The sequence below is a fragment of the Corynebacterium sp. HMSC072A04 genome (assembly GCF_001809235.1).
GTDB classification, from domain to species: Bacteria; Actinomycetota; Actinomycetes; order Mycobacteriales; family Mycobacteriaceae; genus Corynebacterium; species Corynebacterium hiratae.
In genome coordinates this window covers 21,363-76,952 of sequence record NZ_KV796806.1, presented here as the reverse complement: position 1 = coordinate 76,952, position 55,590 = coordinate 21,363, and the positions used below count along the sequence as shown (strand labels likewise).

At 58.6% G+C, this 55,590-nt stretch carries 49 protein-coding genes and 2 pseudogenes; 30 read left to right on the top strand and 21 right to left on the bottom strand.

Annotated features, from left to right (window positions below; translation table 11 throughout):
• Positions 1-193: 193 nt before the first annotated feature.
• Entirely contained in the window at positions 194-1,375 is a 1,182-nt protein-coding gene (locus HMPREF2565_RS10535) for an acyl-CoA dehydrogenase family protein (RefSeq protein ID WP_070510840.1), read from the bottom strand.
• A gap of 87 nt (positions 1,376-1,462) precedes the next feature.
• Between HMPREF2565_RS10535 and HMPREF2565_RS10530 the strand changes: the two genes are divergently transcribed.
• The 4 genes and pseudogenes from HMPREF2565_RS10530 (at position 1,463) to HMPREF2565_RS10515 (ending at position 4,333) form a co-directional block, all read left to right on the top strand.
• Positions 1,463-1,873: an acyl-CoA thioesterase gene (locus tag HMPREF2565_RS10530; protein ID WP_070510838.1), complete on the top strand. Its 411-nt coding sequence runs from the start codon at positions 1,463-1,465 to the stop codon at positions 1,871-1,873.
• A gap of 18 nt (positions 1,874-1,891) precedes the next feature.
• Positions 1,892-2,908, top strand: a pseudogene (locus HMPREF2565_RS10525) (NAD(P)H-dependent flavin oxidoreductase); the annotation flags it as partial.
• Positions 2,909-2,911: 3 nt separating this feature from the next.
• Entirely contained in the window at positions 2,912-3,712 is an 801-nt protein-coding gene (locus HMPREF2565_RS10520) for an enoyl-CoA hydratase-related protein (protein WP_070510836.1), read from the top strand.
• A gap of 231 nt (positions 3,713-3,943) precedes the next feature.
• Positions 3,944-4,333: an MmcQ/YjbR family DNA-binding protein gene (locus HMPREF2565_RS10515; RefSeq protein ID WP_070510834.1), complete on the top strand. Its 390-nt coding sequence runs from the start codon at positions 3,944-3,946 to the stop codon at positions 4,331-4,333.
• Positions 4,334-4,675: 342 nt separating this feature from the next.
• Here the strand turns inward: HMPREF2565_RS10515 and HMPREF2565_RS10510 are convergent, their stop codons facing one another.
• Positions 4,676-5,356: a hypothetical protein gene (locus tag HMPREF2565_RS10510; RefSeq protein ID WP_046647699.1), complete on the bottom strand. Its 681-nt coding sequence runs from the start codon at positions 5,354-5,356 to the stop codon at positions 4,676-4,678.
• Between the two features lie 325 nt (positions 5,357-5,681).
• Here HMPREF2565_RS10510 and HMPREF2565_RS10505 point away from each other — a divergent pair, with 325 nt between their 5' ends.
• Entirely contained in the window at positions 5,682-6,128 is a 447-nt protein-coding gene (locus tag HMPREF2565_RS10505) for a MarR family winged helix-turn-helix transcriptional regulator (RefSeq protein WP_049156188.1), read from the top strand.
• Between the two features lie 45 nt (positions 6,129-6,173).
• Here HMPREF2565_RS10505 and HMPREF2565_RS10500 read toward each other — a convergent pair whose 3' ends face one another.
• Positions 6,174-7,409 carry a M20 family metallo-hydrolase gene (locus HMPREF2565_RS10500; RefSeq protein ID WP_070510832.1) on the bottom strand — a complete coding sequence of 412 codons (1,236 nt, stop codon included), beginning with the start codon at positions 7,407-7,409 and terminating at the stop codon, positions 6,174-6,176.
• 9 nt (positions 7,410-7,418) lie between these two features.
• Positions 7,419-9,011, bottom strand: a complete 1,593-nt coding sequence (locus tag HMPREF2565_RS10495) for an amidohydrolase (RefSeq protein WP_071407310.1) — start codon at positions 9,009-9,011, stop codon at positions 7,419-7,421.
• A 131-nt stretch (positions 9,012-9,142) separates the two neighbouring features.
• Here HMPREF2565_RS10495 and HMPREF2565_RS10490 point away from each other — a divergent pair, with 131 nt between their 5' ends.
• The 6 genes from HMPREF2565_RS10490 (at position 9,143) to HMPREF2565_RS10465 (ending at position 17,063) form a co-directional block, all read left to right on the top strand.
• Complete coding sequence (locus HMPREF2565_RS10490; RefSeq protein WP_071407309.1) at positions 9,143-10,282, top strand: PucR family transcriptional regulator; 1,140 nt, start codon at positions 9,143-9,145, stop codon at positions 10,280-10,282.
• Between the two features lie 138 nt (positions 10,283-10,420).
• The gene (locus HMPREF2565_RS10485) at positions 10,421-11,773 is read left to right on the top strand and encodes an MFS transporter (RefSeq protein WP_071407308.1); all 1,353 of its coding nucleotides are present in this window, start codon (positions 10,421-10,423) and stop codon (positions 11,771-11,773) included.
• A 65-nt stretch (positions 11,774-11,838) separates the two neighbouring features.
• A complete protein-coding gene (locus HMPREF2565_RS10480; protein ID WP_071407307.1) occupies positions 11,839-12,447 on the top strand; it encodes a cation efflux transmembrane domain-containing protein in 609 nt (202 codons plus the stop codon).
• Positions 12,448-12,858: 411 nt separating this feature from the next.
• On the top strand, positions 12,859-14,241 hold the full coding sequence (locus HMPREF2565_RS10475; RefSeq protein WP_070545273.1) for a hypothetical protein: 1,383 nt from the start codon (positions 12,859-12,861) through the stop codon (positions 14,239-14,241).
• Between the two features lie 201 nt (positions 14,242-14,442).
• A complete protein-coding gene (locus HMPREF2565_RS10470; protein ID WP_071407306.1) occupies positions 14,443-15,618 on the top strand; it encodes an alpha/beta hydrolase in 1,176 nt (391 codons plus the stop codon).
• A gap of 50 nt (positions 15,619-15,668) precedes the next feature.
• Positions 15,669-17,063 carry a GntP family permease gene (locus tag HMPREF2565_RS10465; protein WP_071407312.1) on the top strand — a complete coding sequence of 465 codons (1,395 nt, stop codon included), beginning with the start codon at positions 15,669-15,671 and terminating at the stop codon, positions 17,061-17,063.
• On the opposite strand, the gene HMPREF2565_RS10460 is transcribed toward HMPREF2565_RS10465, so the two are convergent.
• The 3 genes from HMPREF2565_RS10460 to mmuM form a co-directional block, all read right to left on the bottom strand.
• Positions 17,060-17,551 carry a gluconokinase gene (locus HMPREF2565_RS10460; protein WP_071407305.1) on the bottom strand — a complete coding sequence of 164 codons (492 nt, stop codon included), beginning with the start codon at positions 17,549-17,551 and terminating at the stop codon, positions 17,060-17,062. The two genes, HMPREF2565_RS10465 and HMPREF2565_RS10460, sit on opposite strands and share 4 nt — an antisense overlap.
• A gap of 75 nt (positions 17,552-17,626) precedes the next feature.
• A complete protein-coding gene (locus HMPREF2565_RS10455; RefSeq protein ID WP_070517806.1) occupies positions 17,627-18,013 on the bottom strand; it encodes a hypothetical protein in 387 nt (128 codons plus the stop codon).
• Positions 18,014-18,061: 48 nt separating this feature from the next.
• On the bottom strand, positions 18,062-19,000 hold the full coding sequence (mmuM, locus tag HMPREF2565_RS10450) for a homocysteine S-methyltransferase (RefSeq protein ID WP_371441018.1): 939 nt from the start codon (positions 18,998-19,000) through the stop codon (positions 18,062-18,064).
• A gap of 508 nt (positions 19,001-19,508) precedes the next feature.
• Here mmuM and HMPREF2565_RS10445 point away from each other — a divergent pair.
• The 3 genes from HMPREF2565_RS10445 (at position 19,509) to HMPREF2565_RS10435 (ending at position 21,946) form a co-directional block, all read left to right on the top strand.
• Entirely contained in the window at positions 19,509-20,063 is a 555-nt protein-coding gene (locus HMPREF2565_RS10445) for a CAP domain-containing protein (protein ID WP_049155952.1), read from the top strand.
• Between the two features lie 723 nt (positions 20,064-20,786).
• Positions 20,787-21,455, top strand: a complete 669-nt coding sequence (locus HMPREF2565_RS14325; RefSeq protein ID WP_158013225.1) for an ImmA/IrrE family metallo-endopeptidase — start codon at positions 20,787-20,789, stop codon at positions 21,453-21,455.
• Complete coding sequence (locus HMPREF2565_RS10435) at positions 21,452-21,946, top strand: DUF4411 family protein (protein WP_049155947.1); 495 nt, start codon at positions 21,452-21,454, stop codon at positions 21,944-21,946. Before HMPREF2565_RS14325 ends, HMPREF2565_RS10435 begins: the two co-directional genes overlap by 4 nt.
• A gap of 419 nt (positions 21,947-22,365) precedes the next feature.
• Here HMPREF2565_RS10435 and HMPREF2565_RS10430 read toward each other — a convergent pair whose 3' ends face one another.
• From HMPREF2565_RS10430 to HMPREF2565_RS10420, 3 genes are all read right to left on the bottom strand, one after another.
• Positions 22,366-22,797 carry a hypothetical protein gene (locus tag HMPREF2565_RS10430; protein ID WP_049155944.1) on the bottom strand — a complete coding sequence of 144 codons (432 nt, stop codon included), beginning with the start codon at positions 22,795-22,797 and terminating at the stop codon, positions 22,366-22,368.
• Between the two features lie 27 nt (positions 22,798-22,824).
• Entirely contained in the window at positions 22,825-23,256 is a 432-nt protein-coding gene (locus tag HMPREF2565_RS10425) for a hypothetical protein (protein WP_070680784.1), read from the bottom strand.
• Between the two features lie 66 nt (positions 23,257-23,322).
• A complete protein-coding gene (locus HMPREF2565_RS10420; RefSeq protein WP_071407304.1) occupies positions 23,323-24,846 on the bottom strand; it encodes a sodium:solute symporter family protein in 1,524 nt (507 codons plus the stop codon).
• Between the two features lie 241 nt (positions 24,847-25,087).
• Here HMPREF2565_RS10420 and HMPREF2565_RS10415 point away from each other — a divergent pair, with 241 nt between their 5' ends.
• The gene (locus HMPREF2565_RS10415; protein ID WP_070680786.1) at positions 25,088-25,804 is read left to right on the top strand and encodes a FadR/GntR family transcriptional regulator; all 717 of its coding nucleotides are present in this window, start codon (positions 25,088-25,090) and stop codon (positions 25,802-25,804) included.
• Positions 25,805-25,813: 9 nt separating this feature from the next.
• Here the strand turns inward: HMPREF2565_RS10415 and HMPREF2565_RS10410 are convergent, their stop codons facing one another.
• From HMPREF2565_RS10410 to HMPREF2565_RS10400, 3 genes are read right to left on the bottom strand one after another with little or no spacing between them, the layout of a single operon-like run.
• A complete protein-coding gene (locus HMPREF2565_RS10410) occupies positions 25,814-26,524 on the bottom strand; it encodes an N-acetylmannosamine-6-phosphate 2-epimerase (RefSeq protein ID WP_071407303.1) in 711 nt (236 codons plus the stop codon).
• Positions 26,525-26,565: 41 nt separating this feature from the next.
• Complete coding sequence (locus tag HMPREF2565_RS10405; RefSeq protein ID WP_070680792.1) at positions 26,566-27,507, bottom strand: ROK family protein; 942 nt, start codon at positions 27,505-27,507, stop codon at positions 26,566-26,568.
• A 31-nt stretch (positions 27,508-27,538) separates the two neighbouring features.
• Positions 27,539-28,483, bottom strand: coding sequence for a dihydrodipicolinate synthase family protein (locus tag HMPREF2565_RS10400; RefSeq protein ID WP_070680795.1), 945 nt, complete (start codon positions 28,481-28,483; stop codon positions 27,539-27,541).
• Positions 28,484-28,960: 477 nt separating this feature from the next.
• On the opposite strand from HMPREF2565_RS10400, the gene HMPREF2565_RS10395 reads away from it, so the two are divergent.
• Positions 28,961-29,992 (top strand): thermonuclease family protein, encoded by a 1,032-nt coding sequence (locus HMPREF2565_RS10395; protein ID WP_065422039.1) that lies wholly within the window; start codon positions 28,961-28,963, stop codon positions 29,990-29,992.
• Positions 29,993-30,258: 266 nt separating this feature from the next.
• Here the strand turns inward: HMPREF2565_RS10395 and HMPREF2565_RS10390 are convergent, their stop codons facing one another.
• Together HMPREF2565_RS10390 and HMPREF2565_RS10385 are read right to left on the bottom strand one after the other, a co-directional pair.
• Positions 30,259-31,830 (bottom strand): AbgT family transporter, encoded by a 1,572-nt coding sequence (locus HMPREF2565_RS10390; protein WP_049155923.1) that lies wholly within the window; start codon positions 31,828-31,830, stop codon positions 30,259-30,261.
• 29 nt (positions 31,831-31,859) lie between these two features.
• On the bottom strand, positions 31,860-33,068 hold the full coding sequence (locus HMPREF2565_RS10385) for a M20 family metallopeptidase (protein WP_168162663.1): 1,209 nt from the start codon (positions 33,066-33,068) through the stop codon (positions 31,860-31,862).
• Between the two features lie 140 nt (positions 33,069-33,208).
• Here HMPREF2565_RS10385 and HMPREF2565_RS10380 point away from each other — a divergent pair, with 140 nt between their 5' ends.
• Positions 33,209-34,255, top strand: a complete 1,047-nt coding sequence (locus tag HMPREF2565_RS10380; RefSeq protein WP_071407302.1) for an Lrp/AsnC family transcriptional regulator — start codon at positions 33,209-33,211, stop codon at positions 34,253-34,255.
• 118 nt (positions 34,256-34,373) lie between these two features.
• On the top strand, positions 34,374-34,880 hold the full coding sequence (locus HMPREF2565_RS10375) for a GNAT family N-acetyltransferase (RefSeq protein WP_070821544.1): 507 nt from the start codon (positions 34,374-34,376) through the stop codon (positions 34,878-34,880).
• A 31-nt stretch (positions 34,881-34,911) separates the two neighbouring features.
• Here HMPREF2565_RS10375 and HMPREF2565_RS10370 read toward each other — a convergent pair whose 3' ends face one another.
• From HMPREF2565_RS10370 to HMPREF2565_RS10360, 3 genes are all read right to left on the bottom strand, one after another.
• Entirely contained in the window at positions 34,912-38,217 is a 3,306-nt protein-coding gene (locus HMPREF2565_RS10370) for an AAA family ATPase (protein WP_071407301.1), read from the bottom strand.
• Positions 38,218-38,432: 215 nt separating this feature from the next.
• Positions 38,433-40,094: a bifunctional metallophosphatase/5'-nucleotidase gene (locus HMPREF2565_RS10365; RefSeq protein WP_084738733.1), complete on the bottom strand. Its 1,662-nt coding sequence runs from the start codon at positions 40,092-40,094 to the stop codon at positions 38,433-38,435.
• 128 nt (positions 40,095-40,222) lie between these two features.
• Positions 40,223-40,684, bottom strand: coding sequence for an ASCH domain-containing protein (locus tag HMPREF2565_RS10360; RefSeq protein ID WP_071407299.1), 462 nt, complete (start codon positions 40,682-40,684; stop codon positions 40,223-40,225).
• Between the two features lie 709 nt (positions 40,685-41,393).
• Between HMPREF2565_RS10360 and HMPREF2565_RS10355 the strand changes: the two genes are divergently transcribed.
• From HMPREF2565_RS10355 to HMPREF2565_RS10330, 6 genes are all read left to right on the top strand, one after another.
• A complete protein-coding gene (locus tag HMPREF2565_RS10355; RefSeq protein ID WP_071407298.1) occupies positions 41,394-42,641 on the top strand; it encodes an arginine deiminase in 1,248 nt (415 codons plus the stop codon).
• Positions 42,642-43,095: 454 nt separating this feature from the next.
• Entirely contained in the window at positions 43,096-44,385 is a 1,290-nt protein-coding gene (locus HMPREF2565_RS10350) for a hypothetical protein (RefSeq protein ID WP_071407297.1), read from the top strand.
• Between the two features lie 36 nt (positions 44,386-44,421).
• The gene (locus HMPREF2565_RS10345) at positions 44,422-44,994 is read left to right on the top strand and encodes a hypothetical protein (protein ID WP_070517209.1); all 573 of its coding nucleotides are present in this window, start codon (positions 44,422-44,424) and stop codon (positions 44,992-44,994) included.
• A gap of 3 nt (positions 44,995-44,997) precedes the next feature.
• The gene (locus HMPREF2565_RS10340) at positions 44,998-45,591 is read left to right on the top strand and encodes a hypothetical protein (protein WP_070517205.1); all 594 of its coding nucleotides are present in this window, start codon (positions 44,998-45,000) and stop codon (positions 45,589-45,591) included.
• Between the two features lie 244 nt (positions 45,592-45,835).
• On the top strand, positions 45,836-47,089 hold the full coding sequence (locus HMPREF2565_RS10335; protein WP_070517202.1) for an ATP-binding protein: 1,254 nt from the start codon (positions 45,836-45,838) through the stop codon (positions 47,087-47,089).
• Between the two features lie 29 nt (positions 47,090-47,118).
• Positions 47,119-47,466, top strand: a complete 348-nt coding sequence (locus tag HMPREF2565_RS10330) for a DUF2200 domain-containing protein (RefSeq protein ID WP_070517200.1) — start codon at positions 47,119-47,121, stop codon at positions 47,464-47,466.
• A gap of 34 nt (positions 47,467-47,500) precedes the next feature.
• On the opposite strand, the gene HMPREF2565_RS10325 is transcribed toward HMPREF2565_RS10330, so the two are convergent.
• Positions 47,501-47,731 carry a hypothetical protein gene (locus tag HMPREF2565_RS10325; RefSeq protein ID WP_070517199.1) on the bottom strand — a complete coding sequence of 77 codons (231 nt, stop codon included), beginning with the start codon at positions 47,729-47,731 and terminating at the stop codon, positions 47,501-47,503.
• A 1-nt stretch (position 47,732) separates the two neighbouring features.
• On the bottom strand, positions 47,733-48,575 hold the full coding sequence (locus HMPREF2565_RS10320) for a RelA/SpoT domain-containing protein (RefSeq protein WP_070517197.1): 843 nt from the start codon (positions 48,573-48,575) through the stop codon (positions 47,733-47,735).
• Between the two features lie 316 nt (positions 48,576-48,891).
• Between HMPREF2565_RS10320 and HMPREF2565_RS10315 the strand changes: the two genes are divergently transcribed.
• From HMPREF2565_RS10315 to HMPREF2565_RS10295, 5 genes are all read left to right on the top strand, one after another.
• Positions 48,892-49,419 (top strand): hypothetical protein, encoded by a 528-nt coding sequence (locus HMPREF2565_RS10315; protein ID WP_070517195.1) that lies wholly within the window; start codon positions 48,892-48,894, stop codon positions 49,417-49,419.
• A 60-nt stretch (positions 49,420-49,479) separates the two neighbouring features.
• Positions 49,480-50,433, top strand: a complete 954-nt coding sequence (locus HMPREF2565_RS10310; RefSeq protein ID WP_070517193.1) for a DUF2891 family protein — start codon at positions 49,480-49,482, stop codon at positions 50,431-50,433.
• 40 nt (positions 50,434-50,473) lie between these two features.
• Entirely contained in the window at positions 50,474-51,331 is an 858-nt protein-coding gene (locus HMPREF2565_RS10305; RefSeq protein ID WP_070680355.1) for a sortase family protein, read from the top strand.
• A gap of 290 nt (positions 51,332-51,621) precedes the next feature.
• On the top strand, positions 51,622-52,524 hold the full coding sequence (locus HMPREF2565_RS10300) for a hypothetical protein (protein ID WP_070680358.1): 903 nt from the start codon (positions 51,622-51,624) through the stop codon (positions 52,522-52,524).
• Between the two features lie 179 nt (positions 52,525-52,703).
• Positions 52,704-53,306 (top strand): hypothetical protein, encoded by a 603-nt coding sequence (locus tag HMPREF2565_RS10295; RefSeq protein WP_071407296.1) that lies wholly within the window; start codon positions 52,704-52,706, stop codon positions 53,304-53,306.
• An 80-nt stretch (positions 53,307-53,386) separates the two neighbouring features.
• Here HMPREF2565_RS10295 and HMPREF2565_RS10290 read toward each other — a convergent pair whose 3' ends face one another.
• Positions 53,387-54,967: a peptide ABC transporter substrate-binding protein gene (locus HMPREF2565_RS10290; RefSeq protein WP_071407295.1), complete on the bottom strand. Its 1,581-nt coding sequence runs from the start codon at positions 54,965-54,967 to the stop codon at positions 53,387-53,389.
• Positions 54,968-55,381: 414 nt separating this feature from the next.
• Here HMPREF2565_RS10290 and HMPREF2565_RS13975 point away from each other — a divergent pair.
• Positions 55,382-55,590, top strand: a pseudogene (locus tag HMPREF2565_RS13975) (hypothetical protein); the annotation flags it as partial.

The window sequence follows — 55,590 nt, the reverse complement described above, 5'->3', positions numbered from 1 at the left end:
GTTACTCACCCACCCATGACCTAAGTCAGGCTTTACTCTGGTCTCTTAGCAGAGTGAAGGGACCATCTTTCTCTGGTTTTCAGCACACAGATGGTCCCTCATCCCAGATGAGGGACCAAAGTAGAGGGACCAAACGAATAAGACCATCTGCGCAGTGGAGCCCGTATGGCCTCACCGGTACGACGCCACGCGGTTAGCTAAACGCCTGCTCCCTCGTCAGCACCCGCCCCAGAATCAGCGTGTGGATTTCATCGGTGCCCTCGTAGGTGCGCACTGATTCCAGATTGGCGGCGTGGCGCAGCGGCGAGTAGTCCGCGGTGATACCGTTGCCGCCCAGGATGGTGCGGGCTTGGCGGCAAATGTCGATGGCAGTGCGGCAGTTGGCCAGCTTGCCCACCGAAATCTGGTAGGGCTCCAGCGTGCCCGCATCCTTGGCGCGGCCCAGGTTGAGCGCCAGCAGCTGCCCCTTGTTCAGCTCCACCGCCATATCCACCAGCTTCTGCTGGGTGAGCTGGAAGGACGCCAGCGAGCGATCGAATTGCTTGCGCTCCTTGGCGTACTCCAGAGCCACCTCCAAAGAATCACGGGCAGCGCCCAAAGCGCCGAAGCTAATGCCGAAGCGAGCCTCGTTCAAACACATAAACGGCCCCTTGAGTCCCGGATGCTTGGGCAGCAGGGCGTCGGCGGGCAAAGTAACGCCTTCCAGTTCAATATCGCACTGGATAGAAGCGCGCATCGACAGCTTGCGGGTAATTGGCGTCGCCCTAAACCCCGGCGTGGACGTCGGCACGATGAACCCGCGCACGCCCGCCTCCACCCCGGCAGCCGCCGCGTCCTCCTCAGAAACCTTGGCCCAGATGATGGCCACCCCGGCCACACTCGCCAGGCCAATCCAGCGCTTCGCACCGTCCAGCACCCATTCACCGGAGCGGTAGCGCGCCACCGTCACCATGCTTGCCGGGTCCGAACCGGCGGTCGGCTCTGTCAAGCCGAAGCAGCCAATGACCTCACCGGCTGCCATCTTGGGAAGCCACTCCTGTTTCTGTTCCTCCGAACCATGCTTATAAATCGCCGACATCGCCAGCGAGCCCTGCACCGATACCACCGTGCGGATACCGGAGTCCCCTGCTTCCAGCTCCTGCATGGCGAGCCCATATTCCACCGCGGAACGTCCAGCGCAGCCATAGCCTTCCAGATGCATCCCGAACAGTCCGGCCTGCGCTAGCACCGGGAAGATAGAGTCCGGCAGCACCGCGTCCTCGTACCACTGCCCCACGTGCGGGCGGATGTGCTCATCCACCAGTGCGGCGACGCGGTCACGGGTAGCTTTTTCTTCTTCGCTCAGCAGAGCATCGATTCCCAGCAGATCTGTCATGGCGTTCTCCTCACGATTCGAGTGACGAACCACAATTCGTATGTATAGTAATACGCATCACTTTACCCGCTCTCCCCAGGAGGAACAATGCGCGCGCCCGCCAACGCCATCCCGATAACCCTTGCCTTGCGGTGGTCCGACCAGGACGCGAACGCCCACGTCAATAACGCCACGATGGTCACGCTTTTAGAGGAAGCGCGCGTCCGTGCGGCTGCCGAACTAAGCGGCCCCGTCGCCACCAATTCCTATGCTCACGTGGTGCGTTCCCTCGAAGTGCAGTACGACGCCGAGCTCACCTACACCGATTCCATCGAGGCGCGGGTGTGGATCTCGCGCATCGGAACCACCTCCTACCAGGTTTCCCACGAACTCATCCAGAACGGAACGTCGTGCGTGTTCGCGACGGCGACGCTGGTGCTTATCGACGTCTCCGCGCGCCGCCCCATCGCCCTGCCCGATGACCTCAGGGGCCGCCTGCACTCCCATTTTTCCGAATAGCCATTCACCTTTTCATTCACCCTCCTCCCCCATAATTTCGCACCACCAAGGAGCACAACACTCATGATTTCCACCCGCGTTACCGAGATGCTCGGCATCACTCACCCCATCATCCAAGGCGGCATGCAATGGGTCGGCCGTGCTGAACTCGCCGCCGCGGTATCCAACGCCGGCGGCCTCGGCGTCGTCACCGCGCTTACGCAGCCCACCCCGGAAGACTTGCGCCACGAGATTCGCCGCACACGCGAGCTGACCGATAAGCCCTTCGGCGTCAACCTCACCATGCTCCCGGCAATTACCCCACCGCCCTATGCGGAATACCGCGACGTCATCATTGAGGAAGGCGTCACGATTGCAGAGACCGCCGGCAACAACCCCAAGGACCACATGCCGGCTTTCAAGGATGCCGGCATCACCGTCATCCACAAGTGCACCTCCGTGCGGCATGCGCTGAGTGCACAGAAGGTGGGCGTCGACATCGTGAGCATCGACGGCTTCGAGTGTGCCGGCCACCCCGGCGAAGATGACATTCCGGGACTCGTGCTCATTCCCGCCGCCGCGGACCAGCTGGACATCCCCATCGTGGCCTCAGGCGGCTTCGCGGATGGCCGCGGGCTCGCTGCCGCCCTGGCACTGGGCGCCGAGGGCATCAACATGGGAACCCGCTTCGTGGCTTCCACGGAAGCCCCAGTGCACGAGAACGTCAAACAGGCCATCGTGGAGCGCAGCGAGCTGGATACCCAGCTCATCCTCCGCGAGCTGCGCAATTCCACCCGCGTGGCCAGGAACGCTGTCAGCGATGAGGTTGCCGACCGCCTTGCCCAGGGCGCCGAGTTTGGGGATATCCGCCACCTCGTTGCCGGCAAGCGCGGCCGTGCAGTCTACGAAACCGGTGATTTGGATGCAGGCGTGTGGACCTGCGGAACGTCGCAGGGTCTAATCCACGATGTGGCACCCTGTTCCGAAATCGTCTCTCGCATCTCCGCTGAGGCCGAGCGCATCATTTCCTCCCTCACCCAGCTTGTTAAGGACTAAACCATGACCGATGCCATCCTCACCCGCCGCGAAGGCTCCGTCCTCGTCGCACGCATCAATAACTCCGCGCGCCGCAACGCCATTGCCAAGGAACACTGTCTAGCCCTCTCCGCCGCGCTTGCCGACGCCTCCTCTGACCCCGCCATCCGCGCCCTCATCATCACCGGCGATGAAACCGCCTTCTGCGCTGGAGCGGATCTCGTCGCCGCCGCGCAAGAGGCAGCCACCGCGCAAGCTGCGGGCGAGACTCCCGACCCGGCCGAGTCCACCATGCTTCCCCAGCTCAACGCACTGGTGGCTGAGATTCAGGCCGCCGAAATTCCCGTCATCGCCGCAGTCGAAGGTGCGGCCGCTGGCGCGGGTGCTTCGCTGGCTTTTGCCTGCGATCTCATCGTGGCCGGCGAGGACTCCTACTTCACGCTGCCCTTCGGCAAGATTGGCCTTATCCCTGACGGCGGCGTGAGCCTCACCGCGCTGGCCTCCGTGGGGCGCCACCGCGCGCTCGCCTTGGCACTGCTGCAAGACAAGCTCGGCGTCGCCGAGGCCGAGGCTGCAGGTCTCGTAACCACACGCGCACCCCAGGGCCACGCACTGGCCACTGCACTGGAGTTATCAGAACGCCTGCACATCGCACCGCGCGATGCCCTGGCCAAAGCCAAGGAGGCCATCAACCGCACGGCTCTGGGGCAGCTCGATGAACAGCTCACCTGGGAAGAGCCGACGCAGTACGCGCAGATGGCCTCAGCTGGCCACAAGGAGGGCGTCACGGCATTTCTGGAGAAGCGTTCCGCGCGTTTTGATTAGCAAAAATCGACTAGCAGAAAACTGCCAGGCGGAGTTCATGGCGGTGCCAGCACTGGCCGCCATACTCTGTGTTGTGCGTTTGAGAGAGCGCATGCGAGAGAGAGAACCCCTCATCCTCCGGAGGGCGGCCAGTGGCCGATAATCGGAGGAACTTGATAGAGACGCTGCTGGGCCCTTCCCCGAGGAATCGTGGGAGGGGCCCAGCGGTGTTTTTCACCTAGCCTGGTTCACATGGATTCTTCTTCTCCACTGGATCTCCACGCCTGCGCTAGCGCCCGCGCTGCCGAACTCCCCGGCGCTATGTTGACGCACCCTTTCGGCTCTGACTGGGACGTGTTCAAGGTACGCGGCAAGGTCTTCCTCCTTCTCACCGCGGCAACTGGCCGCCCGCAGGCCATCCTCAAAGCTGAGCCCCTGGACGCCGAAGCACTGCGCAGCGAGCACGCCTTCATCACACCCGGCTACCACATGAACAAGCGACACTGGGTTTCTGTTCACCCAGATCCCCGCCTCACCCCGCAGCTACTCAACGAACTTGTGACGGACTCCTACCGCCTTGTGGTGGAAAAGCTCCCCCGCTCACAACGCCCCATTAATCCGTCCGATTTTGGCTCTCCATAACCCCGATTATTAACCCCGGGGGCAACTCCCCGCACAGATTCCATTGCGTCTTGGTGGCGATAACCAGCGGAATTCAACCAGCACAGCAAACTCACAGCTCTCCTCTGCCTTTTAGGCGAGTCTAAGCTTCACATTGTCTGCCGATCAGTTGCATACTGTATGTCGTGCGTTGGAGAGAACGCACACAGAGAGAGATAGAGAGACTTCAGCGCCCTGTGGCCCTCAGTGTGAGCGGCCCGGGCGCTGAAGTTCTTATTACAGGAAACCACGCCGGTTTAACCCAAGACAAAAGCCCCTGCCTCAACGAGGCAGGGGCAAAAAGAACCTAGAAGCTACTTAGCCTTAGAAAGGCAGCTTGATGTTGAGGTTCAGGGCCTTCGCGATAGCCGGGAAGGCAGCAGCAACGGCAGCGAGAACGCCGGCAACGATGCCGAAGATAGCCAGCGGAGTCGGCTTGCCGTCCTTGGAGGACAGTACACCCTCAGCGGAGCTCTTCTTGTCGCCTGGTTCCGCGGTCTTGGAAGTAGACGGCTCTGCAGTCTTAGTCGTGGTGGCGGAGGTAGAGGACTTCTCGGAATTGTCAGCAGGCTTGGAGGACGAGGTCTCGCTCGAGCTCGTGGGAGATTCCTTCGGCTCGGAGGTCTTAGAGGTCTCGCTTCCCGCCGGGTCAGTGGCCTTGGTAGTGGTGGTCGTGTCCGACGCGGAAGCCTCGGCGCTCGTCGTCTCAGAGGTGGAGGTCTCGGACTCAGAACCCTTTTCCGCATCCTTTTGACGATCGACGATGGCCTTTGCTTCCAAGTAGGTCAGAGTCTTCTTGCCGTCTGCGGACTTGTAACCGCCCTTACCTTCTTCGGCGGTCGTGTCCTTGAAGTAGGTGACGCCATCAACCACAATGGTCGCCGGCAGCCCAATACCTTCGGTGCTGTCTGCTGCGTCCGGAATCTGGGCGATTGCAACGGTGGTGCCGCCGAGGAGGAGGGTACCGGACAGGGCTACTGCAGCAAGGGAACGGGAAATCTTCATGGATTCTCCTTAGGAGTCATACAAAATGTAGGGAGCCAAAGATTGACTGCACGTTAACAATAGTCACATTTGCGTCTCGTGTCACCAGTTTTTAAACTCACCCCCGCGGACGGGCAAAGAATACAGCCGCCTCTTGCATTCCGAACCCGATAAAAGTCCTTTTCATCTGCTATTTACCGCCGCTTCCGCTGGATGGATCAAACTCTTTCGACTAGCGGCATAAATTTCCTTTATATTACCCCCGCCTAACACCAATAAGGTGGCTAAAAGTGTGTTCTTGGAACTCGGTTGCAGATTCCCTCCCCGAACTTTTACGCTTGATTACGTGACAGATATTGATCCAATCGCTGAGACCATCGCGGAGTACCGCCGCTTCGAACGCGCCCGGGCTAGGTTCGACACAGAAGCGCGCCGCGAGTACGGAATCACCGGTTCCCATCTTTCGCTTCTGCGGCTCATCGATAAGAAGGGCCCCATCCCGATCCTTCAGCTGCGCAAGGAACTGGGATGGCAACCCGCCACCATCGGGCAGGCTGTCAAGCGCTTAGTGCGTGATGATCTCATTGCGCTCAACGACGATCCGGAGGACCTGCGCCGCCGTTTGTGCGACATCACCGAAGAAGGCCGTCGCTTCCTGCTCCATGTCCCGCTTACCGGCCCAGTGCGCTTACGCACCTACGAGTTCAGCGAGGAAGAGCTCACCGCGATGAAGCGCGGATTCGAGGTCGCACTACAGGCCTTTGGCTACGAGCCGTGGAGCGATAACGACTAAGGCAGATAGCAACTAGCGCGTCTTGCGCGGCGGCGCGCAGGGCACCTAGCCCTCCCCGCACCCGGATTCCACGAGGCGTTGCGCCACGTGCGTCAGCACGTCCAGGCCGGCCACGCAGTCCTCCGCCGTGGTGAATTCCTTTTCGTTGTGTGAGATGCCGTCGACGGACGGGATGAAGAGCATGACCGTCGGCACCACCTCCTTGAGGTTGGTCGAGTCATGGCCGGCCACCGTATAGATCTCCTGGTGCGAGTAACCCAGTTCCTCCACTACCTCCCGGGCCAGCGCGACGCCGGCCGACGGGTAGGGGTTGAGAGCCCACTCGTGCGTCGGGGATAGCTCGACTGAGGTGCGGGACTCCTCCTCTGCTTCGGCGATGATCTCCTGCAGGCGTGCTTGGGCCTTGTCCAGCACCTCCGTAGACGGCGAGCGCACATCCACGTTGAAGCGCACCTCGCGCGCGATGGTCACGGGCGAGTTCGGCTCCAGTGTTAGCTGCGAAACCGAAGCCTGCAGCTGCCCTTCATCGAACTCGTGGGTCAGGCGCTCCACTGAAGCAATAATGAGGGAGGCACCGAAGAGCGCATCCTTCCTATCGGCCATCAGAGTGGAGCCGGTATGCCCCTGTTCACCGGAGACCACCGCCTGGAATTTCTTCGCGCCCCACGTGGCGGTGACCAGGCCAATCGTGTTGCCGGCAGCTTCAAGTTCCTTGCCTTGCTCGACGTGGATCTCCGCATAGGCCGCGAGCTTCGGGGCTTCACCGCGCGGGGCCCAGCCAGCCTCCTCCTGGGCTTGCGCGACGGTGATGCCGGCAAGGTCGGTGGCGGAGTGGGCGCGCTCAAGCGCCAGCGTGCCTACGAACACGGAGCTGCCCATCATGGAAGGCGCAAAGCGCGAGCCCTCCTCGTTGAACCAATTGATGACCGCCAGGTTATAGCGCGCCTTGGCACCCGATTGCGCCACGCGCCCGGCGGCATGAGCTGCGGCCAGGACGCCATAGGCGCCGTCGAAACGGCCAGCCAGCGGTTGCGAATCCAGGTGCGATCCCAGGCCCACATACTCGGCGCCGGGGGTGAGCTCAAAGAGACCGTACTGGTTGCCAATCTCGTCGTAGATGACCCGTGCTCCCAGGGATTCCAGGACCTCGTGGAACCAGGCGCGGTTGAGGTTATCGCCGGCACTCGCCGCTTGGCGTTCCACGCCGCCCCCCGGAGTGGCGCCGTTGGCGGACATGGCCTGGAAATCGGCCAGGAATTGTTCGTTAGTGGTTGCTCGCATTTCTACTCCTTAAAAACTTCCGTAGCGCAGCTCGCCGCCCACGATGGTGGCGGCCACGTCGATGGTGGAAAGATCATCAGTCTGCAGTGGGTCCTGTGAAAGCAGCACGAAATCCGCCAGCTGCCCCGGCATCACCTGCCCCTTGCGCCCGGCCCAGCCCGTCGCCGCGGCCGAACCTGCGGTGTAGGCATAGAGAGCCTCGGCTGGGGTCAAACGGTCCTCCGGCCCATAGTCCCGGCCCGAGGCGGTGCGCCGCTCCACGAAGGCCTGCATGACCTCCAGGGGTACCCCGGGTGCCACGGGTTGATCGGAACTGCCGGGGAGGATGAGGGAGGCGTCGAGAAGCCGCTTGCCCGGGTAGCTCCACGCGGTGCGCTCCGGGCCGAGGGCATCCGCCATCGCGTCGCCGAAAGCCCGGATGAACAGCGGCTGCGGAACCACCACGATGGGCTTGCCGCGCAGGCGCTCAATTTGGTCCGGGCGCACCACGCCGCCGTGCTCGATGCGGTGCGGCATGGCGGGCACGCCATGCTTGTCGACGGCCTCCTCCAGCGTCTCTATCGCAAAATCCACCGCCGCATCGCCGATGGCATGGATGGCCAGTGACCAGCCGGAATTCGCCGCTTGCAGCGCGCGGGTGCGCATCTGCTCAGGATCCCCCTGAAAATAGCCGTGATGGGAGCAGCAGGCGTAGTTCTCCGTCAGTGCGGCGGTGGTCCCCAGCAGGGAGCCATCGCTGAAGATCTTGACCGGCCCTACCTGCAGCCACTCGTCACCGAAGCCGGTGCGCAGGCCGCCGTCGAGGCCCCAGCCCGGGCCGTCGGAGGCGTGTCCGGAGATCTCGTGGAGCACGTCCATGGTCACCATCACCTGCATGCGGGTGTGCAGGGTGGCGTTTTGATAGGCGGCTATCTCGCGCGGGCTGTGCCCGATCCAGCCGCCGGCCACCCCGGCGTCCGTGACGGAAGTCAGACCGCGCTCCAGGTAACGGCGTGTGGCCAGCTCAAGAGCGCGGGCGATCTCCTCCCCGGATTCCGGCAGGGTTACCTCCTGGATAGCGCGCATGGCGTTTTCATCGAGCAGCCCGGTGCAGTGCCCGTCGGCATCGCGAAGGAACTCGCCGCCTTCCACCTCCGGCGGGTTGGTGGGATCGACGCCCGCCGCGCGCAGGGCCGCGGTGTTGACCGTGTAGGCGTGGCCCGAGTTGTGCTTGATCAGCAGCGGAGCACCGCCGGTCGCGCGGTCAAGCTGCTCTATCTCCACCGGCGCATCCAGCCCGGAGGGGCGGAACCCTGCGGCCACTACCCAGCCGTCGGGATTGGGCTCGGTGCCACGCAACGCTGAATAGACCTCCTCTGGTGTTGTGGCCCGGGATAGATCCACCTCCAGCAGCGTCTGGCCGAACCACACGGTGTGGGAATGCACATCATTAAAGCCAGGGGTGAGCGTGCGCCCACCGGCATCCCATGCCTCATCAGCAGGCAGGGCGCGGGCAGCCTCCCCTACTGCCAGGATGCGGCCGTTGGCAAAGGCCACCGCATCCGTGACCGGCCGCGCGGGGTCTTGGGTCAGGATATGGGCGTTGTCGATGCGCGTGATCATGCGTCCTCCTGCTTCTCTGACGAACTGCACGGGGACCGTGCTGTGTTTGTCACCACATGCTAGCCAGATCGGTGAGCCACCTCGCTACCTGCAGGGCAATCCACCACCGCTAGGCGTGTAGCGTTGTGCATATGCACGAAAAACGCTGGCGCGACATCGTCGCGGAGGTCCACGGCACCATCCCCCGGCTGGTGGAGGACTTCCTCGCCGCTTTTTCTCGTTCCGGACGCTACGGCGACTCCCTAGTGAGCGAAGATGAGCTGCGCCTGACAGCCTTCGAGGTTTTTGCGCGCATCACTGACGTGCTGGTCGGCGCGATGGATGAGGAGGAGCTTCGCGCCCATGCGCAAAGCCTCGGCCGGCGGCGCGCGCACCAGGGGGTGGAACTAGCCACACTGATCGACGCCATCCAGCTCGACTTCACGGTCCTCTGGGAACACCTCCGCCGCGCGGCCGGCGTGGACCAGGAGGTGCTCATCGACCACGTGGCGCAGGTGCATTCGGTTGTGACGATGTACAACCTCGTGGTGCGCGATGCTTACCGCTTGGAGGAGGCGCGCGGGCAGCACAACGTGCACCGCGCTCACGCCCGGCACCTGGAACGGCTCTTCGCTGCCGAGTCCCTGGGCACGCTCGGCATCGCGGAGATCGCCCGCGCACTCAACATCGATGCTGGCACCCACTTCGACGTCGTGGTGGCGCACCCCACCGCGGCGGTGGAATTGCGCGCGCTTCTCGACGCCCCCATCTCCTCCGGCGAGGCCTTCGGCCACCCTGTGCGCGGGATGTTCGTTACCTTCTGGCCTAGAGACCAAAGGCCCAGCGAACAGACCGCAAAGGACACCGGCGCAGGGCTGACGACGATCTCGGGCATACTTTTCCGCGACGTCATCGGCTTAGCCGGAGTTCGCGCGGCGGCGCAGCAAGCGCCGCGCATCTTCGACTCCACCGGCCCGCTGAGCCAACTCACCGAAGCGGCGGATGCACTCTGGGCTGTCGCAGGAGATGCCCTCGCAGACTTCACAGCCAGCGGCATGACGGAGCTGACGCAGACCATTGCCCAAATGCGCCTTGAGAACGCGCCGCTGTACCGAACCATCACCACCTACCTGGACTGCGGCTCCATCAAGGACTCCGCCGAAGCGCTGAACTGCCACCGCAACACCGTACTCAACCGCTTGCGACACGTTACTGAGCTCACCGGCCTTGATATCACCCGGCCCAAGGACGCGGCCCGAGTGCTGCTCGCACTGCACCGCGCGACACCTTAAGTCCTGTGCAACCGCACACTTCTGCCGCCCAGTCGATGGGGTGATGCATATAAATGCTGCCAGAACATCCCCCTTCAGGTGACCTACACCTATCGTTTCCAGGAAAGGTAACGCACTTCACACAAGGAGCACCTGGATATGACTACCAATCCACCCCCGGCTGCCCCGGTCCAATCTGACCCCGAGCAAATCAAGGTCGAGTCAAAAGATGTCTTCCGTATCGCCAGTTCCGCGTTCGTTGGCACAGCCCTCGAGTGGTACGACTTCTTCCTCTTCGGCACCGCCGCAGCACTCGTCTTCAACGAACTCTTCTTCTCGGGAATGTCGGGCACCGGCGCCACCCTGGCCTCGCTCGCCACTTTCGGCGTGGGCTTCCTTGCCCGCCCTCTCGGTGCAGTCATTTTCGGCCAGATCGGCGACAAGATGGGCCGACGACCAGCGTTGATCATTTCGATCGTTCTCATTGGCGTCGCCACCGGAATCATCGGTCTATTGCCCACCTTTGACAGCATCGGCATCTGGGCACCCATCGCGCTAGTCACTCTGCGCCTGCTTCAGGGAATCGCCGTCGGCGGCGAATGGGGCGGCGCAACAACCATGGCTATTGAGCACGCCCCTGCTGAAAAACGCGGCCGCTACGCGGCCTTCGTACAGATCGGCTCCCCCGCCGGCACACTGCTCTCCTCCGGCGCCTTCGCACTTGTGCTCATGCTTGATGATGACGCGGTGAGCTCCTGGGGCTGGCGTGTTCCCTTCCTCATCGCTTTCCCCTTCCTTGGAGTAGCACTGTGGATTCGCACAAAGGCTGAAGAATCTCCTGTCTACAAAGCCCTCGAAGAGGAAGCTGAGGCCGACGAGGCTGCGCACCAAGGCTCACTGAAGGAACTTTTCACGCAGCACTTCCCACAACTGTGCCTTGCTTCCGCGGCCGCTTTCCTCGGCATCGGTGGCTTTTTCGTCATGAGCACCTATGTCCTCTCCTACGCCACAACCACGCTGGACTTCGAACGCCAGACCGTTGTTAATGCCACCCTCCTTGGCGCCGTATGCCAGATCTTCATCAACATCATCTTCGGCCGCATCGGCGAAAAGATTGGCCCCGGCCGCCTCATCGGATACGGCGGTCTTGCCACTGCCATCATGTCGTGGCCACTGTGGGCAATGATCGATACCGGCAATGCCGTACTACTCACGCTCGCCGTCTGCATCGGGCTTTCCCTGGTCACCATCACCTACTCCGTCTCCGGCGTTCTCCTTTCGGAAGTCTTCCCGGCCAACGTCCGCTATTCCGGTGTAGCAATTTCCGCGAACATCGCGTCTGCAGTGGCAGGCCTGCTCCCCTTCCTCGCTACCGCGTTGAACGCCTCTAACGAGCACCCCAGTTCCACACCAGGAATCATCATCCTGGCTGCCACCGCCCTTATCACCGCTTTCGGCGGCTTCGCTGGCGAGAAGCACCGCCGCGAGGACGACGTCACCATCGTCGACTAATGCACAACCCCTCATAAGAAAAATAGGTTGGGACACGGCACCTCAGCCCACTAAGCTCAGGTGCCGTGTCTCAAGAACTCTCCTCCTCTACCCTGAACGCGCGCGCCCGGCGCATTGTCGCCTGGGTCGCCGCGCTGAACCTCCTCGGATTCTTCGGCGAGTTCATCATCGCCTCCATCATCGGCTCGGCGGCACTGTTTGCTGACGCCGCCGACTTCCTCGAGGACTTTCTCATCAATGCGCTCGTCCTGCTCGCGCTGCGGTGGTCGGCGGAGGGACGTCGCAAAGCAAGCTATGGCCTAGCCGGGCTGATCCTGATTCCGGCGTTGGCGTCCTATGGCATGGCGATATGGAAGATCATCACCGGCGCCGTACCTGAGCCACTTACGTTGTCGGGCACGGCCGTGGCAGCGATGCTCATCAACCTGCTCTGCGCGGTGCTGCTCATACAACTTCGCCACGGCAGCGCGCTTACGCGCGGCGCATGGCTGGCGGCACGCAATGATGTCGCCGCCAATATCCTCATTCTCGGCGCCGGCCTACTCATGCTGGTGTGGGCAAGCCCGTGGCCGGACATCGTGGTGGGCCTCATCATCGGCACCATTAACCTGCGCGCAGCGGCTGAGGTGTTCGAGCAAGCGCGCGCCGAAGATCCGGAAATTGAAGAAGATTAACGCGCCATCCCTAAGAATTTTTTAAGTAAGCCGCGGGCCTGCATGCAATCCCGCGCGCACCTCTGGGGCTAAAAATGGCCTGGCAATAAGCGCTGCACGCAACCTTTTCCTACCCCGTATGGGGTCATTCTTTAGTTTGTGGCCAAATGGTCAAAGAGACGTTTTCCCAGAATACGGTCTAGTTGGACAAAACCAAGGTCGGCGCAAATTTCTTAGCCAATTGTTCACCTTCGCGTCACCCTATCGAAATATACTTCGCTCTCCAAAAATATAAACAATCCTTAGGGTGCGCGATCCTGAAAGTCACCTTATCGTTGATTCACGTCACGCACTGAGCGCTACAGCGCATACGCAGCGCCACCACAGTGCGTCACCATATTGCCCCAAACTTTTTCATCCAGGAGAACAACCATGACCAAGCGTCGTCGTACCGCCGGCCTCATCGCCGGCCTCGCGATTGCGGGCACCGCCCTCATCGCACCGGCTGCATCCGCAGCAACCCACACCGAGTCCTACCCGGAGACCCCGGCCGTCAACGCCAAGCTCCCCATCGTCCACACCAGCCACGGCTCCGACCACATGAAGGCCAACGTGCTCAACCCGCGTCCGGTCTGCAACCCGTGGGAGGACCACCGCACCGTGGTCTACAAGGTGACCGATAACTTCATGCCGGCAGGCACCATCTCCACCACCAACCAGACCAAGAAGGACATCCCGCTGCAGCAGGACCTGTCCAAGTCCCAGTCCATCACCCTGTCCGTCAACGGTGACCGCACTGAGACCACCTCCATGAACGCGGGCGGCAAGGGCTCCGGCAAGAACTCCGAGGGCTCCTTCGGCATCTCCCACCAGATCGCCACCAAGCTCGGCGCCTCCGCGTCCTACTCCCTGTCCTGGGAGGCTGGCCAGTCCATCGGCCCGTACGATGTTCCGCCGAACCACACCGGTGAGGCCACCTACGGCTTCCGCGTTCTGAACATGACCGGTACCCAGCAGTACTGCAAGCCGAACGGCACCTGGTCCACCCCGACCTTCTGGTCCGCAATGCAGCCGATGAAGAACGAGGTTCGCGTCAAGCTCTACGACGACATCGCTGATTCCTACGCTCCGAACAAGGACGCTCAGAACACCACCGACGTCAACGACCCGAAGGTTGTTGAGGAGGAGAAGTCCCCGGAGGCTGACGCTGAGGTCATCAAGGACAACGAGGTTGCTCCGGAGGAGAAGGTTGTCTCCGAGGCCGAAGGCAAGAAGGAAGAGGAAGCCGACAAGAAGGTCCAGGAGGACGTCGAGAACGGCAAGACCGATGAGGCTAAGCAGAAGCTGGACCTGAAGCCGGTTCTGACCACCTCTGGCGCTAAGCACGCAGGTTTCGCAGGCACCGTTGCTCTCCGCCTGGAGAACGTCGGCACCGAGCGCTACTACGGCAACTACCCGGCAGTTCAGTACCGCGTTGACGTCAAGACCGCTGAGGGCCCGAAGGGTGTTGACCGCCTGATCACCCCGCGTTCCTCCAATGGTGCGCACATCCGCGACCTTGGCTTCGACGAGAAGACCTCCACCCGCTCCTTCGAGGTCACCCTGGCCAACCCGATTAACGCTGGCGAGTCCGCTCGCGTTGCCAACCTGGACTTCGGCGACGGCAACACCAAGGAAGGCCGCCTGAAGAACTACATCGAGGTCACCCAGATTTCCCGCCTCGACGGTGACAAGTCCACCCACAACGACCAGAACGTTGATTCCCGCGAGATCACCGTCAAGGACACCGGCAAGAAGGCTGAGGGCCTGTTCTAAATAACAGCCCCCTCCTCTACATAACGAGTGTGCAGCACGCCGGCGCTTAGTCCGGCTGCGAGAGAGTGCGTAAACCCCCGACCGCCCCCATGCGGTCGGGGGTTTACGTTTCTCCGGTTTGGAGCGCCCAGCCCCACTAGCGCTGTTATGTACTAATGCACTAATGCAGTCGATGCAATGTTTGTTGGATATTCTGAGATAATGCTTTCCTCTCGCACCGCGCTCGCGGGCATTCTTTCGGTGGGGCTGATTCTTTCTCCTCCCCACACTCATCTCGCACACGCGCAGTCTTCAGTTGATTCCGCACACTCAGCAGACTCGCTGAGCAGCGAGGTCACCAACATTGATCAGCACTCCTCTGCCCTCGAGCCCATTGCGCTGGGTCCGTTGGCCCCCGTGCTCTTCGCGGAGAACATCTTTGCCGTATGGGGACCGCTGCTCCAGCTGTTAAAGATTCCCGTCGTAGCGCCGGAAGCCACGCGCCCACCAGCAACCGCCGCGCCGGCACAGCTGCGCGAGCTGCAGCACATCCAGGACAACGTGTGGCAGTTCAAGGCCTACTCACCATCCATGGACCGCGTCATCACCAACGACATTATTCTCCCGCCGGGTGGATTGGAGAATACTCAGCCCCGCCCGACCTATTACTTGCTCGGTGGTGCCGGAGGAGGCGAGGACGCACTGTGGTGGGACGGCGGAGGAGCCTCCGAGTTCTTCCAGGACAAGCAGGTCAATGTTGTCTCGCCGCGCGGTGCTTATGGCTCAATGATGTCCGATTGGTCCCAGCCGCACGACACGCACGGAAAGTACAAGTGGGCCACCTACCTGACCAAGGAGCTCCCGCAGCTTATCGACGCCGAGTTTCACGGCAACGGTACCGACGGCATCGCGGGCGTGAGTAACTCTGGCGGTCCAGCACTCGAACTTGCCACCTATGATCCGCGGTTCAAGGTGGCCGGTTCCATCTCCGGTTGCCCCTCGACCACGGGTGTTGTCGCGCAAGGCTTCGCGTGGGTCAGCGCCGCGTTCTACGGCACGGACCCGGCGCGCTCCTTTGGTGCACCGTGGGATCCCGCGTGGGCTCGGCATTCGCCGGTTCTCAACCTCGATAAGCAGCACGGCAGGAAGACGTTTGTCATCGTCTCACGCGGTGGCCCGGCGGACTTTGATGTCGACATTGAGGACTCACCGCTGCCGGCGCTAGGCCTCAACGAGCGGTTGGATTATTGGTGCAGTTCCTATTACGCCAAGCAAGCCACCGCAGCTGGTGTGGACCTCGATTACTACGAGCTTCCGGAGGGGCGTCACACGTGGGGGCTGTTCCGACGTGAGCTGGCCATCAGTTGGGCCACGGTGGGCCCGGCCCTCGGGGTGTAGCCCCTAGATCACCGCACGTTGCATTAGTAAAATCAGCATCCATGAATGTCATGGATACGTGGGAACCCACGCTTACGACGGGGCCCCTTCTCGGTATTGCCGCGGCTGCAATTGCGGTCATCTTGGTCCTTGTCATCTACTTCAAGGTGCACGCCTTCGTCACCCTCGTCACGGTCTCCGCGCTGACTGCGTTGGCCGCCGGCATCCCGTTGGACGGCGTGGTGCCCACCATGACGAGCGGCTTCGGATCGACGTTGGGTTCCGTGGCCTTGCTGGTGGGCCTGGGCGCCATGATCGGGCGGCTGGCGGAGACCTCCGGCGGCGCCAAGACGCTTGCCGACGCCCTCGTGAAACTCTTCGGCGAAGACAAAGCGCCCCTGGCGCTGGGCGTGGCCTCCCTCATCATGGGTTTTCCCATCTTCTTCGACGCGGGTCTCATGGTGATGCTACCGGTCATCTTTGCCGTCGCCCGGCGCCTCGATGGTCCAGTGTTGGCCTACGGCATCCCCGCCGCTGGCGCCTTTTCCGTCATGCACGTCTTCGTCCCACCGCACCCGGGACCTGTCGCAGCTGGTGAGTTCTTCGGCGCGAACATCGGCCTCATCCTTATCTTCGGTCTCCTCGTCGCGCTGCCCACGTGGTATCTCTCCGGCTACCGCTTCGGGCTCCACCTAGGAAAGAAGTACCCCTACCGCCTCGAGGAGGCGGTCACCGGCGCGCTGGTGAGCGACGCGGAACTGCCGGCGCGCCCGGCCTCCCCGTTCGCGGTTCTCAGCATCCTGTTCATCCCCATGGTGCTTATCTTTGGCAATACCGGGCTGACCACGCTGGGCACCGCGGGTGTCGTCGACCCCGCTGCCTCATGGGTGCGCTTCTTCATCTTCTTAGGCCAGACCCCGATCGCGTTGCTGATCACCACTCTTGCGGCGATGGTCGTGCTGGGTCTGCGCCGTGGGGAAAGCAAGAGCGCCATCGAAAAGACCGTGGAGTCTTCGCTCGGTCCGATTTGTTCCGTCATCCTCATCACCGGCGCCGGCGGCATGTTCGGCGGGGTGCTGCGCACCAGCGGCATCGGTGACGCGCTGGCGGATTCCATGTCCGGACTCGGCATCCCCGTTATCCTGGCCTGCTACCTCATCGCGGTTGCCTTGCGCCTGGCACAGGGCTCAGCCACCGTTGCCCTCACCACGGCCGCAGCCCTCATGGTGCCCGCCGTGGAGGAAGGCGGCTTCACCGAAATCCAGTTGGTCCTCATCACGCTTGCCACCGCAGCGGGCTCCGTCTTTGGCAGCCACGTCAATGACTCCGGCTTCTGGTTGGTCGGCCGGCTCATGGGCATGGACGTAGCCACCACCCTGCGGACATGGACCGTCAACCAGGCGCTGATTTCCGCGATCGGCTTCGGCGTCGTCCTTATCTTCTACGGCGCCGCCGCACTGCTTTAGACCTGCAGGTACTCGGCTGCTGCGGCGGCAAGGTCCTCCGGGGCAGCGCTGACATCCAGCACGATGCCTGCTTCCCCCGGCTGCAGTTCCTCAAGCGTCTCGAACTGTGAATCCAGCAGGGAGACCGGCATGAAGTGCCCAGAGCGCTGGCTCATGCGCTCCTTGAGCAAATCGTAGGAGCCGTGCAGGTGCACGAAGACCGTATCCGGTGCCGCGGCGCGGATGATGTCGCGGTAGGAGCGCTTGAGCGCGGAGCAGCCCACGATGGCCCCGGCGTCCTGGTCCGCGAGAAAGCGGCCGATGGATTCGAGCCAGGGCTTGCGGTCGGCGTCGTCAAGCGCCTGTCCTGACGCCATCTTCTCGATGTTCGCCTTCGGGTGCATATCGTCCCCATCCCGGAAGGGCAGGCCGGTGCGCTGCGCCAGCAACTCCCCGACCGTCGATTTGCCGCAGCTCGAGACTCCCATGATCACCACGTGCTTGCGCATCAATCCTCCTTAAGACAGCACCCGATCCTACGCGCTACGCACTACGTGGCGTAGCGCGACTGACCACAGCGAGGCTTAGCGCAGCGGCCCGTAGCCAAAGTCCCCGCGCTGCACCTCGCCGCGGGCATTCGGATCGAAGGTGGCGCACAGGGCGGCCGCCACGTAGCGAACGCCGCCCTCCGGCGCGGAGGAACCGACGCGCTCAGCACAGTTCTCCAGTGCGGGCAGGCCGATGCTCTGCCCCGGCATAGTCATGGAGAAGAAGGACGCGGCCATCATGGTGTTGCCATCAGCGCGAACATATTCCGAAGAGCCTTTGATGGCCTGCCAGGCAATCGCGCCAACGGGGTCGGTACGGAATTGATCCCGCTCAGTTTGGGTCAGCTCGGCGTTGGCGGCGGGGACGGACAGTGATGCAACGAGGAGCGCAGCGCATGCTGCGAGGAAAGAAGATTTTTTCATAGCAATACTGTATCCCCCGTGCCGTGGGGTTGTCCTGGTATTCCTTCGTTATTGCCCAGATGAGTCGCTTGTTGCGCGAAGGATGGAAGCGCGCAGCTGGCGTATCTCAGCGGGCCCCACGCGGCAGCACCCGCCTAGCAGGTTAACGCCGGCAGCCACGAGATCCGTTGCCGCATCAGCCAGGCTCGCCGCGCCAGCGGGGGCTGGCCGCCACTCATGGGCGCCGTGGTCCCAGAGTTCGCCGCTGTTGGGGCAGGCCAGCAGCGGCTTGTCGGTGGCTGCGCGCAGCCTCTTCACCACACCAAGCACGTGGGGTGCGCTCATGCAGTTCACGCCCACGGCACCCAGCCGTGGTGCCTGGTTGACCAGGTCAATGACGCGCATGAGCTTGACCGGGTCAGCCACGATGGCACCGGTAATGCTCAGCGCGAAGGGCTTGGGCTGAGCGGACAGGAGCTCCAGCAGTACCGCAGCCTCATCGACGTTGGGGATGGTCTCAGCAAGCAAAAAGTCAGCGTCCGTATCCGCGAGCACCGCTACCCTGCGGGCGTGCCAGCGGTACAGCTCCTCACGGCTAAGGCCGTAGGCCCCGTTGTAGTCGGTGCCCTCACCTGGGCCTGCACCATAAGGGCCGATGGATGCGGCAACCAAGCATTCCTCCAGGGCGCCGTGCTTGTCGACGGCCCCGCCTGCCGCATCACATGCCACCGCAACGCTGCGGCGCAGAAGTGTTTCCGCCTCCTCACCGAGGACGTCGAAGGTGACTTGGTAGGAAGCCGTGGTGGCCACTTGGGCACCAGCGGCGAAGAAATCAGCGTGGGCAGATTCGATGAGCGCTGGGTTCTCACGCAGCACTCGCGCCGACCACAACGGGCCGGAGATATCGTGCCCCTGGGCTTCGAGGTAGGTTCCCAGGCCGCCATCGAGAAGCAGCGGCGCGGCATGAAGGACCATGCGCATGAGCTTAGCAATGGCTTCCGCAGTCACCCCGCACCATCACGATAAGCCACCCCAATAGACGTATTAGTTTTCTTAATCTTTAGGCGGTCCGATCGTTCTTCCCGGGATCTATTCACGCTCGTCATCACCATTTCCACGCACCGCGCCACAACAGCGCCCATTAGCACAAGCTATGCATTCACAGAAGCTACCCATGCTTTTGCCAAGAAATAGCAAAGATTTCGACCATATTCAGCCCCTTTGCGCCTAAAAGGCCTGGTTATAGGAATGCCATCCTGAATAACCACCCCCGAACATTGCCCCCACTGCACGAAACTAAAGGCCCAACCTTTGCAAAGTCGGGCCAAAAGTAGGGGAAATCTAAAGAAGCTTAAGGGACGGGCCATAAATAACTTCAAACATAAGTCTAAAACTTAAAACTGCTGGTCAGCTGGCTTTTCTGCACCAAAGAGAGCTTTAATTTTAAGTGAAAGTACCGCTCGGTACGCGGCAAGAAAGCCGCCACTTAACCCTGAAGCAGAAAGAGGTGCCCGCCATGTTCCGCCTCCAGTTTGGACACACCGCCACAAAGATTATTGCCCCCGTTGCTGCTGCCGCAGCACTCTTCGCTGGCTCCGTTAACACCCCTGCTCAGGCTGTAAGTTCCTTCGGCACGTTCAACCCAGCCGCGTTCGGCTTCACCGTCCCCGCAGCGGCAGGTCCGGTTACCCCGGCACCGCAGACCTCCGCCAGCGTCCAGGGGATCATTAATCAAACCAATGCCCAGCGCGTGGCTAATGGCCTCGCACCGCTGCGCGTTGACCCGAACCTGACCAACCTGGCGCAGGACTGGGCCAACACCTTGAGCCGCGACGGTAACACCCGTCACCGCCCGAACTACTGGACGCACTACCCTGCCGGCTTGCCAGCGGGTGGCGAGAACGTCCTCCAGGCATGGAGCGACTACTCTGACGCCCGCATCGTACAGCTATGGATGGACTCCCCCGGCCACCGCAAGAACCTGCTTGACCCGCGCGCCAAGTCCGTGGGCATTGGCATGGCCATCGGCGCAGACGGCAAGCTATATGCCGTCCAGAACTTTGGACGCTAAGCGTCGCGCTTTCTGCCATTAAGATGCGTCTGTGAGGTTGCTACTCCTTCTCACGAGCGCATCTACCGTTGTGAGTCCCAAGGGCATTCTTTGCATGTCCGCATAGCCCCAGAACCAATCAAAGGAGCGACCAAACCTTTAGGAACCACTCATCGTTGAGCAGATCAAAACTATGCTGTACCTACTCGTATCTGGTCCTCTAAAATTGCCTTTAGCATTCGATAACCAACATGGAGCGCAACGATAGGAAAGGCTATGACCGTACGTGTCCCGATGTCCCCTCCTGTCCTCGAATGGGCGGTTAAGAGGACCCGGCTGCCTGTCGACGAATTGGAGAAGAAGTCTGACTTCCATTGTTTGCGCTCTTGGTTAGGCGGCGAAAGCACGCCAACGTTCCGACAAGCTCAGAAGCTGGCCAAGCTGGCTGGAATACCTTTTGGATACCTGCTCCTCGAAGAGCCCGTACAACGAACCCCTCACCTTCCTGATTTCAGGACTCCGGGAAGCACCCCGTTATCCGACTACAGCCCTGCGCTCGAGCAGACGATTTATGCCTGTGAACGGCGCTTAGAGTGGTATGCCGAAGATGCACTAGCTAGCGGTATTGCAGGGCCTAGTTTTATCGGCCGGTTCTCTACGGATACGTCCGTGGGAAAAGCTACTGACTGGGCATGCGCCTTATTGGACTGGGTTCCAGGTAAGCGAGAACGTAGCCGAGACCGCGTGGCAACCCTCGCCGATGCCATTGAGCACACAGGAATTCTGGTCATGCGTAGCTCCGTCGTGGGCAATAACACTCAAAACAAGCTTGACCCTGATGAATTCCGAGGTTTTACGTTGATTCGGCATTCTTTCGGTCTTATCTTCATAAACAGTGCTGATTCTGGAGTGGGAAAGCTATTCAGCTTGGCCCACGAGTTCGGACACATTCTCATCGGCGAGCAAGGGATTTCCGGTGGCCCGCTTAACCAGCGCGCCGTTGAACGCTGGTGCAATCAGTTCGCTACTGCGCTACTTGTTTCCACCAAGGACATCCTCAACCGTTGGTCCGAAACTAGAGATCTAGAGTCAGTTTGCCAATGGTCATTCAAAACTTTCGGCGTAAGCCGCGACGTCACTGTATGGCTCCTCGTAGATAACGGTGTACTCCCCCGAGAAGCTGGTCAGCGCTTCCTCCAAGAGGCCCCTTCCTCCCCTCCGACGGCACAGCGCAATCGAGGTGGCGACTTCACAGTTGGACTGCGTTCCCGTTTGGGTGGGCTTTTCCTAGAGGCCGTGACCGGAGCACTCGTCGAAGGAAGAATTGACGAGCGCGAGGCATCCCGTCAGCTCGGTGTCAAGAAGATCAGCGCTATTGAAGCTTTGGTTGACCAGTATCAGGGACTACCATGACTCGGTATCTGCTCGATTCCAACATCATCATCAATGCGGTTCGGCTCTATCCTCGTGACGTGTTCCCAAGCTATTGGACCTCTCTGGAGAACTTCGTGACCGCCAAAACGTTTTTCTTCCATTATTCTGTTCAAGAGGAACTAGAGCGCAGAAAGGACTCCGTCTCAGCGTGGTTCCGGAGCTTCGTACCTCAAGACCAAATTCTGCACGTGGACAACGACGAAATTGAGTCATACCGTCGCCTTTCCACATGGGTAGCCTTCGATCGTGTGCCTCGCTTTGATGAAGCGGCGGTACGAGAGTTTCTCGATGATGCTGCCGACTCATGGCTAGTCGCCTCAGCTCATGCACGGAACATGTCAATCATCACCGATGAGAAATCCCAACCGCGCAGAATCAACAGAGTCAAGCTCCCCGACGCCGCTGCTGCATTAGGAGTTCAGTGCTCCACCTACTTAGACTTCCTCCGCTCGCGGGGAATCACATATTAAGGGACACTATCGTTCTCGGTGGATTTACATGATTCCGGCATTTCCACATCTACGCAGATCGAAACAAGGGCACCAATCTCCAATTAGTCTTCCGCCTTCGTCCTCCTCCACGGAGCATTCGGGTCTTGAAAGGTCGAAAGCACCAAATCAATCCACTGGCTTCTTCACGGGCAACACAAGTCCACGGATAAGCCTATTTCTATTTGGATCTTAAACCCTCTACCGCGGCTCCCGCTTGTTTGGTTTCGGCCCCAACCGGCCAAGACACCCACGGGCACGAAACCAAGAAGCGGCAGGGTGCAGCGCTTCATACGGGCCCCTTAGTGATGCTCACGCGTTACTTCCAATCGGGCAAGCATACGAGATGGGTCGGCGTTGCCGGGGCGATACCAATGCTGAAACGGGTCCTGTAGTCGCGGTTATTCGGCGTGAAAGGCCGGGTTCAGGGTTTCGATCGTGGCCATCGGGGTGTCATAGCCGAGGACGTTAAAGCCTGCGTCCTCTCCGGGCCACAAGAATGTGTGGTCGAAGCTATCGGAGGCGAGATCATAGCGCGCGATCCAGGTCTGCCACTTACCGCGTTCCGGATCGGCGGTAAGCTGTCGCAACCAGTCCAGCAGGTCGGGGTCGAGTGCCGGATTGCGTATGCCCACCGGCGTGGGCAGGGTCTCCTTGCCGACAAAGCGCCATGCTTGTGATGCACCTTGCACCTCGTTGAGGCCGGTCACGACCACAAAGCCGTCCCACGGTTTCTCCTCATTGAGCTCCTTATCTAAACGCAGACACTCGCTCATTGCTTCAAGGACCGAATCGGCGGAGTCCATGTCGACGGTGAAATCAGATATAGTCATTGCGTTCCCTCCAGTTGCGCCATGGGTTTATTCAGCGTGATGGGCTGGGTTCAGGGTTTCGATCGTGGACATCGGAGTGTCATAGGCGAGAACGTTAAAGCCTTCGTCCTCTCCGGGCCACAGGAATGTGTGGTCGAAGCTATCGGAGGCAAGATCGTACCGCGCGATCCAGGTCTGCCACTCACCACGTTCCGGATCGGCGGTGAGCTCTCGCAACCGTGCGATCAGCGTACGGTTGAACGCTGGGTTGAGTGAGGACACCGTGGTGATCAGAGTCTTATCACCGACAAACCGCCATGCTTGGTGCGCCGCGTGCCCCTGCTCGTAACCGGACACGACCACAAAGCCATCCCACGGTGTACGCTGATTGAGTTTGCGGTCCACGCGTAGGCATCGACCGATTACATCCAGAATCGAATCGACGGAGTCGTAGTCAACCTCGATATCGGGTGTGGTCATTGTGTTTCCTTCAGTTGCTTTCGGGGTACACACGAACCAAGCCTAGCGGCAGCCTATTCGTATTGCTTACTCACTTTGCGCAACGGGTATTTGATTGACACTGCGCCGCGTGTATTCAAGGTCCTTTCCGTAAATAGTCAAGCCCGTGATGTCGTGATGGTCAGATTTCCTGAAGATGAAGGATGCCAGGTAGCCGATAACGAGAGTTCCTACGAAGGCGACAATCGAGACCAAGAATGGGCCTTGGTCCAGCTTTCCAGCGAAATACGCAGCAATCGCACCGCACAGGAGCCCGATGAGAACACCATTGGAATTTGCGGACTTCGTAAAGATACCCAAGACAAATACCGCAGTGAGCGGAACTCCAAAAAGACCAGTAATCGCGAGGAACAGGTCCCACAGGTCCGACTGGTTGGTAATGATGAGATACAGTGCAACGGCCAATCCGAAGGTTCCGGCAACGATGATGACCAGGCGAGAGAAAGTAACCGACGCTTCCTTCGGGGAGAAGCGGTTATAGATATCCACGGCAACGCACGCGGAAATCGAGTTGAGCGAAGAAGAAATTGTCGATTGCGCAGCCGCCAAGATGGCAGCAATCAAGAGTCCAGCAATGCCTGCAGGCAGCTCCGAAAGAATGAAATACGGCACTACAGCAGAAGTGTTGACTCCTTCAGGCAGACCACCCTTCGCTTCGTAGAAGTTATACAAAGCCGTTCCCATCCCGTAGAACAGCGGAATAGTTATCAGCGCCAGAATTCCGTTGACGATGAGAGACTTCTTCGTCGCTTGAATCGTGGGAGTCGTTTGGTAGCGCTGAACGACGTCCTGAGAAGAGGTGTACTGGTGCAAGCTGTTCAGTACATTTCCGATAAAGATGAATGGTATCGAGGAGAAGACTGCATTCGTGGTGAAGTTGTCCGCTGAGTAGAACTTTCCTTCTTCAGCGGCGTTAACCACCGCACCGCTAAATCCATCGGGAGTCATGGCCATGGCCGTCAGCACTACCGCTGCGGCGCCAGCCAGCAGCAGGATGCCTTGAATCACATCAGACCAAATCACGCCTTCCATGCCTCCCAGGAAGGTGTACACAATACAAAGAGCGCCTACAAACGCGGCGACGACCAGCGGGTTGATATCTGCCACCGACGTGATTGCCAACGTAGGCAAATAGATAACGATGGCGATGCGCCCGACGTGATAAAGAACGAAAAGGAGCGAGCCGAGAACTCGGAGGACAACAGAGAACCTCTCCTCAAGGTATTCGTATGCCGTCGTGACATCCAGCTTCCTAAAGAATGGGACGTAGTAACCAATCAAGATTGGAACAATCGCAAAAATTGCGAGGTTTCCAGCCGAGTAGGCCCAGTCAGTCAGATATGCCTTTTCCGGCGTCGACATGAATGTGATGGCAGACAGCGTCGTGGCATAGATAGAAAATCCCGCTGCCCAGCCAGGAATCCTGCCACCCGCTTTGAAGAATTCGTCCTGATCACTTCCGGCCCTGCGCGCAAAATAGGCGCCGACAAGAAGCATTCCCAGGAGATAGAGGATCAGAACTATCCAGTTGAGTGTTCCGAACGATTGCATTTGACCTTCCCTTCAGGGCTTTCAGTGCAGAGAGCTAAATCACTCTCCAATTCGTCTGTGCAACAAAGCATGTTGAAAGATACAATACATCAGACGTCTGATGTGTGAAGGGATTTAAGATAAAGCCGTCTACCCCTGATCATCAGAGCGAAGTGCTCCTCCCCCAGCAGCGCTCATCCTTTGAGAACCCCGCCAACGTGGGAGGCTTAAGATGGATCGGAAAGAAAAGAGGGATTAACCAGTGCACACCGGAACATGGGGATTCAGTGAAGCCGAGCATCGCCCTGCCTCAACCACACAGCAGGCTGTAGAAGGCATCAAACAATTTATTCGGGACAATGCGCTTAAGCCTGGGGACACTTTGCCAACCGAATCTGAGCTCTGTGCGGAACTCGGCTTCTCTCGCTCCTCCGTCCGAGAAGCCATCAGAATCCTAACGACGTTAGATATCGTCGAAGTCAGGCATGGAACAGGAACGTTTGTCTCCGGCACGTCACTCAAAGCCCTAGTTCAAGGCCTCATTTTTCGCGCGACTCTCGACGCTGACGACAACCTTGAAACGCTTCGCAATGTGGTGGAGATTCGGCAGGCAATTGATCTTTCTATCGGGCAAGAAATCACTACCAAACCCGATCCCTCCAAGCTAGATCAGTTGAGCGCCATCGTTGAAAAGATGTCAGCCAAGCGGGAGCAAGGTCTCAACTTTGCCGAGGAGGATCGGGAGTTTCATCAGGTTCTGCTTTCCGAAATAGATAACCCGATTATCCGTGAGCTCAATGATGCCTTCTGGCAGGTGCACATGAACGTCATTCCACTTCGCAAAATAGAAGAACCACAGGACTTCAGCAGAACGGTTCGCGCGCACCAAGACATCGTCGATGCCCTACAGAATAAAGATCTGAAGAAGTACCAAGAGTCTGTAATCAGGCATTACGAGCCCCTGCTGACTTCGCTGTGACAGTCCGTGTCAGCTATTAAAGCTCCGCGTAATCCACGCAGGGTCTGTAATGGCAGTGCCAATGATGATTGCGTCGGCGCCGGCGCGCTTTCCTGCAGCCACATCATCGCGCGAGGCAAACCTTCCTTCGCCGATTACAAAGGCATCCTCACCGCAGAGCCGTCGCCCCTCTGCCAAGCATTCAAGATCTGGACCTTCGGTCTTGCTCCGGAACTCTGTATAGCCAGCCAGCGTCGTTGAAATGATATCTGCACCTGCTTGGTGCGCCCGCTGCATTTCTTCCGGGGTAGAACAGTCAGCCATCGACAAAACATTCAACCGGTGGCACTCCGCGACAAGGTCAGAGAAGCTTGAGCCATCAGGCCTAGGGCGATCCGTAGCATCCGCACAGACAACAGCTGCCCCCGCCTCAGCCAATCGGCGCACGGACTCAACAGTAGGGGTGATATAAACCCCCTCACTCCCCTCCTTTGTTAGGCCGAAAACTGGTACATCTACTGCGGCTGCGATTGCCTCGACATCCTCGATGCCGCCATACCCGCCACACCGGATTGCGCGGCTTCCGCCCTCAACACACGCACGGGCGACATGCGTCAAGGTGTGGGTATCGCGCATTGGGTGACCATCTGGCGCTTGCACCGAGACAATCACCGAGTTCCGAATCATGCCGTGAACTTCTTCTCGGCGGTCCGCCAGTTCACTACTCTTAAACCTAAACATATACCTGAGCCTTCTTCTGGAAATACCGCAGATAAACGGTGCTAAAAAGCGTTGTCTCGAGCAAAAGCCGCTGCACCCACTAACGGTGCTGTCGCCGGAGATTCAGTAACCCGAATTGCAACGGAGCGATTCGGCTTCAATGCGAAATCCTCAATGGCCTGACGGAATGGTTCTTCCACAGCGGCCCCAATCTGGCACACACCGCCGCCCAAGACAACGGCATCGAGATCGAGCCCTGAAACAAGACCCGCCACAGCTCGGCCAAGGCCATAGGAATTCCCTCGAATAATCCGGGAAGCGAGTTCGTCTCCCTGGTTCATTCTTTCCACGACCTTTTCAAGGGGGAGCGCTAACTGGGCCCTTTCCTTCCACTGCACCCGTTCGCTTGCGGGGTTCGCAGAAAATTCTTCGTAATACGCAGCCAGACTATTGCCGCTCATGATGTTCTCGGCGCGGTTTGCAAAGCCCCGGAAATCAGCACACAAGAGTTCCGAAAACTCTCCAGCCGATCCGGTAGGTCCGCTAAGCAAAATCCCGTTATCGCTTACCGCACCACCGACACCAGTCCCCAACGAAAGGTACAGGACTCTGCCTGACTGAAAATCCCTCGCGGCTCCGAGCATCAACTCTCCGTACGCCCAGACTCGCACATCGTTATGAACAGCACACGGGAGATCAACAACCTCTTTCGCGACCTCACGAAGGTTGGTGCCAGCCCAGTTCTTAATGGTGTCTCCGTTGTAGGTGACGAGCCCTTCGGGAGCTTTAATGACTCCTGGCGAGCCAATGCCGATTCGCGCCGGAGTGATACCCGATTCCTCCAACGCCAGCTGAATGGCTTTCTGGATCTGCTCCTGTGGCGAAGCCCCGGCCGGCTGGGTAGGTATCTTTCCCAGCGCTACTGCTTGTGTTGGGTCCTCATCAGCCACGAAGCCCCAACCAATCTTGGTTGCACCGACATCAAGCGCAAGGGTACTAGTCACTCTTCACTCGTTTCGTCGTAGTCCAGAGGAATTAAGGTTCGATCACCTGAGCGGCATCGACGATGTCATGAATCTTGGCCAGCTCCTCATCATTCAGAGCGACATGCGGACGGGACATCAGCCCCGACGGGAATACGCCCAGATGGTGAAGCGCTGCCTTGAAACTGCCGAGACCCTGCGAGCTTCCGCCCATGCGCGTGCCGTCACCAACACCAACGATGGTGAAAAGATCACAAATCTTAGACTGCAATTCCGCAGCCTCTGCATACGCTCCGTCCACTAGGAGCTCATGCAGCTTCACGTAGGAAACTGGGTCCACGTTGCCCAGACCAGGTACCACGCCATCGGCACCTGCCAGGTAAGCAAAGTCGACCGTAGTTTCCGAGCCGGTCAAGACTACAAAGTCTTTCACCCCAGCCTTGTCGCGGGCGCTAATCAGAGCACGCGTGTATCCATCATTGCCGCCGGAATCCTTGACACCAGCGATAACGCCTTCCTTGGCCAGAGAAATAAGAGTAGCGATATCCAGCACGGAGTGAACGCTGACCGGAATGTTGTACGCGTAGATGGGGGTCTCTGGCGCGGCTGCATGGAGAAGCCGGAAGTGCTCAGCAATTTCTACATCATGAGTACGAACATAAAAAGGGGCAGTAGCAACTAGCCCTTGCACCCCGAGCGCGACGGCATCTTCAATGTGCTCGATTACTCGCGGAGCCGTCATGTCAATCACGCCGGCGATGACCGGAACGCGCCCTTGAGCCTGTTCCACCACCGTTGCGATGACTTCCTTGCGCTGCTCTCGGGTGAGGAAAGCTACCTCACCTGAGGAGCCGAGCACGAACAGGCCATGAACGCCAGCCTTAATAAGGCGTTCAGCCTGGCGCTTGAGGGTATCGGTGTCGACGGAGTAGTCCTCATTAAACGGGGTCAGCAGCGGTGGTACAACACCGCGCAGGAGCTGTGTGCTTGCAGTCATGTTTGGAAACCTTCCTCTTCGCCTTCGTATTAGAGTCATAAGACATCATACGTCTCCTAGGATTGTGATGCAGTTCCTTCCAGCGAAAAGAACTCCGCTTACAGCTCGTTGCCTAGTTCAAGCTCTCCGCCTTCCACACTCCCCTCTTCCTTGGAACAGTGGAGCGGGGGCACCTTACCTAGAGCCATGGGCCTGCTAGCAGTACGATGCCAATCAGTTTTTAGCCTCGGCAAAAAGTCGACCGCTTGGTTATGATGGCGCGCCTTACGATTGTGAATGTGCGCCTGCCAACACGTGACTGTAGGCGCGTTCGACTCGCCCTTGCGTGCCGCGACCGAGAGAACCGGAAGTGGACAAAACAGCTGCAAGCAGGGCCGGACGCCGCAAGGTTGACAAACTATATAGGAACACCCCCTAATACAGGCATGTATACTCCTGATGTTCTTGTTACTTTCTTTCTCTCGTGGGGTTCCTGATATGGGATTTTTCAAGGTTGTCGCTGGGCTCTTAGCCGCCGGTGGAGTGAGCTACGGTGCCTATGCCGTATTAGGGCCGGACTCTTCCGATGACGTCATTACGGTCCAAAACGTCATCGATGGCGACACCATCGATGTAGCGCAGGATGGTGAGACCACGCGTATTCGCCTGCTCAACATCGATACGCCTGAGATGGGCAAGGAGTGCTTGGCCGAGGAAGCAAAGCAATACTTGGCAGGCCTGCTGCCAGTAGGCACGGTAGTGACGCTGGAGTACGACGATGAGCGCGAGGACAAGTATGGCCGCACGCTGGCCGGTGTATTCAAGGAAAGTTCGCTCATCAACGCCTCCGTTGCTGAGGAAGGTTTCGCAGTGCCGATGAAAGTGGGCAGCAACACCCGCTTCTTCTCGGAGGTCTCTGCCGCTGCCGACCGAGCCCGTGCTGCGGGCAAGGGCATCAACTCGGCCGGTCCGGAATGCAGCTTTGGCGACGACAGCGCCTACCAGTCCTTCCAGGACGCACGCTCCGCCGTGTATGAGGCGCGGCAGTTCCACTTCAATGACATGTGGAACGACGAGCAGCTCGACAAGGCTCGTAGCCATGCCACCCGTCTAGCCATCGCGAAATTAGCCGTAACCAAGCTGGAGAAGGCCATGGCGGAACAGTCTGAGTTCCAGAAGGAAGCGTTTGGCAAGGAGCAAGCAAAGCTTCTCGACGAACTGAAGAAGGACGCCACTGAGCGAAAAGAATCTTTGGATCGCGAAATCTCCTCCGCCAATGAGGAACGCGAGAAGAAGCGCGCCGAGGAAGAAGCAGCACGCAAGGCTGCGGAGACTGCCCGTCGCGCGGAGCAGGAGGCCCAGCAAGCAGCACCCGCCTACCAGGCACCAGCCGCACCGGCACCTAGCAATCCGGTGGACAACTACACCGGTTGCCGCGCCTACAACGGAAACTACGCAATGACCAGTATTGACAAGAAGGGACGACCCTACGCCAAGATTGATTGCACCACACGCGTGCAGATTGGGTAAACACGAGCTGCAAATACCGGAAATACCCGGATAAACGAAAGTAGTTAACCCGTGAGAGAAGCTCGACTGCAGTTGCACTGTCGTCGATGCGCATGCCGCGTTGACGGAGAAACTCAACTTGTTGTTCGCAGCTCAGGCAATTTTTTTGGAATATGTCCACGTCTCCGTGAGAACGAAAGGCCCCGGTCATTTATGCGTTCCCTACAAGGGGAAGAGGCCCGACCGGGGATCTATCGTTCGGTATTTTACTACACCACGCTGTCTTACTACAGGTGAGCGGTCACGCCTGGGCCATAGGGTATTTCTAACGCGAAGAATACAAGGAAGACGGCCAAGAAGGTACAGAAGAACGCAATCGTATAGGGCAGCATGATGCTGATATATGTGCCCACACCCGCACTCTTGTCGTACCGACGGATATACCCCAGGACGATCGGTAGGTAAGGGGATACCGGTGTCACCATGTTCGCGGAGGAATCGCCCATACGATAGGCCGCCTGGATGAAGCCAGGGTGATAACCCAATTGCATAAAGAGTGGAACAAAAACCGGCGCTTCCAATGCCCACTTGGCGCTGCCTGACGGAATGATCAGGTTGAGCAGGGCTGTGAACACGATGTATCCGATAATCAGGAAGATTCCGGTAAAACCAATTTCTTTTAAGAAATCACTACCGTTGACCGCTAGCCAGATACCGATGTTCGACCACTCGAAGTACTTGATGAATTGCGCGATGGCAAAGACCATTACAATGTAGCCGGACATTCCGGAGATACCTTCTGCCATATATGACGACAGATCCTTGGAGTCCTTAATCTTCCCCATCAGGATGCCGTAACTAGTGCCGAGGAGCATAAAGAAGCCGAGTATGATCGGAATGATGCCCGACATGAACGGGGAATCGATGATTGCCCCGTTTTCGCCCCGGAGTGGGCTATCGGGGAGCAATACGACTACCGCAATTAGTACGATGTACGCCGTCCCCAGGACAGAAGAAAATAGCAGGGCTCTGTCGCTTTCCTTTGTCTCTTCCTCTAGCTCCTCGGCGTTTATTGAACCTTCGTACTTACCGAGGCGCTTTTCGGTGACATAGGTAGTGACGAGTCCTCCAACGAGCGTAAGGGCAAAGACGCACACAACGTTGAAGTACCAGTTTGCAACGGCTGTTACATGCGCCTCTGGGTCGACAATTCTCGCGGCTTCGGTGGTAATTCCCGCAAGCAGTGCATCAGTACCGGCAACAAAGAGGTTTGCGGTGAAACCAATGCCCGCACCGGCGAAGCCTGCAGCGACACCGGCAATGGGATTTCTTCCCGCGTGGTGAAAGACGATCCCGATCAAGGGCGGGATGACAACCATCGCAGCGTCGGAAGCGAGGTTGCCGATCACTCCAATGAAAACCGCCGCGTAAGGGAGGGCCGCGAAGGGCACTCGACGAACGGTCTTTTGCACGGCGTGCTGAATGTAGCCGACCTGCTCGGTCAAGCCAATGCCGAGCATCACGGCTAGGACTAGTCCCAGGGGCGCAAAACCGGTGAAGTTCTCCAGCATCGAAGTCAGGATGTACTCGATGCCTTCACCCGACAGAAGGCTACGAATATGGACGTCTTCCCCGGTTCCTGGGTGGGTGACCGAACCTCCGAAAGCATGGCCTATCGCAGACATCACCATGACTGCTAACGCCAGAATTACAAAAAGCAGGAAGGGATCTGGCAAGGCATTGCCGACCTTCTCGATCGTACGGAGAACATCTCGACCAAACTGACGAGTCGAGCGTGTGGATGACTTTTCCGCACTTTCTTGGGTGACCGGCGATGAGTGGGAGCTAGCGCTAGACATAGCCACTCCTTACTTAGTTTGCTGGGGTGTTATTCGTTGAAAGTTCGCTTCGCTTCTTCCACGACTTCGGGGTCGCGGAAACCGGCTAGCAAGGTGGCGGCGAGAATCAAAGCGCCGTCGATGATCGTTTTCTTTGCATCAGGACCATCGGCAGCTGCTGCGAACTCACGGGTATGAGGCGGGGCATCCTGGGTCAAGCGGATCATTGGGTGGATAGCGGGGACTACTTGGCTAACGTTGCCCATGTCTGTAGACCCAGAGAACAGTTCGTTCGGAGTAGTCTGGCGCCCAACAGCCGAAAACGCTGCTTCAGCGATGGTGACCAGAGCTGGGTTCGACTTCAGCGAAAGGTAGGCCGGAGTAGTCGAGGTGATGCTCACAGTGCAGTCGGTGGCAAGAGCGCCAGCTTCGAAGCAATTCTTAACGCGCGGAACAACGTTCTCGAGAAGATAATCGGAGTCCGATCCACGCACGAAAGTCCGAATTCCGGTTAGCTCGGGAATTACATTTGGTGCTTGCCCACCGTTAGTGATGATCGAGTGGATCCTAATATCATCCTTGATCTGCTGGCGGAGAAGGCCGATCGCATTTAGCGAGAGAGTTGCTGCGTCGAGTGCGTTACGTCCGTCTTCCGGCGCAGCCGCGGCATGGCTGGCCTTGCCCTTGAACTCAACATCGAGAGCGACGCGAGCAAGGCTCCCTCCCCCGACCTTCTCCTCGTTGCTCGGGTGGATCATTACGGCGTAGTCAACCCCCTCGAGCACCCCATTCTCGATCAACGGGACCTTACCTGCCCCGCCCTCTTCACCGGGGCTGCCGATAACCACCAAGTGAGCGCCCGTCTTCCCATCGGCTTCCAAATCTGCCTTTGCGATTTTCGCTGCGCCCAAGCCGCTTGCTGCGATGATGTTGTGGCCGCAGGCGTGGCCTACCTCTTCCAAGGCGTCGTACTCACAAAAGACTGCCAGTGTTGGCGAGTCGGCGGTTGCACTGGCCGAAGACCATTTGCCGACAAAGGCCGTTTCCAGGCCTCCGAAACCGCGGGTGACTTCGAACCCGGCGTCCTCTAACTCAGCGGTAAGGCGCTTAGCGGCGTGGTACTCGGTGAAACGGATTTCAGGGTGATCCCACAGATCCTTGGCAACGTCGGCGAGGTTGTCGGCAAATTCGTTGGCGTAGCATTGCAGCGAATCTACCAAGTCCTTGATATTGGTCGAAGACTGCTCTTGCTCAAACATGGAACTCCTTGACGAATGAAAATGAGACATAGATGCAATCCACGCGAGTTAATGCCATGGATCACATTGTCGAGGTATGTTATTTAAATAAACTTTCTGGAAGCTCTACTTGTTTGAATGACGTTTAGAAACAGGAGAATATGTTCGGTATGGACTCTGGGATAGATCCTGGAAAGACCATGATGTCGGAATTGGACTTCGCGTTATTTGATGCCCTTCAGCGCAATCCCCGCGCGCCCTGGGCGGAAATCGCGCGGACAATTGGGGTAAGCGGCCCCACGGTGAGGCGACATTGGCACGCTCTGGTGAAGTCGGGAGCTGGCTGGATCGCTACCTACCCAAATAGGGTCCGGGGGTTGATGTGCTTCAGCGTGCGGGTCAAGTGCCAGCCAGGGTTCGTAGAGGCAGTCGCCAAGCAACTTTGTCAGGTCCCAGAAGTGATGTCGGTAAGTGAGATGACCGGCGCGTACCAGATTCAGCTCATAGTCTTTGTTCCTAACAAGAGCCGCGTGCGCCCAGTACTCAATGTGTCCATAGGTCAGGTCGAAGGCATATCCGAACTAATCATTTCACTAATGTCGGATGTCCAGCTTGAAGGTGCTCAGTGGAGCAGCGGCACCCTTGGCCGAATCGAAAAATCACCCAATCTTTACAAGTTCCCGGAAGTAGAGTTCGACGAACGTGTGGAAAAGACGCTTCGTGTGTTGGAATGCGATGGACGAGCCGGCGCCTCGCGTATTGCTTCATCTTTGGGGCTCGGTGACCCACAGGCCCGGCGGATTGTTAAACAGTTTCTCTCGCGGCGGGTTCTTATCCAGCGAGTGGAGGCTGCACCGCTCCACGACGAATGGCCTGGAGTGCTGGCCCTATGGCTGCTGGTCCCGCCGGCTAAGCTCGACGAGGTAGTCACGAAGATTAAGACCTTTCCAGACGCGCGCTTGTGCACAACACTGGTAGGTGGGGAAGCAAACCTCTACGTCATTTTATGGCTAAGGTCCTTCAGCCAAGCCAACGAAGTGGAATCTGACGTAGTCCGCGGCTTACCGACTCGCGTAGTCAGCCGCAGCATCCTCCTGCAGCACCACAAGAGGGCGGGAGTGCTCCTCGACGAAGAGGGGAGGAAAATCGGCCACGTCCCCTGGACAGATAGTCCTTCACTGCATGCACATGTATTACATGCGTGCTGATCGTGAAGACCCCTCGTTTAGTGGACACTAAGCAGATGCGTTTGATGGGAATTGAAGGGATTTCACCGGGTGATTGGATAGCCTGGGAGTCCTGTAAATCTCAATGAAAGGACTCCCTATGAATCAAGATTTCGCCCTCCAGACCCCACGGCTTTCATTGTCGGTGCCTACGGATGCCGATATTGATGCCATCTTTGCCATTCACTCGGATGCCCGTACCTACGAACATCGTCCTGAACTGGCGATGAAGACCAGGGATGAGGCCGTAGAGCTGGCACGCTCGTGGCAAGAGAACTGGAGGGATAAGCAGTTGGGCTACTACGTGGTGTCCACGCTTGATGGCACCACTATTGGTTTCACTGGTGTGCGCCATAGCGAAGAAGCCGGTGAGGAAGTGCTCAACCTCTACTACCGTTTCGCACCCGAATCGCAAGGCCGGGGCTATGCCAAGGAGGCAGCGGCCGCTGCAATTGCCAGTGCGCGCGAACGTTTCCCGCAGCTCCCCGTCGTTGCCATCATCGACCCCACCAATGAGGCGTCGATTGCCCTAGCCTTGAAACTCGGACTTCAGCACGTCCCCGGCGCAGGAGTGCCGGATGACTACGAGGTGTACCGCCTCGACTGATGAAGAACCGTCTAGTCGAGGCGGTTTTCACCTAGCGCTTCCACGTCACAAGGGCAACTGCGCCAAAGAGGACGGTGCCGAATGCCGCAACCATCCACGCCAGCATCAGTAGTCCAAGGAACACATCTGGGGCACCAGCCACTGCTCCCACGATTATTGCGATAGTCAACGCAAGCAAACCTAGAGCTGAGCGTTTGAACCAGCGTGGGGACTTTCTCTCCTTGCGCGGCTGAGAGGTTTCTGGGACCGGCTGAGCTGGCTCCACTGATGGTGCCGGTGCGAAAGGAGATTCTTGCTTCGGCGTCGGTTCCACGAACCAAGATAAAGATTCATCCTGTGTGTTCTGCTCACGCTGCTGCGGCGTCTCTGCCCACGGTGATGGCTGTTGCGCAGGCGACGGTTCTTGTTGTGCGTGCTGTGTTGGCTCCCCTGGTGCATGAGACGGGCTCCAGCCTTGGAGCGGAGAAAGGGAGTCGGCGGCATCTTCCAGATCAGGATTCGCGTTAGTGACCGGACCTGCTGTTTCCGTAGTGGTTGTCGGCTCGTCGTCCACAATGAATGGATTATCTGCCTGCAGGTCTGAGACTGCCGCGGCCGCGATAACGTCCGTTTCTTCCTCTTCCTGGCGCAGCTGCTCCTGCGCCCATGCGGCAAAGTCTTCACGCTTCACCAGTGGTTTGTTGTAACGCACCGCAAGACTTGCTTTGCCGTCCTGGGCTGAGAGGTCATCAGTTACAAGGACATCACACCGCGTCTTGGTTACGGACTGCTTGTACACCAGCCCCAGCCCCGCACAGAATTCTTGAAGCACCGGCCCTTGCGGGTAAAGCTGATTATCAATGATGGTGGAGCCACGGAATGCTACGCGGGTACCTGGTGTCAGGACGTCCGCGGCCCGCGCGACATTGTGTGCTGCCTGCGCAACATGCGAACCGTTAGCAGCGGCTGCCGGAGCAGCCTCAGTTTCCTTCACTGGAGCACTGACTGGTTCCTCTACTACTGCTCCGGTGTCCGCTGCGGGGGCGGGTGCTTCGAGGAACGGGCCGTGCTCGTACCAGTACTCGAAATCTTCCTGCGAGATGATCGGCTTCCCGAACTCGCGAGCTGCTTGAGCTTTACGAGACATCGATGCCACGTCGCGGGCGACGAGTAAATCGCACCGTGTCTTCGACATTCCCTTCTTGTACTCAAGGCGGCGGATACGGCAGATGCGGTCGAGACGCTCGTCGTCGGCGGGGCCGCCGAGGAGCTCGTTACGGCCGGTGAAGGCTACTCGGGTTCCCGGAACAAGGAGACTCGGGACATCCACAGTGGTGTTTTCGACTGCTGGCAGTTCCACGGTGCGAGTATCGATGCGTGCGACGCGGGCCAGGATGTCGTCGTAAAGCTCCTGCGTCCACAAGCCCCTTGATACCGCCCATGCAGAGAGAAGCTCGGCGCACTCTTCCACTTCAGCGAATGAACGCGGCATCACGGTGCCACCAGACATCGCTGCCCACGCATTATCCGAATCCGTGGCCTGCAACTGGTCCAGGGTCATCGGCGCTTTCGGTGCCCAGGAAGGAATAAGCACTGCGCCTTCGGTTTCTCGTTCTGCGGGAGGAACTAGTTGTCCACGTGACGGAGCAATCGTGCCCTTCTCATAGGCAACCGCCATCGACTCACACCGGCTGACGACGTCATCACCCTCGGGTTCAAAGCTAAAGTCCCCCACCTCGTAGCCGATTCCGAGCGCAACATCCATGCCCTTTTCTTGGTGGCGAACGGCACGCTCGAGCATGGCTAGGCGGTCACCTACGACGATGCCGCCTTGTGCCTGACGGAGGAGAAGCGGCCAGAAGTCTCCCAAGGTCGGTGCCATTGCGAGCCCGCCCACCGGAACACTGTAGCGCTGCCCGAATTCTCCGAGGTCCGCCATCGGATTAATCCAGGATCCAAAGCTCGCAACCCGAGTCCCGTTGTGATACACAATCGCATGAATGCGCGCGATGTGCTCACTCATGCCAAAGCTCACGCCGTTGAAAGACACGAGCACCACGCGGTCCGTATTGACGCCGCTACTTACTTCGCGCCTGACGCGACGGACAAGAGCGTTGTTAGCCCGTATGTGACGAGGCTCCACCGGAGTAGAAAAGCGCAGATGCTCCAAATCAACTGCGCGCGATAGCGCAACATAAAACTGACCATCGGTGGCGGTACCGCCGGCAAGGTCGATGTAGAGCTTCGGGATTGTCTTACCTTGGCTCTTATGGATGGTGATGGCCCAAGCCAGGATGACTGGGAACTGTCTGATTGTTCCGATGGTCTCACTAACCAAGCGCGAGCCATCAACTCCTGGCCGGTTAATTTCCCAGGTGTGCGGGGTCAGGGTGACCACTTCACCAGTCGCGTCAATTCGTACATCGATCTCGTGCTCAGTAGCCCGCACGATCTGGCCAAAACTACCGTTGACGAATCGGCCCTTCGGATCATTAATCACGGTCATGACGCGCGCTCCCTCGGCATAGTGAAGTTCATCCTCACCGCTAAAGGAATTGGCTGGAAGCTCGCCGGTGCCTTCCGCAACCGAGACGAACTTTGCTGCAGGAAGGTTAGCTAGCTTTTGCCGGTTAATCCTTGCCACCGTCGACTTACGTGACGTCAGCGTCACCCAGTCATCTGGCGCATCAAAATCAGGAACAACCAGACGGTTCAGAATTTCTAGTGATTCTTCGCCGACACTTCCCTCACGCACTTCGTTAAGAAGGTCAATAAACGTTGGGTCGGCCTGACGCCAGACCTGGGTTAGGTTGACTTCTTCTAAGTCGAGCTGTGTGTACACCTGGGCGGAGAAGAAGTAAGGGGTTTCCCACACCGAGTTGAAAAGCTCGGCTTCGTTTGGAGTAACGACAGGTGGCAGTTGCAACAAGTCACCGACGAGAACGAGCTGTACTCCGCCAAAGGGCTTCCCATTCCTGCGGATACGGCGAAGAGCCTGGTCCATCATGTCGAAGAGATCGGCACGAACCATCGAGATCTCGTCCACGACGAGAATGTCGGTTTTCTTTAGCACGTCCCACGTCACGGTGGACGGGCGCCACGCACCGCCCCTTTCTAGATCACTAGGGACCATCGATGGCCGAAACCCAAAGGCTCGGTGGATGGTAAAACCTTCGATGTTCAAGGCAGCAACACCAGTGGGAGCGGTAACGAGCACTTCCTTGTGCCCCGTGTTTTCAAGGAATTCCCGCAACAGCGTGGACTTACCGGTTCCGGCCTTTCCTGAGATGAGAACGTTCCGTCCTGCGCCGATTAAATCAAGAGCATGACGAAATTCTTCAGTTAGCGTGATTGCCACGATTCCTCCGAGAGAGTGAGCGAGTCCAAGAGAGATTCAACAGCAACTAACTTATCGGAGTCCCCGGACAAGAGATAAGTTGCGCCAAACAGCTGTTCGTTGGCCTCACGCAATTCAGGAAATCCCAAAAGCACTGAGCCGCTGCGGTTCGTTGGCTACAACGAGATAGAACGCCTTGCCCACAAGAGGAAGCGGCCTGGCCAAAGAACTAATTGCTAAGTGCCCGGCAAGAAGGTCTTCAGATAGCGAACAATCCCGTCCAGTACGGGCTTGGGAGTAACCGCGATGAAGGCTCCTGCCAGTGCAGCAATCACCCCGATGGCAACGGCTGCGCCATGCGAAGATCCAATCGATGATTCTTCTGTCTTCCCACCGTTTGCTGGGCCGTTTGGCTCATCAGGAGTCTTCAAAGGTGAGAGCTCACCATGCCGCTTGATGTACTCGGAGAAGACATCGACGTCGATTGCCGTGCCTGTAGAAGTAACACGCACATCGCTGAATGAATCGATCTTGTCGCCACCGTTTACCACGTAGTTGCTAATGGCTAGTGAATAGGTGGCATTCATGTCCATTGACGTGCCATCATCGAGCTTTATCGCCGTGACGCGCTCACCCAATGGCGCAGATGCGTTGAAATCAAACGTGAATCCGGCAGTTCGCGGGAAGCCGTTTCCACCGTCCGGGTTGGATTCAATACCCTTTTCCAGTGCATCCTTGATCTGTGCGCCTGTTGCTTGAATCGCGATTGGTGAGTTACCGAAAGGAAGCACCGATTGCGCATCGCGACGGGTCAAGGTCCCTTCTTTCATGTCAGCACGCTGGCCGCCACCGTTCTGCCATCCGAGCTGGGTATCGAAATGTTCGCGGTACGCGTCCGCTACCAACGGACCTAGTTCCGCTTTTGATAGAGCTTGCGTCGCGGTACCAAGTTGCTCGCCCAGTTGACGGTCTAATTCGCCGTAGAGTTTCTCGCTGCGCGCCTTCCACTCTTCGTTAGCGTTAAGCGATGGATTGACCGGATGGTTCACCACCTTCACTGTGCTCTTCTGCGTGGAACGGTCAACGGTGATGTCGAGGTGAACCAAAGTTCCATAATCAGCGCGCGGTGCGACAATCGGCCGACGATCTGCGGTGTAGGTTACCTCTTCCGGTGATTGTGCCTCGTTTTCTTCACGCAGCGCTGCTGCAAGCTCGGGAATCTGCTCCATCACCTGAGTGGTGTCTTCTTTTGAAATCTGGCTGAGCAAAACGATTGCATCGACGCCTTCTTCTTGGAGCTTGTTAACCCCGGCGCGTGCGGATTCAGCGAAGTCCCCCATCACGACGTCCTTGGCAGCTACCGTTCGATCAAGGTCAGCAGTAAGAGAAACAAACCCGATGGTGAGGTCGCCGGACTTAGCAGTGAAGGTGGTCCCATCCTCGCTGATCGGCTCGCCATTCTGGGTAGTCAGATTGCTGGAAATCCACGGAAACTCAGCCTTTTCGATAAGGCTACGAGTATGGTCCACGCCGTAATCAAAGTCGTGGTTGCCAAAGTTGCCAACGTCCACACCGAGTTCGTTAAAAGCCTCTACGAATGGCTCACCGCGAAAGACTGAGCCGAATAGGCTGCCGGCAGCAAGTTCTCCACCAAAGGCGACAATGGGGTCGCCTTCTTCTTGGCGGATATTCTCGAGGGCAGTTGCCAAGTAGGCGATGCCACCTTGGTGGCTACCGTCATCCCAGGCTCGGGGCTCGAACTCCTTCATGTCCTGGAAGTAGACAACGTCTCCGGTCGCTACTGTCGACTGAACTGGGTCCGATTCAGCAGCGATAGCGTTAGATGCGTTGAGAGAAAGAAGAGCAGCTAAAGCAAGAACGGTGTGACGATTGCGCATAGAGACATTCTGCCTAACGCGGCTAGAGGTTCCCCGACCTTGAGGCAAAATCTAGATGAACATTCATAGTCCAGATGCTTACCGCTGGGCACGAGCTACGAAAACGCCTAGACCGCGGGCATGTCCCTTCAGGAATCCCACGGCTCCAATGCCTTAACCGGATACCGCCCATCAACGATAAAACGCTGGCACACCACCTGAGTGTCATCGTTGATGTCTAGCTCTCCGATGTATTCAACGAACTCGGGTGAGCGCCAGAACTGCTCGTGCCCGGCGCGCCATTCACTGGCATCGGCGTAGCCCTCGCCCTCGGCGATGGCGTGCTCGTCACTGACGTCTGCGAGCCGGCGGACCTGGACCTCGGTAGTGCGGATGACGCACACCACGTTGTCGTGTGAGTCGAGGACGGCCTCAAGAGTGCCCACATCCTCGCGCGGGTTGCGGCCGCGCGGGTGCTCAACCAGCAAGGATGACGTAGTGGTTTTGGTGCCGTCCAGGATGGCGGTGACGAGGGCGTCGCGAAGCGGGCCAGGGAAGGCGAACTCGCCACGGGGCAACTCCGATATAGGTTTCAAAGCATCCTGAGTCATGCGTTTACAGTACGTGGCTCATGAATGCTGTTAACCAAGCACGTGCTAGCTTGCCGTTTCGTCCAACTGGATGTTCGACCCGCGCGTTCGAATCATTCGCAACGATGTCCAGCCCCAGTCGTAATGTCAACGATGCCCCTACACGGAAGGCTGGGACTCCACCCTTCTTCCCTATCACTCCGGGGCCGCGCCGCCACTTCCCATTGCCTAGCGGCGCGGCCCCTCTTTCAAACTTCAAAGCTCTTCATAAACTTCAAAGAATTCACAAAGTTCATAAACTTCACAAGTCTTCAAAAGCTCTCTGGGTTGGATTCGCGCAACGGGTCGTGGGAGGGCATGAGAAAATCTCCCCTTTCTACTATTCGCGCAGAGTTTTCATTCCCTCCGTCTTTATTCATCCGACTTCCGGTCGGGGCACGATGACCTTCGGCGTCGGTGTTGCCGCAGTGATGGAGGGATGGACGTCGGCAAGCGCGGCGTGGAACCGCACCATGCGCGCGCCGGGAACGTATGAATAAACGCGGATAATAGTATACACACAGCCGCAAAACCTACTCTTACGTGGACTTTCCTCAGTGCCGGGGAGCTTGAAAAAGTTCAAACTTATCTTAGAATTGTCACCTAGTTCACAATTGACCCTTGCGGTGCTACCCCTCACTGCACTCGTGACTGACACGGTGCACCGCGCGCAAAGAAAGGTTCACGGCAGATGACAACTCCCCCGCTGGGCGTGTGGTCCGAGGTTGGCAAGCTCCACCAGGTCATGGTGTGCGCACCCGGGCTCGCACACGAAAGGCTGACTCCCCGCAACTGTGCGGAGCTGCTTTTCGACGACGTCCTCTGGGTCGACGAAGCCAAGAAGCATCACGCGGAGTTCGTCGCCCAGCTGCGCAGCTACGGCGTCGAGGTGCTGGAGATGCACAAACTCTTAGAGGAAACCCTGGACACCCCAGGCGGGCGGGATTTCATCTTCGACTTCAAGCTGCTGGATAAGAACGTCGGTGTGGGCATCGGCGGCGAGTTGCGCCACTGGTTCAACGAAATGTCCAACGCACGCCTGGCGGAGCTCCTCATCGGCGGGCTGCCTTTTGCCGAAATCCCGAAGGGCCTCGGCCACGGCACCATCGACGCCATGCGCGAGGTCTACGGACCTGACGCTTTTGCGCTGCGCCCGCTACCCAATACGCAGTACGCGCGCGATAATTCGGCGTGGATTTATGGCGGGGTCTCCCTCAACCCCATGCGTATGCCGGCACGCCACCAGGAAACGCTGCTGACCCGGGCTATCTACAACTATCATCCGCGGTTTGCGCAGGCAGATTTTAAGTTCTGGTACGGAAATACCGATGAGGAACCGGGACTCGCAGCACTAGAGGGCGGTGACATCATGCCGATTGGCAAGGGCATCGTCCTCGTCGGCATGGGTGAGCGCACCACGTGGCAAGGCGTGAGCCAGCTGGCCATGCGGCTCTTCGAGGAAGGCGCGGCCGAGAAGATCATCATCGCCGGTATGGCCGCCGACCGCGCCTCGATGCACCTGGACACCGTGCTCACCTTCCTGGATGCAGATAAGGTCACGTCCTACCCCAAGGTCGTCGACACCATCCGGCCCATCGTTTTACACCCCTCCACGAGCACGGCGCCTTTCGACGTCGAACTGCCCACCGACTCCTTCCTCGATGTTGTCGCCCAGGCACTCGGCATTGGACGCTTCGAAGTCATCGAAACCGGCGGGGATGTTTATACCGCCGCCCGTGAACAGTGGGATGACGCCAACAATGTCGTGGCCATTGAGCCCGGCGTGGTGGTGGCCTATGACCGCAACAAGCACACCAATAAGAAGCTGCGGGCTGCCGGCATCGAGGTCGTCGAAATCGGCTCCGCAGAGCTAGGCCGTGGGCGCGGCGGCGGGCACTGCATGACCTGCCCCATTGTTCGCGAGGCGGTGGATTACTAACAGCACGATGGGAATGCATTTTCGCATCGACCAACGCACACCCTGCCCTACATAAGTGAGGGCCACGAGGGGGGCGAAGGGGACGTCGGCAAGCACGGCCCCAATCCCACCACGGCGGCAGCCACACATCCCTCACCCCAGGGTGAGTAATGCGGACATGACAGGTCCTTCAGCCCCCTCAGTCTCACCGTGGGAAACGGGCTGAGTGAAGCCCACTGCCAGCAGGTTTGACTGAAAACCATAGATTTCGACTCCCCCACATAGGGTTAATCAAATTATGGTGCACGAAAGGTCAAAACACTGGCAGTCATCATATTGACATCGCTAACTTCCCGGCAGCCCTAGGAAATATTTTCCCTACTTTTCCTAGGAGTGCGCTTCTGGCACCTAAGATTGTTTCAGGATTAAATTAGTTCCTCATCATTCTTTGAGCTTCTTTAAGGACGGTATCCAGGTGCACATCAAGGGACTCCGCGCACTCGCCCCGCTGGCGGCTACGGCCGCGGTGGCGAGTGCGGCCTTCATCGCGCCCGTGGCACAGGCGGCCAGCATTCCGCCCATGCCGCAGGCCTACCCCATCACAAACCTTTACAAGAGCTGCAGTGCAGCAGGCGAAGATAACGCCACGCCCGAGTGGCACTTCGCAGAAACCGGCCGCCGTTATTTGAGCGACGGCACCCTGCAGTTCAAGAACACCACTGACCAAGAAGTGCCCTATACCGCTTCGGTAGAAACGGGCACCAACCACAAGATTGAGGCCAACTCCAAGGCCACGATGCCTTCCGGGTGGGACACCACGGCCAAGTCCGATATCGGATTGAAGCTAAGCAACGGCTGGCAGGAGAAGGAAACCTTCGGCCCTATCACGCTCAAGCCGGGCGAGTCCTTCCGCGTGGAATACGGCGTGATGGAAAAGGACTTCATCTCTATGTTCGTCGGTTGTAACGACGACCGCCTAGAGAACATGCCGGGTGCCAACGTCATCCGCGGCAAGGGCCCGGCCGAGCGCTATGCCTTTGCCTACATCATCAAGGCCGATGGTTCGATTTCGGACCTGGCCATGGAGATTCCTTCCCGCTCCCCGGGCGCCAATTCCAAGCCCATCGAGGGCAACTACACCTCCGTATCCGGCCCCAGCCTGGAGAAGATCGCGGATCCGAAGAAGGATGAGATCATGCAACCTTCCGAGGACCTGCAGCGCGATCCATCTTGGCCGAAGGAGGGCGAGGCCTGCGAGGGCCGCGATAGCGCCTGGTACCCGCTGGACATCACTGCGGTAAAGCCGACCTTCCGCAAGCCGGGCTACTCCACGGACTTCCTCAACTGGTCCAAGGGCAACTACGAGTACGCGCCGGTCACTGATTTCGTCGTCGGCGCGGAGCATGCCCCCTACACCAATTGGCAGGGCAACCGCGGCGATATTCCGAAGGGCTGGCTGGAGTCCGTGGGTGCGGTCAAGCGCGCCTACATGCCGGTGGGAACTGAGCTCGAGCACATCGACCTGGCTCCTGGTGAGCGCGTGCGCGTGGAGTACGGCACCACCATGACCCGCATCAACTACCGCGAGATCCACTGCGGTAAGGACGGAAAGTACAGCCTGACCTCCAACTACAAGCAGACCACCGCGCCCAGCGGCTTCTGGGCGGAGGCCACCATCACCAGCAAGGACGGCTCCACCCGCACCGAGGACATCACCCCGGACGAGTACCGCAACCTTCCTGTTCCGACCCAAACCATCTACTAAGCACTTCCCTACTTTTCATCCAAGGAGTACACCCACATGTTCAAGACCAAGATTGCTTCCACCACCGCCGCCGTGGCCATCGCCTGCGGCCTGATCGCTACCCCAGCCGCCAACGCTCTTCCGGCACGTGACCTGGGCCCGGCTAACCCGACCACCATTGGTGAGCACTGCACCAACCCGGGTGATACCGGCCAGACAGTAGAGATCAAGCGCACCTACTTCGACGGCTCCGCTGGCTCCTGGACCATCTCCAACTACAACGATGAGCCGCTGCCGGTGACCCGCTCCATCAAGGAAACCAAGACCAAGACCTGGAACGTTTCCGCCGGCGTGGACTTCAAGCTGCTGGATCTGATCAACTTCACCTTCTCCTCCAGCTACACCGACTCCCAGTCCTACGAGGTCGGCGAGCAGGTCGGCCCGTACAACATCGCCCCGGGCAAGACCGCCGTCATGCGCGCTGGCTGGGTTGTCTCCGACTTTGAGGGCCAGAAGACCATCTGCGGTTCCGATAACACTTGGCAGGCCAACGGTGAGACCTTCACCGCTACCTTGCCGAAGGAGCGCCACGTGGAGGTCTCCACCCGCGACAACAACGATTGGGGCTAAGTCGTGCTGAAGAAGTCCATCGCGCGCACTGCCGCGAGCGCTTTCGCTGCGCTGAGCCTGCTGGCGGCCGCTCCCGTTGCCCACGCCGCGGACTTCGGCGGGGACTTCGAGCTGCCCCAGCGCTGGAATGAGGACCACAAGCCGGGCACTCACTGCGCAACACCCGGTGAGAACGGCACCTATGTCACCGCCACCCGCCGCTGGTTCAAGCAGACGGATGCCACCAGCGTGGCCAACCGCAACGATGAGCCCGTTCCGGTCAGCCACACCGTGACCCAAGCGCGCACGCAGACGATCGAGATCTCCGGCTCCATCAAGGGCGAAGACGAGCTGGCCAAGGTGCTCACCCAGACCTACGGTTTCACCTACGTTCACGAGCAGCACTGGAAGCTTGACCAAAAGGTCGGCCCGTACACGCTGCCGGCGAACTCCCAGGGCAAGCTGGTGTGGGGCTTTACCATGCTCGACACTGACGGCCAGGACGTACGTTGCAACGCTGATCAGGAATGGGAGGCTGTGGGCAAGCCCTACTCCGCCACCGTTCCGGAGGCGCGCTACTCCGAGCTGCAGCTTGGCGACGCCCCCGTCTGGAACTAACTGAACTAGCTCCCCTCCCCCAGGCCCCGCCACAGAGGGCACCCCTCGCGCTGCTTTACGACGGCTGAGGGGTGCCCTCTTTTCAGCGTTTCATAGCGTGATCGAACGGCAACGCAAGCATTGCAGAACGGCAACGGCCCCCTTGCAGAACGGCAACGCGGGAATTGCAGAATGGCAATGAGTTCTTTGCAAAACGGCAACGAGAGCCTTGCAGAACCGCAACATCGCAGGTAGATTGACTGTCATGACTGATTCTTTTCTACATAGAAACGCACAAGATCTGGCGGAGGAAATCCTGTCGGATACGCCTGTGCTGACCATTTCTGGCGCACGCCAGGTAGGAAAGAGCACCCTCGTTCATCAATTGCTCGAAGATAAAGAGCATAGGTTCTTTAATCTTGATGAGAGCGCTTCGCTGGCATCTGCACAAGAGGACCCAGACGGGTTTGTCAGGCAGATCCCCGAGGGGACACTAGCAATTGATGAAATTCAACGCGCGCCCGAGCTCTTTCGCGCAGTCAAAGGCGCACTCGAAGAAGATCGACGACCAGGACGCTTTATCCTCACCGGGTCGTCGAATCTCCTCAGTCTCACAGGAGCTGAAGAGTCGCTCGCTGGCCGTGCAGAAACAATCCGCCTTCACGGCCTTAGCGTGGGTGAACGCTTGGGCATCTACGATGACTTTGCCGGACGGGTGTGGTCATTAGGGGATTCAGGGCTGAATCCCACGTTTACTCCTTCCCGGAGTGACTACTTTCAGCTCTTCTGCACACCGAGTTTCCCAGGGCTTAGAGATGCTAGCCGGCGGCGACAGCACCGCTGGTTCGACGCCTACATTGAACGAGTACTGTCGAAGGATGCTGCCGAGCTCTACGGCATTCAATTCCCCGACCGCTTGAGCAATCTTCTCAACAAGTTGGCGGCACAAGGAACTGCGGAGCTTGTAGCTGCACACATTGGGCGCGCGCTCGATATTCCTCAACGCTCGGTCCCTACCTATGTGACTGCATTGAGTGACGTATTCTTGCTCAACCAGTTGCCGTCTTGGGGAACCAATCTAGAGAAGCGGGCAATTTCTAAGCCCAAGGTCTTTCTTTCGGATACCGCACTTGCTACAAGCCTTGCAGGACTCGATCCAGAGGCTTTGGAGATGAATATCTCCAGCACGATCACTGGAGGTATCTGTGAAGCTTTCGTCGCCAACGAGCTCTTGAAGCAGAAGGCCTGGTCTTCGATTGACTATCGCCTCTTCCACTTTCGTACGTCCACTGGCAAAGAAGTGGACCTCGTATTGGAATCGCGATCCCGGGACATCGTTGGCATCGAAGTCAAAGCTGCGATGTCGATCCAGCCGAAAGACTTTGCCGGCCTGCGCTATCTTCAGCAGGTTGCAGGCGCTTCCTTCCGCGCAGGAATCGTCCTGTATACGGGCAAAGACGTCCTACCAATGGGCAAGAACCTATGGGCAATGCCCATTTCCACGCTGTGGCACGGCTAAACCAGCAACAATGGATATACTGCGCCCCTATGTCCCACCGCATCTTTTCCGTGCCCTTCGCCGACATCTACCCGCACTACGTCAACAAAGTAGAGCGCAAAGGCAGGACTGTCAACGAGCTCCACGAAGTTATCTCCTGGCTCACTGGCTATTCAGTTGAGGGCTTAGAGCGGGCGCGAGAGGAGAAGGTCACCCTCGAGGAATTCTTCGAACAGGCACCACATCTCAACCCGTCCCGCTCACTTATCACCGGGAGCGTTTGCGGATACAAGGTGCAGGACATCGAGGACCCGCTGATACAAAACATTCGATACATGGACAAGCTCGTTGACGAGCTCGCCAAAGGCAAGGCCATGGAGAAGATCCTGCGCAGCTAATCTCTTCTCGCAGCGCTATTCAGAGCCGCCGGACTTAAGCCACAAAAGGGTACGGCGGCGCGGTTTTCTCACGGAAGAAGTAACGCGCATGCGTGTGCCGGACGGATTCCAAGTTCGTAGCACCAATAGCAACGAGTTCAACATCGGGGTCATCGTTGATTTGATCAAGGTCATGACGGGCAAGAGTTGCCTCAGTCAAGGTTCCAAACTCGGTAACATTCAATGCACCCGTCGGGCGGTGATACTTGATGAGAAAAGCCGGCATGCTATTCGCTCCTTTCCGACCCATTGTCTGCCCATCTCTTGTCGAGCCGACTAATGAATCTATCCAACATCGTAGAAGTCTTTTGCCGCAATAAACGGGCTTCACGCAGCCCTACTGTTTCGAGGATATGCTCGGCAAACGGAGGGGAAAGCGCATCGAAATACCTCTCCACTTTGTACACAACGTCTGAAAGCTCATGGAGTGAGCGGACCTGGGTATTGAATTGCCGCGGTACTTGCTCACCAAACTCCAAGTATCGAATGCCCCGACCGTATAAGTCACCAGCCAGTTCGTAGAGGTTGGCCCATCGTGATTGGAGTGCTGTGCGTAGTTGGAACTCGGCACGGCCTGCCGGAGAATAAATGTGCAGATGGATCGCCCGATACCCAGAGTGCGGCTTTTCTCTCATATCCTGAATTTTGACGCGAGCAGCGCCTTGCTCTTCAAGGTCTTGGGCAAGTATTTCAGCGACTCTTGTTTGCTCCGAAAGCGAGACATCAAAGTCCATTCGCACTCCCGAAAAATCGTGGATGCTCTCCAGCGGAAAGCTCGGCATTCTCCTTAGTTTCTCAACAAGCACTGGCCGGGTCTTAACCCTCGATCCTACGAAGAAACGATTCGAATCCGGCTCCACAACGGCATTTGTCGAACGCTCCAGTGGCACACCCGATTTACTCAATGCTGATACGGCCAAGGACTCAAGATGGTCGCATAAGGCAGACTGTTGAACCAATATGAGCCGGTATAGCCCCTCATCGATCTCTTTCCCAGCGCGCAGCGCACTGCCTATTCGATGTATCTGCCCTTTACTAAAAGTTGTCGGCTTTTGTTCTAAGAACCTCATGGCTCCCCCTCGTGAGTTGTGCAGCAGTCCTCTTCTGTGAACTGCATCCTATGCTGTGGACACCCTTGCGCCCCACAATGAACCGATTCCCCAACGCTTCAAATGTCTGCTTTACACATTAGAAAGAAGCTAAGACAATAACTCACACAATCGCTCCTTTGTTCGACTGCCTCGAAAATTACCAGCCGAATTCTGGCTATACAGTCAGGAAAGAATGGTTTGTTGACCAACAGAACCCTCCCATTTTTCAGCGCTCGGACGCGTCCCGCGATACAGTAAAGCCGCTTCCCTACTTTCCCTATTGAAGGAGACTTCTATGAATTCGTGGCATCGCCGGTCCGGCCTTGGAATGGCAACAGTCATCGCCGCAGGCCTCGTAGCGGTTCCTACTGCGACGGCACAGGAGCTCAACGTGGAATCCTCTCGGTGCTTGCGCGAAGACTGCTTCAGCGCATTTAGCAGCAAGGCAGACGGGGCCGAAGAGTACAAGCCATCTGAAGAAGATGAAGCCCGGGCTAAAGAGATGTGGCAGAACGCTGAAGACGCCCGCCTCAAGCTGGAAGAGCTAAAGAACTCCGGCGCTTCAGCGGAAGAGATAAAAGCAGCCGAAGAGGAATATCGGTCCGCCTCCCAGGCATGGGGCGAGTTCAACATGGATATCAACGTCAAAGACGCGCTGCGCGACGAGCATGAGCACGAACTTGAACAGATTGACGCGAAAGAAAAGCGCCTCTCCCTGCTCGCAGCCGGTGGCGTCGTTGCTCTCGTCACCGCGGCGGTGGCTGGGCTTGCTAAAGCAGCAGAGTTTTTCCTCCCGCAGTTGAAGGCTGCACTTTCCCTGTAGCACACAACCACGAAACTGCAGGTCGTGATAGATGTCCGGGGTCTCTGTCATACTTGACGCATGACCACGCTAGAGAATTGGGCCAAAACCTGGGCGGAGACAATTGTGGACGCCCTCGAGCGCGAATTTCCCGCCGCAATGCACCACACGAGCAGCTCAGCTGATGATTGCACCGTGCGCCCACGCGAGCTGCACCCCAGTTTCTACGGCTGTTTCGACTGGCATTCCAGCGTCCACATGCAGTATTCCGGGGCGCTGTTGGATACCATGCTCGGGCCCAAGTCTCCCACCAGTCTTGCCACGCTCCTCGACGATCGCCTCAGCCCCCAAGCCCTCACCATCGAATACAACTACCTTGTCGAACACCCCGGGTATGAGATGCCCTACGGGCGCGCTTGGCTGTTGCAACTAGCCTCCATCCGTCCCAGCGAATCGATGGACAAGCTCGTCGAGCTCACCGCGCAGCACTGCCACGACTGGCTCGGTTCACTCAACCAACCAGTACTCCACGGCATGCACTCCAATACCGCCTTCAACCTTTTCCTCATCCTCGAGGCCGCGGAGAAGATCGGGCAGGATTCGCTGGCGGATTCGGTGCGCAAGGCTGCGGTTCGCCTTTTCGGCGATGACCGCGCCTACCCACTCGAGTGGGAGCTGTCCGGGCACGATTTCCTCTCTAACGGATTATCTGAGGCTCTGCTCATGTCGCGCGTTCTCCCGGACTTCCCGCAGTGGTTCGACGGTTTCCTCCCCCACCGCGCCGAAGCACTGGATTTCCTTACCGATATCCCAGAAGTACTCGACCCGACCGATGGCCGCTTAGCCCATCTCTACGGCCTGGCACTCACAAGGGCGTGGATGATTGTTGAGCTCGCCGAGCATTTCGACGCCTCGGCCCTGCCGCGCGCCGAAGCCTTGGTGGCCAGCGCGCGGCCGCAGCTTGTCGACGGCCACTTCATGTCCACCCACTGGCTTATCACCTATGCGCTGCGCTATCAGCTTGCCGTCGGGTAGTACTGTATTTTTCTAATCATCTATCCCTCAGGAGCACACCATGGATTCTCGCTACTCGGCGCGGCGCGATAACTACCGTCTGCCGGAAGAGGGAATCCGCATCGATCTCCGCGCAGAACGCGCCCGCCGCCGAAGCCGCTCCTCGTACGGCCGCGCGGGGGCCGTCGCCAAGCAGCAGCCCCACCGCCCACGACGCCGGTCAAACCAGGTCACAGCGCGCCATCGCAAGCCCAGCGACAGCCGTGGCCTCCACCTCGTAGCCATTGTGGCGGTGGTGCTGGTCGGCATTATCGCCGCGCTCAAGCTCAATCAGGAACCAGACACACCCGCACCGCAGCCCACAGAAGTAGCAACGGAGCCTGCTACCGTCATCGAGCCCTCCCCCGCGGTGGAGATGTACATCCCAGCGATTGATGTGCGCGCAAAATTCGAGGAAGGTTCCTGCCGGGTCAAGGACAATAAGATCAACCCGGACTCCATGAATAAGGCCTGTACCTATACCGCAGAGGACAAGCCCTATTCGCTGCCCGGAACGGACTCGCCGGACATCGTGGTCATTGCTGGTCACACGGGCGCGGGTGTGCCGGCGGTATTCAATAACCTCTACGACGGCCGCGCCGATGAGCACAAGGCTGCGGTGGGCGACAAGCTGTATCTGCGCACGCAGAATTCCGGCGAGCAGTGGCTGGTGTATACCGCAACAGATCTGCACGATCCCTCCAAGGAGGGCCTTGAGCAGGACGAGAGCATCTGGGGCACCGATGCCAAACCCGGCCGCTTGCTCACCATCAGCTGCATTCAGCCGGCCAACCCACTGGCTTCTGCAGTGCGCAACGCGGTGGTGGGCTGGCAGTTTGAGGGCGTAACAACCGCACCTGAGACTGCGCCCCAGAACTAGGCTCCGCCTGTTTTTACCCAATAACGGGGGGATGCCTGTTTACGCAGGTCATTGTCGAACATTCGCACAACCAGCAGGACCACATTAGCCACGACTCTTAGGCAATGACCAGCCGCTTTAACCCCCAGCACGATACCCCGTAGCGATCGAACACTCGGCATGCGTGGCGGGACTTCCATCCCGAAAGTTGCGGATTACCACATTGTAACCCCTGTGACTGATGTGAGAATTGTGACTATTGTGGTTCTGGTCTGATGAACTACCTCTCACAAACCCACTAGGAGACACACATGAAGCGCATCCACCGCACTCTGACCGCAGCCGCACTGGCTGGCTCCCTCGCACTGGGCGGCACCGCCGTTGCCTCTGCACAGATTCCGGCGCCGGCTGAGTTCGAACTCGATGGCACTACCTACCAGCGCCAGGCTGACGGCACCTACAAGAGCACCAATCCACTGGGCTCCGTCTCCCTCACCGCAGAACAGGCACAAGCTGCATGGGAGCGCCTGCAGGAAAAGCAAGCCCCCGCCGACAACCCCGCCGAGGATCCAGCAGCCCCGGTTGATGAGGACTCTCAGGACAACGCCCCTGCACCGGCCAACCCAGACCCGGCGCCGGCCGGCCCGTCCCAGGTTGACTACCCGATCGACAACGGCAGCGATGCTCCTAAGAATGACCCGGAGAAGCCGGAGGCTGGCGGCGAGAAGCCCGAGACCGGCAACGAGAATCCGGGGGCCGGTGAGGACAAGGACAAGCCTGTTACTCCTCCTTCTGGAGAGACCGATCCGACGGGCGGCTCCCAGCCCCCGGCCGGTTCCGCCGAGGATTCCGATTTCGACGCCAAGCAGCTGGCATGGCTGGCTCTGCCGGCCGCCCTCGTTATCGGTGGCGTGACCTGGTACCTGGCCAAGGACGGCAAGACCTACGTGAAGTCCCAGGAGGCAGCCCAGAACGACGCCCCGAGTGCCGAGGAGAAGGCCGCTTCCGAGCAGATGCTCAAGGAGAACAAGGACGAGGTCATCGCCCAGGGTGGTCAGGTTGCCGAAAGCACCGCCGAGAAGTCCCAGGTACAGTCGCGCGGTATCTCCGCTGAGACCGGTTCCAACACCGTTGCTCGTGGCCTCGCCGCACTGGCCATCGCAGCCATGATTGCAGCTGGTGCTTTCGCCGCCCGCCGCAAGTTCTTTATCTAAGAGTCCCTGCGCCGCGTTCCCCGCGTGCCTCCAGGCCTTACCTTGAAGAGCCTGGAGGAACGCGGTTCTCGCGGTTTTGTGCTTAGCGCTTGAGGTAGCGTTAATATAGTTGAATAGCCCCTGCACACCAAGGGTTTTCTATCTTTCACTTTCCTTCGCTCTATTTCTAGGAGAATCCCATGAAGAAGGCTTCACTCGCTCTCGCCACCACCGCCCTGGCAGGCTCTCTGTGTGTTATTGGCTCGACCATCGCCACCGCCGACGAGTCCACAACAAACGCCACCAACACCTCGGCTACCGAGATCAATTTCTGCTGGGCTCCAGCCGAAGAGTTCACCACCACCATCGAGGACACCGAGCACACCTTCAAGCAGGAGGAATTCGGACTCTGGCGCGCCACTGACAATGAAGAATTGACCCTCGACCGCGCCGAGGTCATGGCGATTGCCAAGGACAACGCCGCTGCCTGTGGCAAGCAGGACACCGCAGCCGCTGAAATCAAGGAGTCTCTGGCCAAGAACCCGCCGAGCTCGACGACGTCGACGACGACAACGCCGACCACCCCGACGGAGAAGCCCGCAGAGCCAGCGGATGAGCCTTCGCAGGCGCCGACCGGCACCAATGAGTCCAGCTCCTTTGATGAAGCCCTCAGCTCCAAGGACGGCGAGCCGACCGATCTTGGCATCGCAGCCATCGTCACTGCTGTCCTGGGCGTCATCGGCGCCATCGCTGCTGTCGCTCCGAACGTGGCAAAGTCCCTGGGCATTAAGCTGCCTTTCTAACAGCTCCGCCCGCTTAAGAAAAGCGCTCCTCACCACCAATCGTTGAGGAGCGCTTTTCACGTAGCAGGACGTGTATCGATCTACTTCAGAGTTACCTTGTAATACAGCGGCTTCGACTTCCACGTAAAGATCACGTCATCGACACGCTCGGAGTAGCCACCAGTGGAGTTGGTGTACCAGAGCGGGATTGCTGGAAGGTCCTTCATGAGCACCGCTTGGGCATCATTGACCCGCTCAACACTCTCCTCTTCGTTAGCTGCCGCGGCGGCCTTCTTCAGAAGCGAATCGAACTCGGGGTTGGAATAGTCAGCGTCGTTAGTCGCAGCACCCGTGGCATACAACGGTTCCAAGAAACTCGACGGCGACGGGTATACCGACTGCCAGCCGGTGCGGAACGCACCCTCGATAGTCTTGTTCGTGACTTCATCGCGTAGCGATTTGAAATCCGGATACGGCGCTGGCTGCGCATCAATATCAAGGGTGTTTCGAATGAAGTTCACGACAGCATCGACCCACTCCTTGTGACTACCGTCGGAATTGTACGCCACGGTGAACGGCCCCTTGAATGGCTTCATCTCCTCCGCCTTGGCCCACAGCTCGCGCGCCTTGTCCGGGTTATAGGTCAGGACGTCGTTGCCGGGGATGTCTGTGGCACCGTCGTTAAGCACAGGCGATGTGAAATCCACCGCCGGAGTGTTCGTCCCTTGGAAAATGGTCTGGGTAATCTCGTCGCGGTCAATGGCCATGGACAGTGCTTGTCGACGCAACGCCCCCGCCTCCCCGCTAAAGTTCTCATCCCCGGCGGGGATAGTAATGGACTGGAAAATTGCAGCAGGCTCGTTCACTGCGCGCTCGCCGAGATCAGTTTCAAAGTTGGCCATGACCGAGGACGGGACCGAGTCCAAAACATCGAGGTTCCCCGAAAGCAAGTCAGCATAGGCCGCACTGGCGTCGGCATAGAAAACGAAGTTCAGACCATCGTTCTGCGCCTTGCGGTCACCTTCATACTTCTCGTTGGGAACGAGTATCGCATTCTGGTTATGGTTCCATTCCTGCAGCTTATAAGGGCCACTTCCCACTGGGTTTTGGCCGTAGGCGTCGATGTCATCGAAGGCTGATTCGTGCATGGGGAAAAAGACGGAATAACCCAAACGCGTCTCGAAATCCGCCGTGGGCTCATCAAGTTCAATGGTGAACGTCTTCTCATCGACAACCTTGAGCCCTTCCATACTCTCTGCTCCTTCCTCGTAGCCCTTGATGGGCTCGAAGAAATAGGCAGAAAGCATGGCGTTCTTTACGGCGTTGTTCCACGTATCGACGTAGTCCTGGGCACGCACCGGGGAGCCATCGGAGAACACCGCATCCTCCTTGAGCGTGACCTTGTACGTCACGTCATCGGTCTTCTCGATGCTCTCTGCTTGGTCATTGTGCACCTCACCGTTCTCATCGAAGTACACGAGTCCCGAGTAGATGAGGTCGATGAGCGTTGCACCCGGCACATCGCTGGTATCTGCAGGAATGAGCGGCTTTTGGGGTTCGGTGGAGTTGGTACTGATGAAATCAACATCCGCCGCATCACCGGATCCATCTCCTCCGCATGCGGTCAGGCCAGCTGCTGCGACAACAGCGGCGAGGCTCGCGCCGACTTTTGTCCATTGCATGAGTTCTCCTTAGGGATATCACGTGTGTGAATTCTCTCATAACAATACGGCGATATGTTGCGCTTCACTCAATAAATGCACTCTCCGCCGCCGGAGACTTTCACAGATCCCCTGTGTAACGCCTGTCAACATCCTCAGCACCTACCCCACGCCTTCTCTCCGACCGCACCACCGCCATACAGTCTTTTTCGCGTTTTTGTAGCGCCATAACCGCGCCAGCAAACATTATTGCGCGCTGATAAGCCCTTGGCAGCTGTCATGGAATACCCATATAACCTTTCACAGTTTGACCAATCCTTTTCCGGCCTTCGTTAGCATGTGGGAGGTCGAATTCAGTAAGCGATAACGAACATCGCCTGATGACGGCTTTTCACTTTCATAAGACGTCCCCGATCTATTCCCAGGAGAAATAATATGAAGCGCATTTCCCGCAACCTCACCGCTGCCGCTCTGGCGAGCTCCCTCGCACTGGCTGGCGCCACCGCCGCCAACGCGGAGGAGAACACTGACGTAACCGTCAACGACGCCATCAACGCCATCACCGAGGCCAACAACACCGACACCACCACTGGCACCGAGAACGGTGGCGGCGAGGCCGGCGACGACGCTGGCAAGACCGAGGG

Bases quoted from the DNA above. Each gene is read 5' to 3' on its own strand.
- HMPREF2565_RS10330 (WP_070517200.1), top strand. From the start codon at position 47,119: ATGTCCCACCGCATCTTTTCCGTGCCCTTCGCCGACATCTACCCGCAC.
- HMPREF2565_RS10410 (WP_071407303.1), bottom strand. From the start codon at position 26,524: ATGTTTAGGTTTAAGAGTAGTGAACTGGCGGACCGCCGAGAAGAAGTT.
- HMPREF2565_RS10470 (WP_071407306.1), top strand. From the start codon at position 14,443: ATGCTTTCCTCTCGCACCGCGCTCGCGGGCATTCTTTCGGTGGGGCTG.
- HMPREF2565_RS10530 (WP_070510838.1), top strand. From the start codon at position 1,463: ATGCGCGCGCCCGCCAACGCCATCCCGATAACCCTTGCCTTGCGGTGG.
- HMPREF2565_RS10435 (WP_049155947.1), top strand. From the start codon at position 21,452: ATGACTCGGTATCTGCTCGATTCCAACATCATCATCAATGCGGTTCGG.
- HMPREF2565_RS10375 (WP_070821544.1), top strand. From the start codon at position 34,374: ATGAATCAAGATTTCGCCCTCCAGACCCCACGGCTTTCATTGTCGGTG.
- HMPREF2565_RS10445 (WP_049155952.1), top strand. From the start codon at position 19,509: ATGTTCCGCCTCCAGTTTGGACACACCGCCACAAAGATTATTGCCCCC.
- HMPREF2565_RS10335 (WP_070517202.1), top strand. From the start codon at position 45,836: ATGACTGATTCTTTTCTACATAGAAACGCACAAGATCTGGCGGAGGAA.
- HMPREF2565_RS10460 (WP_071407305.1), bottom strand. From the start codon at position 17,551: ATGCGCAAGCACGTGGTGATCATGGGAGTCTCGAGCTGCGGCAAATCG.
- HMPREF2565_RS10365 (WP_084738733.1), bottom strand. From the start codon at position 40,094: ATGCGCAATCGTCACACCGTTCTTGCTTTAGCTGCTCTTCTTTCTCTC.
- HMPREF2565_RS10360 (WP_071407299.1), bottom strand. From the start codon at position 40,684: ATGACTCAGGATGCTTTGAAACCTATATCGGAGTTGCCCCGTGGCGAG.
- HMPREF2565_RS10395 (WP_065422039.1), top strand. From the start codon at position 28,961: ATGGGATTTTTCAAGGTTGTCGCTGGGCTCTTAGCCGCCGGTGGAGTG.
- HMPREF2565_RS10475 (WP_070545273.1), top strand. From the start codon at position 12,859: ATGACCAAGCGTCGTCGTACCGCCGGCCTCATCGCCGGCCTCGCGATT.
- HMPREF2565_RS10535 (WP_070510840.1), bottom strand. From the start codon at position 1,375: ATGACAGATCTGCTGGGAATCGATGCTCTGCTGAGCGAAGAAGAAAAA.
- HMPREF2565_RS10425 (WP_070680784.1), bottom strand. From the start codon at position 23,256: ATGACCACACCCGATATCGAGGTTGACTACGACTCCGTCGATTCGATT.
- HMPREF2565_RS10310 (WP_070517193.1), top strand. From the start codon at position 49,480: ATGACCACGCTAGAGAATTGGGCCAAAACCTGGGCGGAGACAATTGTG.
- HMPREF2565_RS10300 (WP_070680358.1), top strand. From the start codon at position 51,622: ATGAAGCGCATCCACCGCACTCTGACCGCAGCCGCACTGGCTGGCTCC.
- HMPREF2565_RS10495 (WP_071407310.1), bottom strand. From the start codon at position 9,011: ATGATCACGCGCATCGACAACGCCCATATCCTGACCCAAGACCCCGCG.
- HMPREF2565_RS10315 (WP_070517195.1), top strand. From the start codon at position 48,892: ATGAATTCGTGGCATCGCCGGTCCGGCCTTGGAATGGCAACAGTCATC.
- HMPREF2565_RS10305 (WP_070680355.1), top strand. From the start codon at position 50,474: ATGGATTCTCGCTACTCGGCGCGGCGCGATAACTACCGTCTGCCGGAA.
- HMPREF2565_RS10485 (WP_071407308.1), top strand. From the start codon at position 10,421: ATGACTACCAATCCACCCCCGGCTGCCCCGGTCCAATCTGACCCCGAG.
- HMPREF2565_RS10400 (WP_070680795.1), bottom strand. From the start codon at position 28,483: ATGACTGCAAGCACACAGCTCCTGCGCGGTGTTGTACCACCGCTGCTG.
- HMPREF2565_RS10455 (WP_070517806.1), bottom strand. From the start codon at position 18,013: ATGAAAAAATCTTCTTTCCTCGCAGCATGCGCTGCGCTCCTCGTTGCA.
- HMPREF2565_RS10390 (WP_049155923.1), bottom strand. From the start codon at position 31,830: ATGTCTAGCGCTAGCTCCCACTCATCGCCGGTCACCCAAGAAAGTGCG.
- HMPREF2565_RS10430 (WP_049155944.1), bottom strand. From the start codon at position 22,797: ATGACTATATCTGATTTCACCGTCGACATGGACTCCGCCGATTCGGTC.
- HMPREF2565_RS10420 (WP_071407304.1), bottom strand. From the start codon at position 24,846: ATGCAATCGTTCGGAACACTCAACTGGATAGTTCTGATCCTCTATCTC.
- HMPREF2565_RS10515 (WP_070510834.1), top strand. From the start codon at position 3,944: ATGGATTCTTCTTCTCCACTGGATCTCCACGCCTGCGCTAGCGCCCGC.
- HMPREF2565_RS10320 (WP_070517197.1), bottom strand. From the start codon at position 48,575: ATGAGGTTCTTAGAACAAAAGCCGACAACTTTTAGTAAAGGGCAGATA.
- HMPREF2565_RS10465 (WP_071407312.1), top strand. From the start codon at position 15,669: ATGGATACGTGGGAACCCACGCTTACGACGGGGCCCCTTCTCGGTATT.
- HMPREF2565_RS10345 (WP_070517209.1), top strand. From the start codon at position 44,422: ATGTTCAAGACCAAGATTGCTTCCACCACCGCCGCCGTGGCCATCGCC.
- HMPREF2565_RS10295 (WP_071407296.1), top strand. From the start codon at position 52,704: ATGAAGAAGGCTTCACTCGCTCTCGCCACCACCGCCCTGGCAGGCTCT.
- HMPREF2565_RS10355 (WP_071407298.1), top strand. From the start codon at position 41,394: ATGACAACTCCCCCGCTGGGCGTGTGGTCCGAGGTTGGCAAGCTCCAC.
- HMPREF2565_RS10380 (WP_071407302.1), top strand. From the start codon at position 33,209: ATGTTCGGTATGGACTCTGGGATAGATCCTGGAAAGACCATGATGTCG.
- HMPREF2565_RS10325 (WP_070517199.1), bottom strand. From the start codon at position 47,731: ATGCCGGCTTTTCTCATCAAGTATCACCGCCCGACGGGTGCATTGAAT.
- HMPREF2565_RS10290 (WP_071407295.1), bottom strand. From the start codon at position 54,967: ATGCAATGGACAAAAGTCGGCGCGAGCCTCGCCGCTGTTGTCGCAGCA.
- HMPREF2565_RS10500 (WP_070510832.1), bottom strand. From the start codon at position 7,409: ATGCGAGCAACCACTAACGAACAATTCCTGGCCGATTTCCAGGCCATG.
- HMPREF2565_RS10510 (WP_046647699.1), bottom strand. From the start codon at position 5,356: ATGAAGATTTCCCGTTCCCTTGCTGCAGTAGCCCTGTCCGGTACCCTC.
- HMPREF2565_RS10385 (WP_168162663.1), bottom strand. From the start codon at position 33,068: ATGTTTGAGCAAGAGCAGTCTTCGACCAATATCAAGGACTTGGTAGAT.
- HMPREF2565_RS10490 (WP_071407309.1), top strand. From the start codon at position 9,143: ATGCACGAAAAACGCTGGCGCGACATCGTCGCGGAGGTCCACGGCACC.
- HMPREF2565_RS10520 (WP_070510836.1), top strand. From the start codon at position 2,912: ATGACCGATGCCATCCTCACCCGCCGCGAAGGCTCCGTCCTCGTCGCA.